At 45.5% G+C, this 40,712-nt stretch carries 34 protein-coding genes, 3 tRNA genes and 3 rRNA genes; 24 read left to right on the top strand and 16 right to left on the bottom strand.

The window, feature by feature from the left end; all coding sequences use genetic code 11:
• The first annotated feature begins 159 nt into the window (after positions 1-159).
• From rpmG to ACQY2K_RS05895, 8 genes are all read left to right on the top strand, one after another.
• Positions 160-318, top strand: coding sequence for a 50S ribosomal protein L33 (gene rpmG, locus ACQY2K_RS05930; RefSeq protein ID WP_177746420.1), 159 nt, complete (start codon positions 160-162; stop codon positions 316-318).
• Positions 319-328: 10 nt separating this feature from the next.
• A tRNA-Trp gene (locus ACQY2K_RS05925) sits at positions 329-403 on the top strand.
• A 28-nt stretch (positions 404-431) separates the two neighbouring features.
• Positions 432-620, top strand: coding sequence for a preprotein translocase subunit SecE (secE, locus tag ACQY2K_RS05920; protein WP_177746423.1), 189 nt, complete (start codon positions 432-434; stop codon positions 618-620).
• Positions 620-1,150, top strand: coding sequence for a transcription termination/antitermination protein NusG (gene nusG / locus ACQY2K_RS05915; RefSeq protein ID WP_177746425.1), 531 nt, complete (start codon positions 620-622; stop codon positions 1,148-1,150). The genes secE and nusG overlap by 1 nt, the downstream gene beginning before the upstream one ends.
• A 44-nt stretch (positions 1,151-1,194) precedes the next feature.
• A complete protein-coding gene (gene rplK, locus ACQY2K_RS05910) occupies positions 1,195-1,629 on the top strand; it encodes a 50S ribosomal protein L11 (RefSeq protein ID WP_177746427.1) in 435 nt (144 codons plus the stop codon).
• Positions 1,630-1,682: 53 nt separating this feature from the next.
• Positions 1,683-2,357, top strand: coding sequence for a 50S ribosomal protein L1 (rplA, locus tag ACQY2K_RS05905; protein WP_177746429.1), 675 nt, complete (start codon positions 1,683-1,685; stop codon positions 2,355-2,357).
• 318 nt (positions 2,358-2,675) lie between these two features.
• Positions 2,676-3,872: a hypothetical protein gene (locus tag ACQY2K_RS05900; RefSeq protein ID WP_428041096.1), complete on the top strand. Its 1,197-nt coding sequence runs from the start codon at positions 2,676-2,678 to the stop codon at positions 3,870-3,872.
• Positions 3,869-4,870, top strand: a complete 1,002-nt coding sequence (locus ACQY2K_RS05895; RefSeq protein WP_428041095.1) for a trypsin-like serine protease — start codon at positions 3,869-3,871, stop codon at positions 4,868-4,870. The genes ACQY2K_RS05900 and ACQY2K_RS05895 overlap by 4 nt, the downstream gene beginning before the upstream one ends.
• An 84-nt stretch (positions 4,871-4,954) precedes the next feature.
• Here the strand turns inward: ACQY2K_RS05895 and obgE are convergent, their stop codons facing one another.
• From obgE to rplU, 4 genes are all read right to left on the bottom strand, one after another.
• The gene (obgE, locus tag ACQY2K_RS05890; RefSeq protein WP_428040226.1) at positions 4,955-6,346 is read right to left on the bottom strand and encodes a GTPase ObgE; all 1,392 of its coding nucleotides are present in this window, start codon (positions 6,344-6,346) and stop codon (positions 4,955-4,957) included.
• Positions 6,347-6,390: 44 nt separating this feature from the next.
• A complete protein-coding gene (locus ACQY2K_RS05885) occupies positions 6,391-6,534 on the bottom strand; it encodes a hypothetical protein (protein WP_177746441.1) in 144 nt (47 codons plus the stop codon).
• A 97-nt stretch (positions 6,535-6,631) separates the two neighbouring features.
• Positions 6,632-7,015, bottom strand: a complete 384-nt coding sequence (gene rpmA, locus ACQY2K_RS05880; RefSeq protein ID WP_428041094.1) for a 50S ribosomal protein L27 — start codon at positions 7,013-7,015, stop codon at positions 6,632-6,634.
• Between the two features lie 16 nt (positions 7,016-7,031).
• The gene (gene rplU / locus ACQY2K_RS05875; protein ID WP_177746445.1) at positions 7,032-7,343 is read right to left on the bottom strand and encodes a 50S ribosomal protein L21; all 312 of its coding nucleotides are present in this window, start codon (positions 7,341-7,343) and stop codon (positions 7,032-7,034) included.
• 194 nt (positions 7,344-7,537) lie between these two features.
• On the opposite strand from rplU, the gene dnaJ reads away from it, so the two are divergent.
• On the top strand, positions 7,538-8,650 hold the full coding sequence (gene dnaJ, locus ACQY2K_RS05870) for a molecular chaperone DnaJ (RefSeq protein WP_428041093.1): 1,113 nt from the start codon (positions 7,538-7,540) through the stop codon (positions 8,648-8,650).
• Positions 8,651-8,751: 101 nt separating this feature from the next.
• Here dnaJ and mnmA read toward each other — a convergent pair whose 3' ends face one another.
• From mnmA to ACQY2K_RS05850, 4 genes are all read right to left on the bottom strand, one after another.
• Positions 8,752-9,831 carry a tRNA 2-thiouridine(34) synthase MnmA gene (gene mnmA / locus ACQY2K_RS05865; RefSeq protein ID WP_428041092.1) on the bottom strand — a complete coding sequence of 360 codons (1,080 nt, stop codon included), beginning with the start codon at positions 9,829-9,831 and terminating at the stop codon, positions 8,752-8,754.
• A gap of 129 nt (positions 9,832-9,960) precedes the next feature.
• Positions 9,961-11,151 carry an HD domain-containing phosphohydrolase gene (locus ACQY2K_RS05860; RefSeq protein WP_428038036.1) on the bottom strand — a complete coding sequence of 397 codons (1,191 nt, stop codon included), beginning with the start codon at positions 11,149-11,151 and terminating at the stop codon, positions 9,961-9,963.
• 7 nt (positions 11,152-11,158) lie between these two features.
• The gene (locus ACQY2K_RS05855) at positions 11,159-12,469 is read right to left on the bottom strand and encodes a 4Fe-4S dicluster domain-containing protein (protein ID WP_428041091.1); all 1,311 of its coding nucleotides are present in this window, start codon (positions 12,467-12,469) and stop codon (positions 11,159-11,161) included.
• Entirely contained in the window at positions 12,462-14,456 is a 1,995-nt protein-coding gene (locus ACQY2K_RS05850; RefSeq protein WP_428041090.1) for an FAD-binding oxidoreductase, read from the bottom strand. Before ACQY2K_RS05850 ends, ACQY2K_RS05855 begins: the two co-directional genes overlap by 8 nt.
• Positions 14,457-14,539: 83 nt before the next feature.
• On the opposite strand from ACQY2K_RS05850, the gene ACQY2K_RS05845 reads away from it, so the two are divergent.
• Entirely contained in the window at positions 14,540-15,343 is an 804-nt protein-coding gene (locus ACQY2K_RS05845) for a metallophosphoesterase (RefSeq protein ID WP_177746455.1), read from the top strand.
• 45 nt (positions 15,344-15,388) lie between these two features.
• On the opposite strand, the gene ybeY is transcribed toward ACQY2K_RS05845, so the two are convergent.
• The 5 genes from ybeY to ACQY2K_RS05820 all read right to left on the bottom strand — a co-directional run bounded on the left by ybeY (position 15,389) and on the right by ACQY2K_RS05820 (position 20,060).
• Positions 15,389-15,832: an rRNA maturation RNase YbeY gene (gene ybeY / locus ACQY2K_RS05840; protein ID WP_428041089.1), complete on the bottom strand. Its 444-nt coding sequence runs from the start codon at positions 15,830-15,832 to the stop codon at positions 15,389-15,391.
• Positions 15,829-16,773 (bottom strand): PhoH family protein, encoded by a 945-nt coding sequence (locus ACQY2K_RS05835; RefSeq protein ID WP_428041088.1) that lies wholly within the window; start codon positions 16,771-16,773, stop codon positions 15,829-15,831. Before ACQY2K_RS05835 ends, ybeY begins: the two co-directional genes overlap by 4 nt.
• 36 nt (positions 16,774-16,809) lie before the next feature.
• Entirely contained in the window at positions 16,810-18,018 is a 1,209-nt protein-coding gene (locus tag ACQY2K_RS05830; RefSeq protein ID WP_177746462.1) for a glucose-1-phosphate adenylyltransferase, read from the bottom strand.
• A gap of 29 nt (positions 18,019-18,047) precedes the next feature.
• Complete coding sequence (gene thyX, locus ACQY2K_RS05825) at positions 18,048-18,677, bottom strand: FAD-dependent thymidylate synthase (protein ID WP_428038045.1); 630 nt, start codon at positions 18,675-18,677, stop codon at positions 18,048-18,050.
• Between the two features lie 78 nt (positions 18,678-18,755).
• Complete coding sequence (locus ACQY2K_RS05820; RefSeq protein ID WP_428041087.1) at positions 18,756-20,060, bottom strand: hypothetical protein; 1,305 nt, start codon at positions 20,058-20,060, stop codon at positions 18,756-18,758.
• 36 nt (positions 20,061-20,096) lie between these two features.
• Between ACQY2K_RS05820 and ACQY2K_RS05815 the strand changes: the two genes are divergently transcribed.
• Positions 20,097-20,483: a MazG family protein gene (locus tag ACQY2K_RS05815; RefSeq protein ID WP_428038042.1), complete on the top strand. Its 387-nt coding sequence runs from the start codon at positions 20,097-20,099 to the stop codon at positions 20,481-20,483.
• A 342-nt stretch (positions 20,484-20,825) separates the two neighbouring features.
• On the opposite strand, the gene ACQY2K_RS05810 is transcribed toward ACQY2K_RS05815, so the two are convergent.
• Positions 20,826-22,226 (bottom strand): alanine/glycine:cation symporter family protein, encoded by a 1,401-nt coding sequence (locus tag ACQY2K_RS05810; protein WP_428041086.1) that lies wholly within the window; start codon positions 22,224-22,226, stop codon positions 20,826-20,828.
• Positions 22,227-22,343: 117 nt separating this feature from the next.
• Positions 22,344-23,348 (bottom strand): phytoene/squalene synthase family protein, encoded by a 1,005-nt coding sequence (locus tag ACQY2K_RS05805; protein WP_428041085.1) that lies wholly within the window; start codon positions 23,346-23,348, stop codon positions 22,344-22,346.
• 1,256 nt (positions 23,349-24,604) lie between these two features.
• On the opposite strand from ACQY2K_RS05805, the gene ACQY2K_RS05800 reads away from it, so the two are divergent.
• From ACQY2K_RS05800 to rrf, 5 genes are all read left to right on the top strand, one after another.
• Positions 24,605-26,116: ribosomal RNA gene (locus ACQY2K_RS05800) — 16S ribosomal RNA — on the top strand.
• 127 nt (positions 26,117-26,243) lie between these two features.
• A tRNA-Ile gene (locus ACQY2K_RS05795) sits at positions 26,244-26,317 on the top strand.
• Between the two features lie 17 nt (positions 26,318-26,334).
• Positions 26,335-26,410, top strand: a tRNA-Ala gene (locus tag ACQY2K_RS05790).
• Positions 26,411-26,745: 335 nt separating this feature from the next.
• Positions 26,746-29,776 (top strand): 23S ribosomal RNA (locus ACQY2K_RS05785).
• A gap of 181 nt (positions 29,777-29,957) precedes the next feature.
• Positions 29,958-30,076: ribosomal RNA gene (gene rrf / locus ACQY2K_RS05780) — 5S ribosomal RNA — on the top strand.
• Together the 16S, 23S and 5S rRNA genes with 2 tRNA genes alongside form the textbook arrangement of a ribosomal RNA operon.
• Before the next feature lie 703 nt (positions 30,077-30,779).
• Here rrf and ACQY2K_RS05775 read toward each other — a convergent pair.
• A complete protein-coding gene (locus ACQY2K_RS05775; RefSeq protein WP_428041084.1) occupies positions 30,780-32,564 on the bottom strand; it encodes a GmrSD restriction endonuclease domain-containing protein in 1,785 nt (594 codons plus the stop codon).
• Between the two features lie 314 nt (positions 32,565-32,878).
• On the opposite strand from ACQY2K_RS05775, the gene ACQY2K_RS05770 reads away from it, so the two are divergent.
• The 8 genes from ACQY2K_RS05770 to ACQY2K_RS05735 all read left to right on the top strand — a co-directional run.
• Entirely contained in the window at positions 32,879-33,643 is a 765-nt protein-coding gene (locus tag ACQY2K_RS05770) for an ankyrin repeat domain-containing protein (RefSeq protein ID WP_428041083.1), read from the top strand.
• A gap of 140 nt (positions 33,644-33,783) precedes the next feature.
• A complete protein-coding gene (locus tag ACQY2K_RS05765; protein ID WP_428041082.1) occupies positions 33,784-33,975 on the top strand; it encodes a hypothetical protein in 192 nt (63 codons plus the stop codon).
• 58 nt (positions 33,976-34,033) lie between these two features.
• Positions 34,034-35,278 carry a methyltransferase RsmF C-terminal domain-like protein gene (locus tag ACQY2K_RS05760; protein ID WP_428041081.1) on the top strand — a complete coding sequence of 415 codons (1,245 nt, stop codon included), beginning with the start codon at positions 34,034-34,036 and terminating at the stop codon, positions 35,276-35,278.
• An 867-nt stretch (positions 35,279-36,145) separates the two neighbouring features.
• Complete coding sequence (locus ACQY2K_RS05755; protein WP_428041080.1) at positions 36,146-37,150, top strand: glycosyltransferase family 2 protein; 1,005 nt, start codon at positions 36,146-36,148, stop codon at positions 37,148-37,150.
• Positions 37,151-37,156: 6 nt separating this feature from the next.
• Positions 37,157-38,128, top strand: coding sequence for a glycosyltransferase family 8 protein (locus ACQY2K_RS05750; RefSeq protein ID WP_428041079.1), 972 nt, complete (start codon positions 37,157-37,159; stop codon positions 38,126-38,128).
• Positions 38,129-38,138: 10 nt separating this feature from the next.
• Positions 38,139-39,641, top strand: coding sequence for a sugar phosphate nucleotidyltransferase (locus ACQY2K_RS05745; RefSeq protein WP_428041078.1), 1,503 nt, complete (start codon positions 38,139-38,141; stop codon positions 39,639-39,641).
• Positions 39,641-40,009 (top strand): hypothetical protein, encoded by a 369-nt coding sequence (locus ACQY2K_RS05740; protein ID WP_428041077.1) that lies wholly within the window; start codon positions 39,641-39,643, stop codon positions 40,007-40,009. The genes ACQY2K_RS05745 and ACQY2K_RS05740 overlap by 1 nt, the downstream gene beginning before the upstream one ends.
• 10 nt (positions 40,010-40,019) lie before the next feature.
• Positions 40,020-40,712 (top strand): hypothetical protein (locus tag ACQY2K_RS05735; protein ID WP_428041076.1); only part of this gene is annotated, 693 nt, incomplete at its 3' end.

The following is a 40,712-nucleotide window of genomic DNA, read 5'->3' as shown; positions in this document are numbered from 1 at the left end:
CGCGAAGGTGGCCATACGGTAGGCGCCGGTGTTGTAACCAAAATTATTGAGTAGTAAAATTGTTTAGTTCACTGTGGCGGGGGCATTTAACTATGCCCCCGCAGATAGTGTGAACAGCAATATTTTTAGAGATTTGTTCTCTCTTTTAAGGATAATAAGATGGCTAACGAAAGAATTACAATCGCGCTGGTTTGCACCGAATGCAAGAATAAAAACTATTACCAAGTGCGCGGTAAAAAGAAAGAATACAAGTTGGAAGTCAACAAGTTCTGCAAAAAATGCGGAAAAAGCACCAAGCATAAAGAAGGCAAAGCCTAAGATTTTTTGTGGGAGCGTCGGTTAACTGGTAAACCACCGGTCTCCAAAACCGGGACTGAAGGTTCGAGTCCTTCCGCTCCTGCCAGGTTTTATATCAAGGAAAACGGATATTTATGAATAAAGCAATCAATTTTCTCAAACAATCTGTTGGCGAACTGAGAAAATCCACCTGGCTTTCCAGACAGGAAGTGGTGCAATCCACTATCCTCGTTATGATTGTAGTGGCGTTGGTGTCTGCGTATGTCGGCGTCATTGACTTTGGCCTGACCAAAGTGTTGGGCGCAGTAGTCGGGGGTCGCTAATGGAAGAAAAAGCGTGGTACGTCGTGCATACCCAAACGGGGCACGAGGACAAAGTAAGAGAAAAAATCCTGCTTAATATTGACATCCAGGGCTTTGGGGACCGCGTTTTTCAGGTCCTGGTTCCCACCGAAGAAGTTGTTGAAGTCAAACAAAACAAGAAAATTTTACGCAAACGGAAATTTTTCCCTGGTTATGTGCTGGTACAGATGTTAATGACCAGCGAAGCATATTGGTTTATTAAGAATATTACGGGCGTAACCGGTTTCTTGGGTGATCCTAACCCCGTTCCGCTGCCGGAAGAAGAAATTGCCGGTATCGTAGAACTTACGGATAATCCCTCCGGTAAACCCAAACACGTGGTGGAATTTGAACGCGGCGAAAGCGTCCGTATTACGGAAGGTCCGTTCAAGCATTTCATCGGTGAAGTGGAAGAAGTCAACGAGCAGAAGAATAAACTGAAAGTAATGGTTACGGTCTTTGACCGCAAAACTCCTGTGGAAGTGGACTTTTTGCAAGTAGAAAAGAACTAGATTTTACCGCAGTAAAGCAGTAAAAAATACGGAGTAACAACAAAATGGCAAAAGAGAAAAAAATTAAAGGTTACATCAAATTGCAGATTCCTGCCGGTGCCGCTAACCCGGCCCCGCCTGTGGGTCCGGCTTTGGGCCAGCACGGCGTCAACATTATGGAATTTTGCAAACAATTCAACGCCAAGACGGCTAAGATGGAAAAAGGTATCAAGATTCCGGTCATCATTACTGTTTATGAAGACCGCTCTTTCACCTTTATTACCAAGATGCCGCCTATGGCTGTGCTGATTATCAAGGAATTGGGCCTGGCCAAAGGTTCCGGCGCTCCCCACAAAGATAAAGTCGGCAAGATTACCCAAGCCCAGTGCGAAAAAATCGCCGCGCAGAAATTGCCCGATTTGAACACGAAAGATGTCAAACAGGCCGCCGAAATGGTAAAAGGCACCTGCCGCAGTATGGGTGTGGACGTAGTAAAATAAATTTAAACTGAGGGAGGGCGAAAACGCCCGTTAAAACCTAAGGAGTATTTAAGATGGGAAAAAGATTGGAAGCCGCACAAAAGACGTACGACAAGTCCAAAGTTTACACGATGGCCGAAGGTGCTCAAATCGTAAAAGATAACGCCAAAGCCAAATTTGACGAAACCGTTGAAATCCACGTGAAACTGGGCATTGATACCAAAAAAGCCGACCAGCAGGTCCGCACCACCGTCGCTTTGCCGCACGGTACGGGCAAGACCAAACGCATTGCCGTTATCGCCAAGGGCGAACACGCGCAAGAAGCCCAACAGGCCGGTGCCGACAGAGTCGGTTGCGAAGACATTGTGGAAGAAGTGCTCAAAGGCAAAATTGACTTTGATGTACTCGTTGCCACCCCGGACACGATGAGAGATTTGGCCAAAGCCGCCAAAATCTTGGGTCCGCGCGGTCTTATGCCGAACCCGAAAAGCGGTACTGTAACCTTTGAATTGGCTAACACCATCAAAGCGTTGAAAGCGGGCCGCATTGAGTTCAAAGCCGATGCGTACGGTATTGTGCACGCCATCATTGGCAAAGCGTCCTTTGACGCCGCCAAACTGGCCGAAAACGCCAAGGCAGTAATGGATACTATCCTCCGCGTGAAACCCAGCACCTCCAAAGGTGTGTATGTGCAGAGCGTATCGCTCAGTTCTACTATGGGACCTGGCGTATTTGTCAGTTACAAATAAGTTCTCTTTTGCACACAAAAACCCCGCGACTTTACGGTTGCGGGGTTTTTTGTGCCTGTCTGATAAAACACCTCCGGCGAACTCTGTGGTGTTTTCCCCTTTATAATGGATTTTTTCCTTATCCCACAATATTTTAATCGGTAATTTTTTATTAAAGGCAGCCATAATAACAGCAAAACGAATTTCTGAACACTTCGCATCAGCAGACTTTTGGAAAGGAGGGAGAAAAACGGTTTTTATACATTTTTCTCAAAATAACTTTGCTATTTGCTATTATCTTTTTATAATATAAAAAAGCCGTATTAAAGGGGAAATTATATGACAAAATTTTTAGCCCGCACGCTTTGTATTTTCACTTTTTGCTTGTCTGCCTCTGTACTGTTTGCACAAGGGCGGCCTCTTCGCCAGGCTCCCAGTACGCTTACCAAAGCGGTCAAGGCAGCGCACCCCAAAGTGCCGGGCCGGATCTTTTCTTTTCCCCATTTGGAAAAATTGCTGATACAGCGGGAGTTACTTACGCGCCAAGCCTTGGATAAATTGCCGCTGGCGGAGACTTTGCTTTTGCCGGACGAAAAGCCTGCTCTTGCCGTTAGCGGCTGGCCGTGGAAACGCGAACCGTTGGGCCCGTATATGGAACTCCCGTTTTTTAGAAAATTATCGCCCGAAGCCCAGCGTAATTATTTTCTGTCAGCCAATAACCGCGCCATTGCCACTTTGTGGAAACAGCGAGCGGCTTTGTTTAAGGCCATAAAAGCGCGGCAAAACGAATTTTTAACGCAAAAGATATCTAATCCCACCCAAGAGCCTTTCGTGCAAATGGCGGCCCAAATCGGCCCGGAAATCAACCAAGTGATGATAGGTGAAATGCACGATTATACCTGGTTACAGCCTGGCATAAGTTCCTTTTTGGAAGCCCTGCGGGCCAAATACCCGGAGCGCCAAATGGTGTTGGTAACGGAATTTTTGCCGCGGGGCAAAAAAAATATGCGCCCCGCTCGGGATTGGATGCGGCAGGCTAACCCGGAATACGAAACTCTGTTCAATGATGCCACCCGTTTGGGCATACGCATTAAGGGGCTGGAAAGCAATTATATATATTTCCACACCCCGCCAAAAATGGAAATCCCCGGCGTAACGCCAGAGGAAAAAGTGAATATGTGGAGCACCCCCGAGGGGTTGCGCGTGCGTAATGCGGATTGGTATCAGGCCATAGCCGAATACCGTAAAGAAATGCCGGATGCTTTATTTATTGTGTATGCGGGGGCGGACCATTTGGATTATTCCCACCCGTCTTCTCTCTCCCGTCGTTTTCCGCGCGAGGAAACCTTTATCGGCATGGTTTACCCGTATGTGCCGGACGGGAAAGAAATAATGACGTGCGATAATATAGATGAGGTTTTGCCTGCTTTAAATACGGTAAAATACCTGTCGTGGCCGTCAAAAGACTTACGAAATTTGGCGGGGTTTGATGTGCGTATTAAACTGCCCGAGCCTGCCAAACGGGAAACGAAATGAAGCGGATTTTTTTCCATATTTTCTTTTTATTTTGCACCACTCTTTGCTGGGGGCAGGTAAGTATTTTGTCGGTTACGGATGAAGATAAGCACAAAACAAAGGAAGATTTTTACCATACATTTGAATATTTTATTAAACCGGCTGGCGGCGGGCAGCAAAACAAGTGCCAGGCTACGCGGATTGGGCGGCGGTGGTTCGCTACGGCGGCGCATTGTGTCGCGCAGACGTGCCAAAAAGGATGTACAATTCAAATGGATTTATTGGAAAGGCCCGTGTCCGCCTTGGCAAGTGTTACGCATACGCCCAAAAAACCGGCGGTATTTGTCCACCCGGAATATTCGTCCAAAGTATTTGTCAAAAATGATTTTGCCCTTATCCGCCTGGATTTGGACAGGACCTCCTTGGCCTATTACCGGCACGCTACTAAAAAGCAGCCCTACAACCGGGCGCTGACTGCCCAGCAGTTTGCCGCATATTTAGAGCGGAACCGAAAGGTTAAAAGCCAGTTTACGCATATCAAAAGCCCCGAACTGCCCCCGTTGGTCTTGTTTGATAATTTTAACGCCATTATCGATCGTAAAATTTCCGTTATTTCCATTTTTGGCGGCGTGCGCAAAATAGAGCCAGACCCATATGCGGTGCATTATGTAAAAGCCCTGGGGTTTGCTTACACCAAGAACTTTGGCATCCGCAAAGGGATGAGCGGCTCGGGCGTAATGACCAATACCGGGGAATTAATAGGCATTGTGTCGGGCAATATGACCTCCGCCCACTGGGAGAAAAAGAAAGGCGGCGAAAAAGTTCCCGCAGTAGAGGAATTGTTTATGTTCCCTGTATTTAATGCGGACGTGGCTGCCTTTATGGAACAGACAATGGGGAGCGATTATTATAAACTAACTTGGAAAGATGCCTATCCTTCTTTTGTATATAAGTCCCGGCGCAATTATGCTTCCGTCATAGAATCTGTTAATTATATCAATAAACAAAAATCTAAGTAAAAGCCCCGGTGGAAAACGATTACACCCCACATCATTTGTACACTCAATTAAAAAAGCCCCCGGTGAAATGGGGGCTTTTTTAAACTAATTGTTCTTGGCTTCCCGCTTGGCCTTTCTGCGGGCGTTGCGCTTGTCCAAACGCTCCTGCTTGGTCGTGCGCCGCTTATAACCGGCGTGTTCGGGTGTGGTCGGGGCTTCGTTATCAAAGTCGCCGTTCCACTCAAACTCCCGTCCGCCTACTACCAAGGAATCGCCGTCCTGCACCCCGTATTTAAGGAGTGCTTTTTCCAATCCTATTTTTTTGAAGATACCGCGCAAGCGCGCAATGGCTTCGGGCTGGTTAAAATTCGTCATTGCGATAAACTCTTCCACTTTTTTGCCTGTAATGTGGATGACGTCTTCTTCGTCGCGGAAAATGGAAAAAATCGGTTCTACCCGGTGCGTAACGGCGGATTGTTTTGTTTCTGCCGGAGGTTCAACTGGGGTAGCGGCCAAAATTTTAACCACTTCATCCAATACTTTGTTTACGCCCTCGCCGGTAGCGGCGGACATTAGCATTACTTTGTGCTTTTTAAACTTCTTTTTAATGGTTTCATATGCTTTTTGCGCTTCGGGCAAATCCATTTTGTTTACTACGATAATACGCGGCTTGGCAAACAGTTTTTTATCAAAGGTTTTTAATTCGTTTTCAATTACTTTTACCGATTTTTCCGCGTTCATCCCGTTAAATCCCTCCGGATCCACCAAGTGCAAAAGTACGCGGGTGCGCTCAATATGCTTTAAAAATTGCGTGCCAAGCCCTTTGCCCTCGCTGGCTCCTTCAATAATACCCGGGATGTCGGCGGTTGCAAAACTGAGGCCCTTGTGCAAGGTGATGCCCAGATTAGGGTTCAGGGTGGTGAACGGATAGTCTGCTATACGCGGACGGGCGGCGGAAATGCGGCTTAAAAAAGTGCTTTTGCCTGCATTGGGGAATCCGACCAGTCCCAAATCCGCCAAAACTTTAAGTTCCAAAAACAGCGTAACTTCTTCGCCGGGTTGTCCGTTTTCAGCAATGTGGGGGGCTGTATTGTTGCGGGTCTTAAACGACTGGTTGCCGCGCCCGCCCATACCGCCTTTGGCGACGGTAAATTGCTGTCCGGCTTCGGTTAAATCTACCAGAATTTGCCCGTCCTTTTTAACGATAGTACCGCACGGCACGCGGACGATTTTATCTTCTCCCGCGCGGCCTGTTTTATTGTAAGTGCCGCCTTTTTCGCCGTTTTGGGCTTCAATGTGCGGGTTGTACGCCAATTCCAGAAGCGTAGTTAAATTGGGGTCGGCCTGCAAAATAATGTCGCCCCCTTTGCCGCCGCAACCGCCGTTCGGGCCACCAAATTCAATAAATTTTTCGCGGCGGAAAGATAAGCAGCCGTCCCCGCCTTTTCCGGCGGTGAGGTAAATTTTAACACGGTCTAAAAAACTTCCGGATTGCATAAATTCGTCCTTTCTATACTTAAATCGTTTTGGCCGAAAGCAAATTAATATTCGGTTTGGGCCAGCAGTTTTTTGGATAAACGGCGTTTCGCCTTTGTGCGCGCCCTTTTTACTTTGGCCCGCGCAGGCGACTTGGTGCAGGTGTAAACCCACTCGTCTTGCGAAACGTGCAGTTCGTCCTTTTTCATTTTCTTATTGTATCATACGGGAGATTTTTTGTCCCACTGAATATACTACAAAAAAAGCGGCAGGAGAACTCCTGCCGCTTTTTAAACTGTGAAGCACTTATTTGTCCGCGTCGGCTTTTTTGGCTTTGGCGGGAGCCTTTTTCGCAGCCGTTTTCTTGGCGGCGGGCTTTTTGGCGGCTTTTACAGCCGGTTTTTTAGCAGGCTCTTTGGCTTCTTTGGTTTCCGCAACTTTCGGGTACACGGAAATTTGCTTTTTGCCTCTCGTTACCCATTCAAAAGTAACAATGCCGGCAACGCGGGCAAAAAGGCTGTCATCGCTGCTTCTTGCCACGTTGGTACCGGGCAAGAATTTGGTACCGCGTTGGCGGACGATGATTTCCCCAGCGTTTACAAACTGGGAGCCGTAGCGTTTAATGCCTAAACGCTGGCCGTGGCTGTCTCTTCCGTTGGAGGAAGAACCTTGTGCTTTTGTATGTGCCATAGTTTAGTCTCCCAAGTTATGCTAACTGGATATCCGTAATTTTAATTTGCGTTAAATCCTGTCTGTGGCCGATGGTTCTTTCGTAACCTTTTTTCGGTCTCTTTTTGAAAACGAGGATTTTCGGACCTCTCAAATGTTTTACCACTTGAGCGGTGACCTTGGCCGTGTTACCGGCTTTGGCATCTGCCGAGGTACCTTCTTCGTTAGCGGCCCAGAGAACTTTCAAGTCCACATTGGCGCCTACTTCCGCGTCCAGTTTTTCAACCTGCAGATTTTGACCGGGTTTAACCCAGTACTGTTTTCCACCAGTTTCAATAATTGCGTACATAAGTTTATTATACCAAATAAAGAGACACCTCTCCTGCCCCCTTTTACCTTGCGGTGCGGGGCCAAAAGGGCGTTCTCCCTTAATTTGTATATATATTATAACATAAATTTTGCGCTTATGGCGGGGTGTTATTTTCGGCAGATGTGCAGGCAGAGTGCAAATTTAATAAAATATAATAAAGAGATTTGAGGACTATGCCTACTAAAATGAAAGAAGATTATTATCAAATCCTCGGTATTGAGCGTACCGCCACCGAGGTAGAAATTAAGTCTGCGTTCCGGCGACAGGCTATGAAATTCCACCCGGACAGAAATCCGGGCAATAAAGAAGCCGAAGAACAATTTAAAAAAGTAAACGAAGCGTTTTCCGTTTTGTCTGACCCGCAAAAAAAGCAGATGTATGACCAATACGGCCACGAGGGTGTATCGGGCGCAGGCGGTTTTGGCGGGTTTAATGCAGGGGGCTTTGGGGATATTAACGATATCTTCGGCTCTGTGTTTGGCGATATGTTCGGCGGGGCTTTTGGCGGCGGACGCCGCGGAGCACCGCGTGCCCAACGGGGGGAAGATTTAAAGTTGGATGTTACCCTGACTTTGGAGGAAGCGTTTGCGGGTAAAGAAGTTCCCGTAGATTATACTCGCCTAGACAACTGTGCCGAATGCGACGGTTCCGGTGCAGCCCCGGGCTCTGCCCGCAAGACGTGCCGCTCCTGCAACGGAACGGGCACGGTAACGTATTCGCAAGGATTTTTCAGTATGCGCCAAGTTTGTCCCGATTGCGGCGGCAAAGGTACGGTGGTGGAAAAACCGTGTTCCTCCTGTAAAGGCAGCGGTACCAAACGCGTAAAAGAAAATATTACGGTTAAAATTCCCTCCGGTGTGCGTACGGGTGTAACCTTGCGCGTGTCCAACGGGGGCGATATCGGCACCAACGGCGGCGGTTTCGGCGATTTGTATGTAGAAGTGCGCGTTAAAGAGCATAAAATCTTTAAGCGCGCGGGGGACGATTTGGTGATTGATGTGCCGATTACTTATCCTCAGGCGGTTTTGGGCGGCAGTATTAAGGTTCCGACGATTGAGGGAAAAGAAATTGAGGTTACAATTCCCAAAGGCACACAGTTTGGTTCTGTGATTAAAGTGCAGGGGAACGGGATGCCGCGCCTGGGGAAAAAGGGCTTTGGCGATTTGCTCGTCAATGTGAAAATTGAAGTGCTTAAAAAGCCGACGGCCCGCCAAAAGGAACTGTTGGAGGAACTTGCCAAGGAGACAGGCGGCAAAAAGAGTTTCCTCAAAGAGTTGTTTTCGTAAAGTTTATAAAAACAAACAAGCGGTCTGCCTTTTATCGGCAGGCCGCTTTTTTGTGCAAATCAAAGGACCAACAGTTGGGTGGAGTGCAAAAGTTGTTTGGCTTACTCAATAATGCCGCCGCCGAGGACAATGTCCCCGTCGTACATTACGGCCGACTGGCCCGCAGTAATAGACATTTGTGGCTCGTCAAACGCTGCTTCTATGCGCCCATTTTCAAGCACGCGTACGGTGGCTTTGGCCGGGTTGTGCAAGTTGCGGATTTTAATTTCGCACCGGAACTCTTGCGCGGGCGCTTCACCCGCCACCCACGATACCTTATCTGCCGTTAGTTTTTGGGAGTATAAGGCCTCTTTCGGCCCGATAACCACTTGGTTTTTAGCCGCATCCAACCGCACCACATACATCGGCGTTTTAAAGCCGCTAATACCAAGCCCCTTGCGCTTGCCGATAGTGTAGTGCCACAAACCTTCGTGGCGGGCAACCGCTTGTCCGTCCAGCGTAACGATATCTCCCGGCTTGCTGGGGAAGTTTAACAAATCGTTGTAATCCCCGCAGTAAAAGTCCTGGCTGTCCTCTTTATCGGCTACTTCCAGCCCGGCCTTGCGCGCAATTTCGCGGATTTCGGGTTTGGTCATTTCGCCCAACGGGAACAGCACGCGGGCAAGTTGCCGCTGGGTTAAGCGGTGCAAAAAGTAACTTTGGTCGCGCGATAAATCTTTGGCTTTTTTCAATAAATATTTGCCCGATTTTTCGTCAAACTCCACGCGGGCATAGTGCCCGGTGGCAAATTTATCAAATTTAATTCCTTGCTTTTCGGCGGCGCTGGGCAAAACGCCGAATTTAATCAAACTGTTACACAGTACGCACGGATTCGGTGTGCGCCCGCAGGAATATTCCAGGCGGAAGTTATCCAATACGGCGCGGCGGTACGGGTCCCGGCAGTCCACTTTTACAAAGTCAATGCCGAGTTTGCGGGCAATACCTTCCACCTCTTGTAAATCTTCTTTTTCGGGAGATAAACACGCGTTTTTTTGGTATGGCCCCTCTGGTACCGGGAGCGACGGGTCCCATACAATCATCGTAGCGCCGATGACGTGGTAACCCTTGTCTTTTAAAATAACGGCCGAAGCGGCGGAATCCACCCCGCCGGATAGGCCGATTAGGATTGTCTCTTTTTCCATCAATTCCCTCTTTATGTTAAATTGTACTTTAGGTTGAAAGCCAAAAGGACACTATATTATAGTATTTCCCCTTGTGTGAACGCTACCCATAACCCATAAAAATACCCGGCGGGATAGCCGGGTATTAAATCAGTTGCTTTGGTTTTGCTCCGCCGCGGGGACGGGGGCTGAAACCTCGTGATTGGCGGGATTATTGTTATATAATTTACGCACGGAGGGGTAAATTTTTTTGAACGCCGCCACAATGTGCGGGTCAAACGATTTGCCGGATTCCTCCAAAATATACGCGTAGGCATCATCTGTCTTCCACGCTTTTTTATATACGCGGAACATACACAGCGCATCAAATACGTCGGCCACCGTTACAATGCGGGCCTCTATCGGTATTTCCTCACCCTTTAACCCTTTGGGATAGCCCGAACCGTTCCATTTTTCGTGGTGGTAGAGGCTCATCTTGTGAGCGATTTTAAGCACTTGGGAGTGTGCGCCTTCCAAAATGCGCCCGCCGTAAATGGTGTGCGATTTCATTATTTCAAATTCGTCGGGGGTGAGTTTGCCGGGTTTTAGCAAAATGTTATCAGCCAAAGCCACCTTGCCGATATCGTGCAAGGGACTGGCGTTTTTAATCAGTTCGGCATCGTGCTTGTTAAGCCCCAAGGCCAGGGCCAGTAAATAGGAAATAATACTGATATTTTTTAAGTGGGCGCGGGTGTCCTGCTGGTCGCGGTATTCGGCGGTAACGGCCAGGCGGTAAATGGTTTCCAACTGCGCGACGTGGACGTCTTGGTACAATTTGGCGATTTCAATCGCGCTGCCCGCCAAGGTGGCAAGCAAGAGTAAAATTCCCTCGTCCTTTTTGTCAAAGGGGGTTCCGTCGGCCTTGTTGGCTACCTGAAAAACACCTAACACTTTGCCCGAATTGTTTTTAAGCGGAATAGCCAGCATAGAGTGGGTGCGGAAATCAGTTACCATATCCACATCCATAGAAAAACGCGGGTCCTCATAAGCATTGGGCAAGTTGATAGTTTCGCCGGTGCGTGCCACCAAAGAAATTACCCCATTTCCGTTGAGCGGTACGCGGATTTCGGTATGTTCCAAGCCCCGCCCTTGGGCAATTTTAGACCACAGTTCGTTTTTTTCTACATCTTTTAAATAAATGGTGCACCGCCCTACGTCTAACATTTTGGTAATTTGTTGGGCGATGATATCCAGTAGTTTATCTAATCGGAGTTCGCAGGAGATGCGCGCCCCGAATTCCACCAATAAGTTTAACTTCTCTTCGGCGGAAAGTTTGCCGTTTTCCGGCCTAAATGATTGCATATGCTTCTCACCCGTTTAAGCGTACGAAGTGGTCTGCCTTGGCTGACGGATAAAACTTTTTCAAATAAAAATTTAATTCCAAGGCGGACAGCCCTGACAATGTAAACACAGTCCCTGTCTGTGTCCGGGCGGTGCTTTGCACGGCGCGGAGCCAAATTTCGGGCGCGCAGTTAAACCGTACAAAACTATAACCGAACGCGGGAGAATCCGCATCCTTATACAAACACTCTACAAAATTTTTCTTAAAAAGTGTCTTTAAAGTTGTTTGAGCCTTGTCAAAAACTTTGCCCTCACGCAAAAAGAGAGCCCCTTTGTCTAACCGTACGGGCGCATTTTTAAAGTTTTCCGCGCCGGCCGGCTTGCGGGGCAAAATATCCGTAACAAATTTAAGGTTTTTGGCAAATTCCTGCGCTTTTTTGTGCCATTTCGGCCACGCGGTAAAAAGTTGCCCCGCGCGGGACAGAAAGAGATATACATCTATGCTGTCTGTCAGCAAGGGGAGTTTTCCGGCTGTTTCCCAGCGGACCAGCAGCCTTTTAACCGTGCGGCGGCTTTGGCGCAAATCCCCATATACATAATCAAACAGTCCGCTTGGGGTGTTGCCCCATACGGCGGTGCGGTATTTTTGGTTGGCGGTTTTTAAAACTGTTGCGGCTAAATCAGGGATGCAAAATTCCGCTTCCAGCGAGGGCAAATAAATGAGCGATGGCTTTTCGGGCGCGGTGGAAATACCCTGCTGTTTAAGCACTTTTGCAAGGGGTGGTGTGCGGCGGGGAAGAATTTGGCTGGCATAATTTATCCACCCAAAGCCGCATAAACGGGCGAGGCCGGTTTTGTTTGCCATAAAAACAATTCCGCACACCCGCAAAAAGACTCCCAGCCGTACTAGGCGGCTAAATAAGTGCGGGTGCTTTGTGCGCCAGGCAAGAAGCGTAAACAAAGTTTTAGGCAAGGTGTTTAGTTGCAAGGTCCGGCGCAGTTCCAGCATATGTTCGGCCGTTGGAATTTTGCCTGCACAGGCTTGCGTACAACGCCCGCACAACAAACAGGAATTGACAGCGCGCTCCAACAGGGGGCGGCTATTTTTTACGTTTAATTTTTTTTCGGCTATCAAGCGCGCCAGTTGATTGCGCCCGCGTGGAGAAAAAGTTTCCTCATTGGTCAGCCAATAGGTCGGGCAGGCTTGCTGGCAACTTCCGCAACGGTTGCAAAAGCAAAGGGAGTCATATACGCTTCTTTCGCCAAACGGTGTATCCAACAGCGTTAAATGCCGTTTGGGGTGCAAGGGGTCTAGTTGCGGCGGAATCAAATCAAACATTTTTTTCTCCTGCCAAAATAGGGAATAAATCCCCGGGGTCTAATTGCTTCTTAATAGAAGCCCAGAGCAAATGCCCGTTTTCGCGCACAAACGGCTTTTCCGGGGCTGCGGGAACGGGCTTGGCATAGATTTTGAAAGTCAGCCGGGTTACAAGGCCCAAAGTGCCTTGGGAGCCTGCAAACAGGCGGGTTAAGTGATATCCGGCGGCATTTTTCATTAGTTTGCCTCCATAGCGGACGAGCGAGCCGTCCGGCAAAAGGGCTTCTATCCCCAAAACCTGCGCGTAAAAGGACGGCAGACAGCCGGAACAGAAAGCCCCACCCAAAGTTCCTTTGCTGTTAGGCAAAATGCTGTAAACCCCGGCTTGTGTTAAGGCGCGTGCCAAATTTTTTAATGTAACGCCCGCCTCGGCGGTTACCGTATAATTGGTTTTATCAATTTCCAAAATCCGGTTTAGCGTCTGGGTGGAAAGTGCGTTGGCTCCCTTGGTTTTTAAGCGGGAATTTTCCCCGGTAATCAGGCACGGCGCGTGTACTTTTTTGCGCAATAAAATTTTTTCTGCCAGTTGCTTTGTCGCGGCGGATAAGGGTGCTTGTTCCCGGGCTTTTTCCGCATAATTAACCGGAATTAATTTAAGCGGATTGGCTAAATTATCCGGATCAAAGGCGCGCTTGATTTGCACAAAAAGGTCCAAGGTCGGTTTATCGTATTGGTAAGCCATTACGGCGCGCTTTTCTACGCCTACTCCGTGTTCCCCTGATACAGTACCTCCGCAATCCACGCAAGCCTGTAAAATTTCTTTTAGTGCTTTTGTTACGCGGACGGTGTCCGGACGGTTTCGCTCGTCAAAGATAATTTGCGGGTGAAAATTACCGTCGCCCGCGTGGAAAAGCAAACTTGCGTAAATGTGTTGTTCGTCCAAAATACGGCGTACCTTTTCTAAGGCGCGCGGAAGTTCGCTGCGCGGTACGGTGCCGTCGCCCACCATTACGTTGGGGGCCAAGCGGGCCATTGATGCATATGCCGCCCGGCGGCCGAACCATAACTTTTGGCGTTCGGCTTCCGTTTTAGCCGGCAAAAATTTAAGCGAGTGATTTTTCAGGCAAATATCTTCCAACTGTTTTTCCTGCTCGGAAATTTCAGCGGGAGTGCCGTCCAACTCCAAAATCAGCAGGGCTTTCGCGTCCAACGGGTAGCCCGCGTGGGCAAATTCCTCCACGGCGCGGGTGGTAACGTCATCCATGGCTTCCACACACCGCGGGATAATGCCCTCAGCGGCTAAATCGCTGACCGTTTGCACACTGTCTGCAAGAGAGGGGAATGTTACCAAAAACGTTTTAATATGCTTGGCCGCGGGCAGAATCCGCACTTTTAATTGTTTAATTATGCCGAGCGTGCCTTCACTCCCGGCAATAAGTCCAATAAAATCCGGTCCGCCGTCTTGGCGGGATAAATGAAGTTCCGTTCCGTCGGGCAACACGAAATCAATTTCCAAAACGTGGTCTATGGTGCCGCCGTATTTCATACAACGTGCGCCGCTTGCGTTTTGGGCCAGGTTGCCGCTTAACGTGCAAACGCGCTCGCTGGCGGGGTCCGGCGCGTAAAAGAAGCCAAGCGGAGCAAGGGCATCTTGCAGGTCCCCTCCGGTAACGCCCGGCTCTACCCACGCAAACCCCTCTTGGGTGTTTATTTGTAAAATTTTGTTTAGCGGAGCCACATTTAAAATAATGCCACCGTTTAAAGCGGCGCAACTGCCTGCGTGGTTGGTGGCACTGGCGCGCGGCACAAAAGGGATATGATAAGCGTGCAAAACCTTTAACACCGGGGCAATTACTTCTGCCTGGCGCAAGTGGATAAGGGCGTCCGGCCGCGTGCGTGAGAGCGAACAGTCGTATGCGTAAACGGAAAGGGAAACCTCATCAGTCAGCAGGTTTTCTTTACCCACTATTTTTGTCAGTTCGGCGAAAGCGGCGGACGGTATTTTCATAAATTCCTACAAATTTTATACGTACCAACGTAAACTTTTTGTATATTATTATTATTATATTATTTGTATAAGGTACAAAACCAATGCAAACCCAAAAGAACCCCAAGCGTGTGGTGGTAGTAGGCGACGTACACGGACAGTTTGACCCGTTTGTTAAAATTTTGCGCCACGCAAAATTGATAGACGGACAAAACAACTGGTGCGGCGGACACGACCGTTTGGTGCAAATGGGGGATATTTTTGACAGAGGGCCCTTTTCCCGCAAGGTGGACGACTTGTTGGACACTATCCAGCAGCAGGCCAAAACGGCGGGCGGAGAGGTGGTGCGCTTGGTAGGCAATCACGAATTGGAACCGCTATTGTCTAACTTTGTTATTTCCGGTTTTAGCAAAGAGGAAGCCCAGTTTATGCGCGAAAAAATGACCCGCCAGGTGCTCTGCGGGGATTTGCGCGCTGCCTATGCCTACAAAGGGTATTTATTCACGCACGCGGGTGTAACGCATAAATTGTACCGTATTTTTCAAATGCAGTTGGACGAGCCGAGTTCCAACAATTTAGCGGTGCTGATTAACCTGATTTTTAAGGAATCCATTAAACACGAATTTTTTAAGCACCCGATTTTCAACATCAGCATTCACCGCAAAGGAGTGAACCGCTTTGGCGGGATTTTCTGGGAAGATTTGGACGATTTGGTGTCTTCTTATCCGGCCAGCCCGGTGTGGCAGATTGTGGGCCATACGCAGGTGGTTCATATTGTGGTGGATAAAACGGCGAGGATTATTCCGGTGGATGTGGGGTTGCACCGCAAATTGCAATATTTAGTGCTGGACGAAAAGGGCGTTCCCGAAATTGTGGACGTACCTGACGACCAACCGGCAGAGAATTAAATAAAAACAGCGAGCATTAAATATGCCCGCTGTTTTTTTGTACTTTTATTTTTTGAGAACGGCGGATATTATTTTTTCGGCTTGGCGGTCCATTTCTGCGCGGTCTTCGGGCGCGTGGTCGTCCATCCCCGATAAATGCAACGCGCCGTGCGTAACATACATCATCATTTCCTGCAAAGCCGTATGCCCGAAGGTTTTTGCATTTTGCCGGGCTACTTGGTAACAAACAAAAATATCGCCAAACTCCCACGGCTCCCCGGTATCAAACGGCGGACGCTCGTTATTAAACGAAATAACATCCGTTATATAGTGGTGGTCCAAAAATTCCTTGTTTACGCGCAGAATTTCTTTTTCGTCCACAAAAATAACATTTACCTCAATGTTTTGTTTGGCAAAATGTTTTAGCCCGCGCTCCAAGCAGGCCTTAAAGATTCCTGTCTTGCGCAGGTATTTGGGAATATCGGTATTGTAAAAAATATGCGAAATCATTTGGTTGTTCCTGTATGTTTTTTGTCCCACTTGTTATAAGCGGAAATAATATCTTTTACCAGCGGATGACGTACGACGTCCTCGCCTGTAAACTCCATAAAGGCCACTCCTTTAACTTTGGATAATACCTCTGCCGCCTGCAAAAGTCCGCTTTCTTTTTTATTGGGCAGGTCAATTTGCGAGAGGTCGCCGTTTACAATCATTTTAGAGCCGATGCCCATACGGGTTAAAAACATCTTCATTTGGGCGGGTAAGGTGTTTTGCGCTTCATCTAAAATGATAAATGCTCTTTCCAGTGTGCGTCCGCGCATATAGGCCAGGGGTACAATTTCCAAAATGTTGTTGTATTTAAGCGAGTTGAATTTTTCCATCCCCAGCATAGAATAAAACGAATCATAAATAGGCCGTAAGTACGGGTCCACTTTTTCTTCAATATCCCCCGGGAGAAAGCCCAGTTTTTCACCTGCTTCCACAATGGGGCGCGTAACCACAATGTGTTCCGTCATCCCCAGTTCCAGGGCGCGCAACGCACACGCACAGGCCAAAAAGGTTTTTCCCGTTCCGGCAGGCCCGGAAGAAATGACGAGGTCGTTTGCAAAGACCGCTTCAATATATTTCTTTTGGTTTTCGCTCCGGGCTTCTATGGGCTTGGCGTGTTCGGGGCGGAATACAATATTGTCTGCAAAGGGGCGGTTGTCTTTTAGCAAATCAAGCGGCCTTTTTTCGGCATTTAACGAGAGGTCCTTTTGCAGTTTGGCAAGGGCCTTATCCACGCGGGAATTAGTGCCTTTTACGGAAAGTTCGGCCCCCGCGCCGTCCTCGTCATACTTTACAAAGACGGTTACTTTAAAAGTTTTTTCCAAAGCGCGGAGTTTGCGGTCCTGGATGCCGAGCGCAATTAAAATTTCTTCTTGGTTTTTGAGTTTTAGGGTTTTAATCATATACAAAAAAGCGCGGCCTGTAAGCCGCGCTTTCGGTTAGAATTTACTCTTGCCGCGCGGGATAACCACAATGCCCGAAGGGTCAATGTAGTATTTTTGCGAGTCGGCTTCCGTATCGTGCCCAATGGTTTGTTTGGGGGCGATGGTGTTAAAGCGGTCCATAATTACCTTTTTGAGTTTGGCTCCCGCCTTAATTTCGCAATTATCCATAATCACACAGCCTTCCAATTCGGCTCCTTCGCCGACTGTTACGCTGTCGCTGATGACGCAGTTTTTAATTTTGGCCTTGGGGTGAATAATGCACCCCGCGCCAATCATAGAATTAACCACGGTGCCGCCCAAATATTTAGTGGCCGGCACGCGGTTAAGCGTGGTGCTAATCGGCCATTTGGGATTATTTAAGTCCAATTTAGGCGTAGGCCCCAACAAGTCCATATTGGTCTGCCAAAACGATTCAATCGTTCCCACATCGCGCCAGTAGCCTTGTTCTTCGTAAGGTTTGGCCCCAGGGAGCGTTTGGCTTTGGAAATTATAGGCGAAAGTGCGGTGGTCTGCCAAAATTTTAGGCAAAATATGCTTACCGAAATCCAGCGCGGGAACGTCGCAGAAACGCTTTTGCAACACTTGTAACAGAACATCCGTGTTAAAAATATAGTTACCCATAGAGGCATAGGCTGCTTTGGGGTTACCCGGGATACATTTCGGGTGGGCGGGCTTTTCGTCAAACTGGACAATACGACCCGTTTCGTCCGTTCCCAGTACACCGAAAGCCGACGCTTGTTCCAACGGAACGGTATTGGCGGCGACGGTAACGTCTGCCTTGTTTTTTAAGTGATAGTCCACCATTTGCCGCACATCCATACGGTAAATGTGGTCCGCTCCGAAAATGGCTACCAAATCGGGTGCGAAATCTTTTACCAAGTTAATGTTTTGGCGGACGGAGTCAGCCGTCCCGCGATACCAAATTTCGCCCAAGCGCATTTGCGGCGGTACGCAGGTTAAAAAATGGTCCGGAATGATGCCTTCACTTCTCCAAGTGGTGCGCAAATATTCAATTAAACTTTGCGATAAATACTGTACCAGTACATAAGAGGAAAAAATCCCCGAGTTGACGAAGTTGGACAGTACAAAATCTACGATTCTGTATTTGCCCCCGAACGGGACGGAAGGTTTGGAGCGGTCTTTTGTCAACGGATAAAGACGCTCCCCTTTACCCCCGGCCATAATCATACCGAGTATTCTCATAAATATTTCCCTTTTTTAGTTAGACTTAATTATTCAGAGCCTAACGGCAAGTGTTTGTTTAATGATTCAAACGCTTCCCACGACCACGGCATTTTTTCCGCCACGATTTTGGCGATTTCATCCGCATATACGCGGATTTCCTGCTGGGCGTGTTTATCCATACGCAAGCATAAGAAGTTAAACAAACTGCGGGCGTTTACGCTCCAATAAAACTGGGTATATTGGCACACGGGCAATACCCCGCGAGCCATTTCGCGTGCGACGCCGGCTTCCAACAATTTGTGGTAAGCGGCGTAAGAGGCTTCCACGCTGTCTTCATAAATTTTGCGCAGGGCTTCGTTGTCTAATTGGGAGTCAGCCACGGAGCCTTGTTTGTTTTTTGTATCCTGCCCGCGGAATTTAGACGGAATATAAAACTCGTCCTTTACTTCGGTATAGCGGGCGCTGACTTCGTTATAAGAACCCCAGCGGTGGCGCATCCATTGGCGCGCGACAAAAATCGGGCAGCAAATATGAAATTGGAAATAACAATGTTCAAACGGTGTGTGGTGGGCGTGTTCCATTAAATATTTAATGAGCCGTTTATCCTGCTCCGGCCCTTTGGATACGGCTCCAAAGGATACGCGGGCGGATTGCACGGCACGGTCATCGCCCCCCATAAAATCTACCAAGCGCACAAAGCCCTTGTCTAACACGTTGATTTTTTCACTAGATTGTGGCACGAGTTCTTCTCCTGATTATTTAAAAATTTCCACGACGGAACTGTTCCCGTCCGGCAATACTTCGGCGGTCAAAATGGCCTTGTCCGTGCAGGCGGTGTCATATACCACGCCGTCCAATTCTACCGTATCGGTAACGGACAGGCGGCCCTTTTCAAAGGCCAAAAAATGAATTTTGCTGCTTTTGTATTGTCCAAAAGTGTCAGACAAAATGCCTAATTTGGATATATTTTCCACGGCTGCCAAGGTGGCGCGGCCTTCCGGCCCAAAGACTTGGACGGACGGGTAAAATTTCAAAATCTCTTGCTTATATTTTACACGATTTGGAGCCGCGGCGAACAAATCTTTGCTTTCTGCCCGTTTTCCGCTAGCCGTTACAAGCCGCAAGGGCCCGTTGGAAGATGTATAAATAATATTTTGGACATCGGCGGATTCTACGGCATAGCGGTTGAGCCCCGTCAGCCAGTTGCGGTAGGTGCTTAATGTTTCTTTGGCGGGGGCAAACTTACCGTCCGTATAGGCTATTAAGCGGGCATTCCCCGGGTACGCACCCGAGACAAACGGCTTTTGGAGCCAGATTTGTTTGTTTTGTCCGCACCCCAATTCTTTGGCAAAATAGGATAAAGAGGCAATTTCTTTTAATGTGCCGTTTTGGTTTTCCAGTACGGCGGTAGAAATAGTTTGGCGTTTTTCGTCAAAATACGAAACAAAAATTTGTGCTTTTTTATCTTTTACCGGTGCGGCGGATACGGTTAATACACGCTTGCCGGCGGGTAACGTGAAGGAGAGTTCTTCCTTTAACGTGTTCTTTTCTCCTTGCGTCCATACGGTTACTTGCCCTTTTTTAGAAAGAGTAATAAAATTATCCGCTCCTGTTATATTGGCTTCGGTTACGCCGATAATTTCCTGCTCCACGGGTTCATAGACGGTTTTGCGGTGCGTGGAGGTTTTGGCGGCTTCTTGCACGGTAACGGCAGGGGCTTGCGGTGCGGGGGCTGTGGCGGTTAAAACAACTTCCTGCCCGACGGAAATGCGTTTGTCGGCCGCTACCTCGCCAATGGCATAAAGTGGTTGTACTTCCACGATTTTGCCCTCTTGGGAATAGTTATACACCAGCCCTAAATCTTTCCCGGTTTTGGGGTTGGTTAATTTTTCAGCAGAGAGGATAACCTTAAACAAATCGCCCTTTTGCACATTACGGTTTAAAACAGAGGTGTCTAAATAGACTTTATTACCGTCCACGCGCACGACCATTACTTGCGCTTGCAAGCAGGCTGAGAAAAAAAGAAAAGCGGTTAGCATAAATAAAAATTTATTTTTCATATAATAATGGTATAGCATTTTTACCCGGAGTGAACAATGAAAAAAAATAACTTTGCCGATTTAGTAGAAACCTTTGCCGTTTTGCGCGGGCCTAACGGTTGCCCGTGGGATAAAAAACAAACGCACGAAAGTTTAATTAAATGTTTGCAAAACGAATCGCAGGAACTGATTGATGCCATTAATAAGAAAGATGATGAAAATATGAAAGAGGAGTTAGGGGATGTGCTTTTGCAGGTGTTAATGCACAGCCAGATTGCCGCCGAAGAGGGCAAATTTACCATTGATGACGTAATCCAGGGTCTGTACGACAAACTCCACCGCCGCCATCCGCATGTGTTTGGAGACCTTGCCCACGCCGCAAGTGCCGAGGAAGCCCTGGCCCTGTGGAAGGAAGCCAAACGCAAAGAACGCGAAGGCAAATAAAGGTAACGCCTGTTGTTTGCGAAAAGAGTGTGGTTCAACTAATCAATGGAGCGCACATAGAGTTCCCCGGCCCGGAGAACCTAAAAAACCCCCGCATATTATTTCGGGGGTTTAGCTCATTAGTGTCATTACTATGTTCCTCTTTCCTAGGGAGGCTCCGTTTCCGGGTCTTATGCAATAGGAAAACACACTGTGCTCTCACAACTGCAACCAAGGATATCGGGCTGTTCCCAAGTACTTTGTACTATTACTATAAGCGTATTTTCTTTTTTTTCAAGGCCTATTTTTATATGGGTCTTTTTTATTAAAAAACCGGGGTGTTTCCAATTACCCCGGTTTAAATTATTTCTCCCACGCTTCGGAACGGCCGATAGAGGGTATTTCCTCCGGATGAAAATGCGGGTCTAGCCCTTTTTCTTTTTGTTTGCGGTAATCAGCCAGCGCATCAATGACTTGTGTGCGCAACCGCAAAATGGCGTAAATGTTCATCAGTGCCAGCGCCGCCATAAACAAATCGGCCAAATTCCATACCAGTTTTAATTGCAACACCGCACCCGAAAGCACCATTAGCGTTACTCCCGTGCGGAAAACCAGCATTACGCTTTTTTTGCGAGTGATAAATTCCACATTGGCCTGCCCGTAGTAATAATTGCCGATAATAGAGGTAAAGGCAAAAAGCAGTACGCTGGCCGATAGAAAGTAATTGCCGAAATTTCCCAGTTGAAATGTGAGAGCCTTTTGCGTAAGTGCAATTCCTTCTAACCCCGGAAATTGCTGATAGTTGGACAGTAAAACAATAAAGGCCGTGCAACTGCAAATAACCAGCGTATCAATAAATACGCTAAATGCCTGCACATAACCCTGTTTCACCGGGTGTGAGGTGTGGGCGGTGGCGGCGGCGTTTGGAGCGCTGCCCATACCGGCTTCGTTGGAAAACAACCCACGGCGTGCGCCCGTCATAATGGTAGCACCCAGGGTGCCGCCCGCGACATTGTGCCAACTGAACGCATCAGAAAAAATAAGACCGAAAACGTGCGGCAACTTATCCAAGTTTAATATCATTACCACGAGTGTAAGGATGATATATGCCCCGGCAAAGACAGGCACGATAATAGCCGAAAAACGCGCAATGCGTTTTAGTCCGCCAAAAATAATAACAGCCGTCAGCGCCGCCAGAGCAATGCCGCAAATAGACGTATCCAAATGGAAAGTAGCGTTTAGCGATTGGGCAATAGTGTTAGATTGCACCGAGTTAAACACAAAGGCAAACGTCAGCGTGATAATGACGGAAAATGCCAAGCCCAATTTGGGGCTGTGCAGGGCATTTTTCATATAGTAGGCCGGCCCTCCGCGAAAATGCGTGCCGGTTTTTACCTTATGTATTTGGGCAAGCGTGCTTTCGGCAAAAGCAGAAGCGGAACCGATAACCGCGATGAGCCACATCCAAAAAATAGCGCCCGGTCCGCCTACGGTAATGGCGATAGCCACCCCGGCAATATTGCCGGTTCCCACGCGTGCGGCGGTGCTGATAGCAAAGGCCTGAAAGGGGGAAATGTGCCCCGTGCCGCGGGTTTCTTCGCCGCCGCTTATCATTAGTTTAAGCATTTCTTTGGGGCGGACAAACTGTACGAAGCGGGTGGCAATCGTAAAGTAGAGGCCTGCAAAAATCAGCGCGGCCATAAGCACATATCCCAAAAAACAATCATTGATTAGGGATATGGCGTGAGTCAATAGTTCAGTCATTAAAACTCCTTAATTTATAGGTATTGCGGGTACAATAACAAAACGGGAGTCCTTCAAAAAATACATTTTATAGTATAGCGCATTTTGAAGGAAAGCGAAACAATTTTTTATGGAAATTTAGTTGAATTTGCCCAGTTTGCCGGTTAGCCACTTATTAAACAGCAGATTGCTGATAAGTATCGGCGGGGTACAGAGCATAGTGGAGTAAATGTTGGAGCGCGGTATTTTCACGCGCTTTTGCGGGTTTAACAGGTCAGGCGTTTGCCACACTTTTAGAAGGGTGTCTGCCGTCCATAATACGGGCCACGCTACGGCCGCCCGCCCGCCGGGCTGCCATTTGGGCAGTTGGGCAAAATAGCGCACGGCACTTTTGAGGTTGTTCACGCCCCATAAAATCCATTTGCGTTTAACGGGTTCAAAACGGGGGGCATTTTCTGGAATTAATAAATCTGTGGCAGTAAGGCCGTTTTGGGCCAAGTCCTGTGCGGGGAAATAACACCGTCCGATGCGTAAATCTTTGGGCAAGTCGCGCAAAATATTAACGATTTGCAACGCGTCCCCAATATGTTGCCCGAGTTCGTAAAACTCCTTTTCCGGCATATCAATTTTTGTGGTGGTGCAAATCAGGCGGCTCCAAAAAAGGCCGGGTTTGCCTCCCATTAAACGGCAATAATGTTGTAAATCGGCCGGGGTTTGGAAAGCTTGTATTTGGGCAGAGTGCTCCTCGGGAAAAGTATTTAAGTCAATCTTCATCCCGTCGCAAACCGCTTGCACCACATCCATAATAATAGGCCGTTGTTTGGCGGACACTTGATTTAATACCTGCAAACAGGGCAGAAGATTTTTAATAAGTTCCTTTTCGTAAGGGTTTTCACTCCCGCCGCAAATTTCGCTTGCTAAGAGGGAAATTTCTTGCCGGTTTTGCTCTTTTAACAGGAGAGGGAAACGCTCTATCCAATAAAGCCGCCGTTGAGCGGGCAGAATAGAAGTGTCGGCAATCGTATCGGCGTAGCGGCAGAGTAAATAGGCTATGCCAAATGCCGGGCGCATATTGCCGGGAAGCGCCTGAACGCTTAAATACAAACTGCGGGAAGTGTTTTTTAAGAGCGTCTCAATATCCATATATATAAGGATAGCAAATTTAGTGCGTAAAAAATAATTGACACCCGGCCGGAAAAAAAGCATAATATAATTATGCAAATGTTAAACGTAAATTACTGCATTAAACACTCCTCCTTTAACCCGATTAATTGGCTAAAGGAAGAAGTTGTTTATGCGGGCGTTTAATGTAATTTGATTTTATTTTTAATAGAACCCCGCTTATTAATGAAATAGGCGGGGTTTTTATTTAACGATTTCCGGTTTAACGGCCGGAGAAAAAAAACGGGTACAACAAAAAATAAAGAGGGCTTGCGCGTTACGCGCGGCCTTCTTTTTTGTGCCTTGTGGCTGTCCGGTTCTTTTAGTATATATAATAAAGGATAGTGAAAATATGATGCCGGGTTGGCTTGACAACCTTTTCAAAATCAGTTATACTTAATACATAAGGAAACAAAAAGGATTTGTTTCCAGAGAAGTTTTCAAGAACCCTTTTTCAAGTTTTTGAAAAAATGGAAAAATGGGTCTTGACTTTTCTGTCTTTTTTTGTTAGACTATATGAGTAGTCAAAATTGTTCTTTAAATAATTAGCAAACTTCTTTAAAGTTTTTACCAATCAATTATAAGCAGAAAACTTTTTGACAGCGAAACACCTCCTTATATTAGAAAAGGCGACCGGTGGGCTGAGCCTAGCCAATCAAGTTAGTCTTATAATAAATAAAGTAAAAACACTTATCGTTAGGTCTTATCCCTTCGGTCCTCAGCGGCCACGACTTCCTTGAATAACCAAGAAGTATAAAAAGACTTGACAAATTGATTTAAAAATGTTTTAATAATAAATGTAGTCAGTAAGCATACTACAAGTTTTCAAGGGTTTTAAATAACGCTTGACAAACATTTAAAAAAATGCTTAAATAAAAGAGTAGTAAGGGTTGAGCGTTTTAAACAGAAGTTTAAAAGGCTTGACAGGTTGAAACAGATTTGCTAGAATATCTTTGTAGCCAAAGAGGGCTCAAAGAAGAAAAAAGGTTTCCGATTGCTTTTTCCGAAGCAGGAAAAGAGCAACGAGGAAATTTCGTTCTGTGAAAATTTGACAGCAATGTGCGAATGGGCGATTTGAAATGGGAAGGTTTAAACCTAACATTTTAAATGCTCAAAGTAAGTCAGTCATAGACTATAATATGACACCAAGTTAATTCAAGTAAGAAGAGTCAAAAGTCAACAGCTCTTGTTAGCGATTAGTTGCCTTTGAACCGCTTGCGATTTAAAGGTAACAAATTCTAATGGAGAGTTTGATCCTGGCTCAGAGTTAACGCTGGCATCGTGCATAACACATGCAAGTCGAACGGGACTTTAATTTGTAGCAATACAGATTGAAGTTTAGTGGCAGACGGGTGAGTAATGTATAAGTAACCAACCTTTAAGTGGGGAATAACAATCCGAAAGGGTTGCTAATACCCCATAACATCTAGTAGCGGCATCGTTAATAGATTAAAGATTTATCGCTTGAAGACGGACTTATATTCTATCAGCTAGTTGGCAGTGTAACGGACTACCAAGGCGACGACGGATAGCCGGCCTGAAAGGGCGACCGGCCACAAGGGCACTGAGACACGGGCCCTACTCCTACGGGAGGCAGCAGTGGGGAATTTTGGACAATGGGCGAAAGCCTGATCCAGCAACGATGCGTGGAGGATGAAGGTTCTCGGATTGTAAACTCCTTTTGAGAGGGAAGAAAAAAATGACGGTACCTCTCGAATAAGCCACGGCTAACTACGTGCCAGCAGCCGCGGTAAGACGTAGGTGGCAAGCGTTACTCGGAATTACTAGGCGTAAAGCGCGCGTAGGCGGAATGTTAAGTCTGTTGTGTAATCTCTGGGCTCAACCCAGAAACTGCAACAGAAACTGGCGTTCTTGAGTGAGGCAGAGGAAATCGGAATTCCTAGTGTAGCAGTGAAATGCGTAGATATTAGGAGGAACACCGGTGGCGAAGGCGGATTTCTGGGCCTTTACTGACGCTAAAGTGCGAAAGCTAGGGGAGCAAACGGGATTAGATACCCCGGTAGTCCTAGCCGTAAACGATGATAACTAGGTGTGGGAGGTATCGACCCCTTCCGTGCCGCCGCTAACGCATTAAGTTATCCGCCTGGGGAGTACGGCCGCAAGGTTAAAACTCAAAGGAATTGACGGGGACCCGCACAAGAGGTGGAGTATGTGGTTTAATTCGACGCTACGCGAAAAACCTTACCTGGGCTCGAACGACTGGTGGTAAGACTTATGAAAGTAGGTCTGACCCGCAAGGGAGCCAGCCGAGGTGCTGCATGGTTGTCGTCAGCTCGTGTCGTGAGATGTTGGGTTAAGTCCCGCAACGAGCGCAACCCCTATCCTGTGTTGCCTAGCAATAGGATCTCTCAGGAGACCGCCGCGGATAACGTGGAGGAAGGTGGGGATGACGTCAAATCATCATGGCCTTTATGTCCAGGGCTACACACGTACTACAATGGTATAGACAGAGGGTAGCAATACCGTAAGGTGGAGCCAATCCCTAAACTATGCCCCAGTTCAGATTGTGGGCTGCAATTCGCCCACATGAAGCCGGAATCTCTAGTAATCGCAGATCAGCACGCTGCGGTGAATACGTTCCCGGGTCTTGTACACACCGCCCGTCACACCACGAAAGTCAATTGCAACAGAAGTATCCAGGTCGTCTGGGTCCTAAGTTGTGATTGGTGATTGGGGTGAAGTCGTAACAAGGTAGCCGTACCGGAAGGTGCGGCTGGATCACCTCCTTTATTCTATTTTTAGATAGAATAGGTCGGTAGCAGATAAGATGGAGCCGAAAGGCAAACCATTTCAGGTCGGCCACTCGCACATAGAAAGGTTTTATAGAGCTTAGGCTCTTTTGTTATAGAATAGCTTGGGCTCGTAGCTCAGCTGGTTAGAGCGCACGCTTGATAAGCGTGAGGTCGAAGGTTCAATTCCTTCCGGGCCCACAGCACTTAAAGATTTAGGGGCTGTAGCTCAGTTGGGAGAGCACCTGCTTTGCAAGCAGGGGGTCGTCGGTTCGAACCCGATCAGCTCCACCAATAATAACCTGTGCAAAATATGTTGCGTCAAATTTGAAGTTCTTTGAAAATCAGATAACTTATATTCAATCTTCTCTTGTAAGACTCCGGAAGTTGGATAGTAACCTTAATAAAGAGGTAATTATCCGATGGGTAGCAAAGGGAATGAAAATATATTTTAGAAAAGCCAAGCGTTTGTATATTTAATATGTGAATTAGATATACTTACACTTACACAATTAAGCGATGAGAACACAATTAACTGAGAAAGTTAAGAAGGTTATCATTAAAAAAATATAATAGATAGCAATATCTAGCATTTGAAATGACCAATAATCTGTTGGATTAAAGAATATGGTCAAGCTACAAGGGTGTATGGTGAATGCCTTGGTGCCAGAAGTCGATGAAAGACGTGATAAGCTGCGATAAGCTGCGGGTAGGAGCAAATATCCTGTGATCCGCAGATTTCTGAATGGGGGAACCCTTACAGGTGAGAGCCTGTAAATCATCACAAGAAGGCTGAGTCTACGGACTCGGAGATAGGGTGATAGAAGACAACGTAGGGAAGTGAAACATCTCAGTACCTACAGGAAAAGAAATCAAAGAGATTCCCTGAGTAGTGGCGAGCGAAATGGGAATAGCCTAAACCAGCCCCCGCACTGTATATATCCGTGGAGGGTATATAGAGTGCGTGGGTTGGGGTTGCAGGGCTTGCTCGTGTTAGACACAAAGAGTTACCAAGCAATCAGATAGTTGAACGGTCTGGAAAGTCCGACCAAAGAGGGTGATAGTCCTTTAAACGAAATCTGATTGTCTCTTAGCAAGTACCTAAGTACCACTGGTCACGTGCAATCCGGTGGGAATCCGGGGAGACCACTCTCCAAGGCTAAATACTCTCTGGCAACCGATAGTGAACCAGTACCGCGAGGGAAAGGCGAAAAGAACCCCGAGAGGGGAGTGAAATAGAACCTGAAACCGTACATCTACAAGCTATTGTAGCACTATGCCCGCAAGGGAATGTGCGACAGTGTGCCTGTTGAAGAATGATCCAGCGAGTTAATGTGCCGAGCGAGGTTAAGGGCTGAAGAGGTCCGAAGCCGTAGTGAAAGCGAGCTCGAATAGAGCGAATAGTTCGTCATATTAGACCCGAAGCCAAGTGATCTAACCCTGTCCAGGCTGAAGTTCGCGTAACAGTGAATGGAGGGCCGGAGTGTTAAACGTTGAAAAGTTTCTACATGAGGTGGGGTTAGGGGTGAAAGGCCAATCGAACTTGGTGATAGCTGGTTCTCCCCGAAATAGCTTTAGGGCTAGCGTTGAGATTTAACCCGAGGGGGTAAAGCACTGGTAGATTTAGGGGGAGCGACCCTCCTTCCGATGTCTGTCAAACTCTGAATACCTCGGCGAATATCTCAGCAGTCAGTTCGTGAGGGATAAGCTTCACGTGCGAGAGGGAAACAGCCCAGACCGTCAATTTAGGTCCCAAAATGTATGCTAAGTGGTAAAGGATGTGGATTTACTTAAACAGCTAGGAGGTTGGCTTAGAAGCAGCCACCCTTTGAAGAGTGCGTAATAGCTCACTAGTCGAGTGAATCTGCGCCGAAGATGACTCGGGGCTAAGCATACTACCGAAATTACGGATTGCATAGAAGTTCGCTTTTATGCAGTGGTAGGGGAGCGTTATTAGCAGCTGCGAAGGTATACCGGAAGGAGTGCTGGAGCGCTAATAAGTGAGAATGCTGGAATGAGTAGCGATAAGGAAGGTGAGAATCCTTCCCGCCGAAAATCTAAGGTTTCCTTGAGCAACGTTCGTCGGCTCAGGGTCAGTCGGGCCTAAGCTCAGGCCGAAAGGCGTAGGCGAAGGACATCAGGTTAATATTCCTGAACTATAGTAAGCGCGTCATAACCTAGGGAGGGACGCAGTAGAGTAAACCATCTGGCTATATGCCAGTTCAAGGCCGTAGGCATCTTCGGGTAGGCAAATCCGTCCGGAGGCTAAGCCGAAAACCGAGTACGAGTAACCGCAAGGTTGCGAAGTGGTCCAATCACGCTGCCTAGAAAAACTTCGTAGGGAGTTCTTACTATAACCGTACCGTAAACCGACACAGGTGGATGGGGTGAAAATCCTAAGGCGCGCGAGATAACCATCGTCAAGGAACTAGGCAAACTAGCTCCGTAACTTCGGAAGAAGGAGTGCCCAAGTACCGGTGCAGCAATGTATTGGGAAAGGGTCGCAGTGAATTGGGCTTCGTGACTGTTTAACAAAAACTTAGGGCTCTGCTGAAATCTCAAGATGATGTATAGGGCCTGATGCCTGCCCGGTGCCGGAAGGTCAAGGGGAGTGGTTAGCCGCAAGGCGAAGCTGCGAACTTAAGCCCCGGTAAACGGCGGCGGTAACTATAACCGTCCTAAGGTAGCGAAATTCCTTGTCGGGTAAGTTCCGACCTGCACGAATGGCATAACAAAGAAGCCGCTGTCTCGACGGTGGGCTCGGCGAAATTGTGGTTCAAGTGAAGACGCTTGATGCATGCAACAAGACGAAAAGACCCTATGGAGCTTTACTGTAGCTTGTTATTGGATTACGGTTTTCAATACGTAGTATAGCTGGGAGCCATTGAAACATCCCTTGAGGGGGGTGCGGAGGCAACAGTGAAATACCAGCTTTTGTGAATTGTGGTTCTAACCTATTACCCGTGAATCCGGGTTGGGGACAGTGGCAGGTGGGCAGTTTGACTGGGGCGGTCGCCTCCTAAAGAGTAACGGAGGCGTTCTAAGGTTCCTTCAGGCCGAATAGAAATCGGCCATTGAGCGCAAAGGTAGAAAGGAGCTTGACTGTGAGGACGACGGTCCGAACAGGTGCGAAAGCAGGACTTAGTGATCCGGTGGTCCCTCGTGGGAGGGCCATCGCTCAACGGACAAAAGCTACCCTGGGGATAACAGGCTGATCGGGCCCAAGAGTTCACATCGACGGCTCGGTTTGGCACCTCGATGTCGGCTCATCACATCCTCCCGCTGAAGCAGGTGGGAAGGGTTGGGCTGTTCGCCCATTAAAGTGGTACGTGAGCTGGGTTCAGTACGTCGTGAGACAGTACGGTCTCTATCTGTTGTATGCGCAGGAAACTTGAGAGGAGTTGTCCATAGTACGAGAGGGCCTGGATGAACGAACCTCCTGTATATCAGTTGTCTGTAAACAGGCATAGCTGATTAGCGGTGTTCGGTAGGGATAAACGCTGAAAGCATATAAGCGTGAAACCCGCCTCAAGATAAGGTTTCCCTGGTAGATTAACTACCCAGAAGACCCCCGGAAGACTACCGGGTTGATAGGCAGAGTGTGTAAGCACAGCAATGTGTTCAGCTAATCTGTACTAATAGGTCGTGAGGCTTGGCCATATTCTTTAATCCTATAGATAAAGAATTGTGAGTGTAACACTTGCGCTTTTCTAACTTATCTGACGTTGGAAGATATCGATGACCCGCTAATCCCGGCGAGAAGGTTTCCAACGGTAAAGGAACCGGTTGCAATAGACAAGTTCCTTTTAAAATTTGTTCTTTTACAAGAGGCTAGAATGAGACTGATAATAATTCCGACGAGGCCACACCCGTTCCCATTCCGAACACGGCAGTTAAGCTCGTAAGGGTCGATGGTATTGGCGCCCAATTCGGCGCTGAGAGAGTAGATCGTTGTCGGTCTCATCCTAGCCTTTTGTTTAAGGTGATTTGAAACCCCGCTAACGCGGGGTTTTTTGTTTTATATTGGGAATCTTGCCTTATATGTTTAGGAATACACATTTTACTATCTCTTTGGTGGGCTTGTTTGGGGGTGCTTATCTGTGTAAGTTTTGGAAACCAAGGAACACGCCAAAAGTTACTGTCTTGTAATAGAATAGGGATATCTTGTTGGGACCAGAGGTCTCTCAGAGAAGATATTTTAGGAAACATCGCTGGGGTACACGTCTATATATTAACAGGATATGTATATGGGCTTGATACCCTTTACAGAGAAAAAATACAGGTCCTAAAATCTAGAAAAATCCCATAAAAGGGGCAGGATAACGCCACAGAATCTAAAATAGCCCCGAAACCACCTTGCCAGAATTTAGCCTAACTGGTATTTTAGGTGGACTCCAACGAAACTACACGTCTATCTTTAAAGAAACTTATCCCTGGAACAACCTTTGACTATTAGACTATGCCGTCTTAATAAGGGACTTTTAGACTTTAAAAAAATAATTTACATCCACCCATTAGAATTTATTAGATTAGTAAACCACCCTAATACTAGGTTATAACTAGCACGAGGGGGCTCTGTAATGTTGCGTTGTAGAAAAATACAATCCCGTTGAATTTATTTTTAGATAGAATACCCCGGGTGTTTACCCAGGGTATTTAGACTTTAAACTGCTGCTTTTAATTGTTCAAATGCTTGTTTTATTTTTTGTGCCATAAGTTTTCTTCTTTCTTGTAGGAATATGTCATATGACATTTTTTCCCATCCGTGTGGTAATGCATTATTTCCCTCTTCCAATTTTATTTCTTGTTCTGGCTTATTGGTACATCGAGGCGGATAGTAAATTGCCGGGCTATCATCCCCAATATCGTCATTATCTTTCCAATCAATATAGGCATAATTTGCCATTTGGTTAATTTCCTTTTTGGAATACCCCATTTGTTTTAAGTAATTTTTGGGGAAAAGATGATGTTTTTCTAATGATTTACGTTTGCTATGGCACGAATCTGTAAATAATTGCGCGACTAATAAATTACTTTTTGAAAATAGAATTTTGTTTTTCAATATATTTAGGGATGCCACATAAGCATTCCAAGCATTATTGCCAGAACCTGAAACGGCCAGCCCTTTGGAACCAACGAGTGTAATATCAAAAAAGTCATTAGTAAGTTCTTCATTGATTCTAGAAAGGATAAAATTTCTATATTCATTAAAAGAATGTAGGGTTTTAATTGTATTCAAGTGGCTTTCAACAGTAGATTCAAAAGAACCACTATAAAGAGCGACTAATGAGGCATAAAAAAACCATAAAGATGTAAGATGTAAGTTTTCATTATTAGAAGCATTAAAACGGTGTTTTGCAATTAAATATAGTGCGTAACTATAAAAAACGGCATTATTAGAGGATATTAATTCCCCTGATAAATACCCGGCGTTCATAATTGCTTTAATAAACTCGTGCCAGGAATGTAAATCCAACACATCAGGTAGTTTCGCTTTTAACGTTTCAAAACGTTGGATTCGCAGGGTTTCATCTATTGTTCCTCGTTTTTCGAAGTCTGCCCCGTGTAATAGTTTATACCCATATTGAAGGCGGGCTCTGTCAAAAGCATAGGCCATTACTACCCGGATAATATCTTGGGCAGAAACAGGGGTAATAGAGTTGTATGCAGTTGTACTGCCGGGGGTGTTAATGAGTGAATCCTTACAAAATGTTTCAATTTTTTTTCGTCCCTCTTCCCAATACAACGAGAGCAATGTAAGAATAAAGTCATTTTGTTTTAAAGCAACTCCACCAGAGTTTACCCGCACGAAAATATCAGAAACACTTTCTTCTTCGGCATTTGCTTTAATGTTAAAAACAGGCAATGGGTAATTGGTTAAGTTCCGTACCTCCATAAATCGGTTTTGAATAAGTTCTTCGTCTTTTTCCGAGAGCCCAACTCCTTTTGTTTCTTTGCTTTTTTTTAATTTTTCAATAAATTCATTTATTAATTTAAAAAAATTATTATTATTAAACAATTCACTAATATTGTACATCCACTCCGGGTCTTGTTTAGTGGCTTGATAGCCGACTTCAAATTTATTTAATAAAGGATTGTAAGAAATAATAACATTTTTTTCTTCAAATTTAGCATTTAGAACTGGTTTTCCCTTAATAACGGCATAGAGGGATGTTAGGCGTTGTTGGCCGTCAATAATTACCTCTTTAGGGTTTGTATAATTATGGGAAATGGTACCAATGGTTCTATTTTTAGATTCTATTGCGCTTTCCCAAAGCATTAAATAACCGATTGGATATCCTTTTAACATTGAGTCAAATAGGTCGCGAATTTTACTATCTTTCCAAATGAAAGGCCGTTGTAGTTCCGGTAATCCCAATTCTCCTGTATCAATTTTTTCAATTAATTGTAAAACGGTAAGGGTGGTATTACTAAAAAGTTCTGGCATAGGAAACTCCTATATTGTATGGAATAGACAGAGTTAAAAAGCGAGGTGCACAGAAGGGAAAACTCTTTGTTGATATTCTAGCAAATAATATTTTTTATTGGTGTGCTCATTTACAAAACTGACGATACCGGGAACATCTTGTGTAGTATTTCTTTGCTCGTTGCCTTATACCAAAACATTTTCAAATCCTTGGGAAATTATCCCGTCCACATCTTGCCAAAGTATAGCATTTTTAGCGCCCGAACTTATTTGCCGCCCGCCCGAAAAATACAAGGCGACAAACCGTTGTCGCCGGGGAGTGCTATGATAAACATATGGAATCATTAATTGAAGCATACTTGTCTGGTAGCGAGAAGCGCCTGCGGCAACTGGTGCTAGCCGGGGCGGATGTCAATCAGCCAATGCGTGAGTACCCGGGCGATATTTTGTTGGAGCCTTGTTTGGCTAAAAATATCCGCCTGGTGCAGTTTTTGCTAAGCCACGGCGCCCGGCCCACGGGGGCACTTCTGGCGGACCTGATTGGGTATAGCGGTATTTTGCCCGGGTGGTATCTGGCCAGACTCTTGCGGCGGCTGTTAAAAGCCGAGGCAGCCCCCAACGCAACGGAGCGCGGGCACACCCTCTTGTGGTGGGCCGCAGAGAGCGGCGATCCGCTCACGCGCGACAATGCCCGGCTGGCGTCTGTATTGCTAAAATTCGGCGCGGACCCCAATATGAAAAATGCTCCTTGCAAGGCTGACTATAATCCCCAAGAAACGCCTCTTTTGCGTGCGGCGTATTACAACCAACCCGCTATGATAAGTAAACTGCTTCACTATGGGGCGGATATAAATACCGTGGATAATTACGGGCGAAATGCGCTTTTTTACGCGGCAATGGGTATGGGGCGGCTCCCCGTCTATAAGTGCTTGGTTCGGCACCATATTGATTTACAGCACCGCCTGCCGGACGGAACGGGCATTACGGATTATATGCGGGATTTGTGCCCGTTTGTAAGCGCACAAGCCGAAGCATATCTAATAAGTTACGGGGCACCGCGCCCTACTATCCCGCGTGCCCAATTATGCCCTAACCTATAATCCAAGCCGCTATACTTTTGCGCGCTTTATTGCGCCATCACCCCACGACTCCTTGTGCTTGCATAAAAAAACGGCTTTTTGTATCTTATGGGTATATACTTGTTTTTCTTCCCAGTTAAATTTTTCTATTGGAGCATACTATGGCAAATTACCGTTGGGGTATTGATTTGGGCACATCTTCTATTGGGGTGGCCGTTTACGAGACGGACAATAACGGAAAGATTATTTCCTTAAAACATTTGGACAGTTATATCTTTGGCGAACCTGTGGCACCCAAAGAAATGGTAACTTTAAACACCGCCCGCCGCGCACCTTATCCGCTCCGCCGCTAGGTGTCTGGGGAAAAATAAGCCCCTGTGCTGTGCAAATAATTGTACAATAAAATAAGTTATGAACTTGCCGCAAGAATTTATCCAATATACCGCTAATTTATTTGGCTCCCAGCGTTGGGAGCGGTTTGAGCAGTCTTTTGTGCAGGAAGCGGCGGTAAGTGTGCGCTTCAACCCGTGGAAAGCCAAGGGCGAAGCCCTTTTCCCGCAGGCCGAGCCGGTGTCGTGGTGCGAGGGGGCCTTTTGGTTGAAAGAGCGCCCGCTCTTTACGCGCGACCCGCGCTTTCACGCCGGGGTGTATTATGTGCAAGAGGCAGGCTCTCTGTTTTTGGACCACGTCTTGCGGCATTGGGTTACAGGGCCTGTCAGCGCGCTTGATTTGTGCGCCGCTCCGGGGGGAAAATCTACCCTTATGCGGGCCGCTTTACCCACCGGTTCTGTGCTTGTCAGTAACGAAATTGACCGCCGCCGTGCCAATATTCTCTTGGAAAATATCCTCAAACAAGGCCACCCGGGTGTGTTGGTTACGCATAATGCGCCAAAAGATTTTGCCAAAACAAATCTGCTGTTTGATGTTATTTTGACGGACGTGCCTTGTTCGGGAGAGGGCCTTTTCCGTCGGGACCCGGCCGCTATCAGCGAGTGGAGCGCGCAAAATGTATATTTTTGTGCAGAGCGGCAACGGCAAATTTTGCGTGATATTTGGCCTTGCCTCAAAGACGGCGGCCTGTTGATTTACAGCACCTGTACCTTTAATACGCACGAAAATGAAGAAAATGTCCGGTGGATTGCCGAGGAATTGGGCGCGGAACTTTTGGCAGTACCCGTCCGCCCGGAGTGGCAAATTACGGAAAGTTTGCTTGCGGGGTGGAATCAACCCGTATATCGTTTTATCCCGGGTACAACGCGCAGTGAGGGCCTTTTTATGGCGGTGCTTCGTAAAAAAGGGGGAAACAGAGCCTTTGCCACATTACCCGCCTCTTTGCGGACGCAGGTAAAAAAATATCCGCTTTTGCATTTGCTTTATGACGGTCAGCCCGCATTTGAAGCCAAGGGGCGGGAGCAAATCCCTTCTATTGCACAGGCCCTTTCTCTTACTACGGAGGAAACCTCCTTTCCCCGTGCCGAGTTGTCTTTGGACGCGGCCTTGCGCTATCTCCACCGGGAGGCCTTAGTTTTGCCTGCGGGCACACCGCGCGGCTTTGTGTTGGTAACGTATCAAGGATATCCGCTTGGTTTTGTAAAGAACTTGGGCGACCGCGCCAACAACCTCTATCCCAAACCTTGGGCCATCCGCAGTTTGTAAAAATTTAAATAAATCGCATATAGACTTTGTATTGTACGTCGTCTAATGCATATTCATAGCGGTTTGCAATAATCAATGAGAAATGCTGTTTAAATTGGGGACGACACCTCCGCACAGGAACTCAGGGCTGAACAAAATATTTTTAGGTCTGTTTCCTTACGGGTTTTGCGGGTATAACCTAGCGGAAGAGTAGATTTGATAACCACGGTAGTGGCGGTGTTATATTTTTTGACCAGTTAGATTACATTTTCCAGCGCGGAAGTATTAAAATAGTTCTGTTTGGGGCGTGGCTTTTAACAGTTCTAACAAGTTCCGCCGGGGGTGTTGGTAAAATTCACAATAGCGTTATGAATGCGGGCGGGATAAATTTAGAAAAATGTTTGGCATCTTGTAGTGGCAATAATTATAAGTTTTGGCGGGCAGTTGTAGGTATGACAGTAATGCAAAATTTATTTTCCAAACTGGACTTCGTGCCCGAAATATGTTATCATAAAGCGATATATTTACAGGAGCATAAAGTACAGCCACATAGAGTGGCAAAATTACAATTTATTCTGTTTTTGGAATCCTATTGAAGAATAGGAAGGCTTTGGGAAACCAAAGTTCTAAGGAAGTCCAAAAACGGCTGGTTTAGGCAGAAGATGAAGGGAAGTCATGAGCCCTTTGTCTTCTGCCGAGTGTTGCACACATATTTTGCGTGCAACCACGGCTGTTTAATGACAAGGCACTTCCTTAGACTTGACATTACGCAGCCGTTTTAATTTTCCAACCTTCCTCGCTTCTCTTACTTTGTTCCGACTTCATTTTTCCATAGGTTTCGTTCGCTTTCATACGCTACAGCACGGCGTGTGAACGGGAAAGGGACTTATGAATACCTCCGCCAAGAGTTTCCACAAGTCCTTTTCCCACGGTTTAAGGGAAAAGGGCTTTTTTATGGAAATAGCTGTTATTATTCCGTCTAAAAATGGCATAAACCATTTGAAAGAATGTTTGCCAACGGTTGTTAAAGCAACCCTCCAAGCCCCTTTTCCTGTGCATATTACCGTAGTAGATGATAATTCAACAGATAAAACAGTAGAAATGCTGCCCCCTCTGTTTCCAGAAGTTGTTTTTCTACGCAATCCTAACAAAGGAGTCTCTTCTGCTCGCAACTGGGGCGTAAAAAATACCCCTTGTGATTGGATTTGTTTTCTAGACAATGACCTCTTTTTAGACGAACATTTTTTCAATACAGTACAAAAATACCTAAAACAGGATGTTTTTTGCGTGGCCTGCGCTGGCTATACCGCGTATCCTAAAGTCTTGGGAGCATTAGAGCAAAATGATGGCATTAAATTGTTAGATTGGAAGCGGGGTTTCCCACGATTTACCAGTAATGTTTATAATAAAAATCTATCTTTACAGCAGGAATATTTATCTTGGGGGGTACAAGGAGCCTATTTCTTTTGCAATCGTGGTAAATTTGAACAACTAACTGGATTTGATGAAATTTTAGACCCATATATGTTAGAGGAATCCGATTTGGCTTATCGTGGATTGAAACGTGGGTGGAAAATTGTTTATGCGCCCGACACAAAACCCCTTCATAAATGCGGTGGAACAATTAATAGTAAAAAAAATAAATATACGCAATTCTTGTCTAAACGGAATAGAGTGTTGTTTGTTTGGAAAAATATTACTTCAAAATATCTTCTCATTAGTCATATTTCCTGGTTATTGCTGCGTACTGATATTAGGATATTACGAACAATATTGAGGGCATGGCCTGATATTAAAAAGAAACGTGAAATAGAAAAAAAAGAGCAAGTTGTAACTGATGAAACATTATTTAAACAGTCCAAACAATTTGTGCAAAAGGGATACGGAAGCTAGATAAATATGTCAGAATTATCCGAATATTTAAAATTACAACAGCATCAAACTTGTATTTTTGCAGGCTGTGATGATAAATATGCCTTTTGCTTGTATGTAAGTTTATGGAGTTTGTTGAAACATAGCCCGAAATTAGCACAAGAGTCTGATATTTTTGTAGCCGGATTTAAGCTTTCTGCTGGAAATAAGAAGGCACTAGAAAGTTTGCCTGGGGTCCATGTGATTAATTATACCTACCCATCTTCCCTACCTCAAACTAGTGCTATTATGAATTTTACAGAAGCATCATTTGCAAGGTATGATTGTTTTGGCCTGCTGAAATATTATGAGAAAGTTTTGTATCTGGATAGTGATGTGCTTGTACAAAAAGAAATAAGACCAATTTTTGATCAATTGTCTGATGGTATTGGTTTGGTCCAGGATCCTACCTTTACTACCGTACGAGGAAATTTCTATAAAGAAATTCCCCAATTTAATATGAACGCCACAGGATATAATAGCGGATTTATCGTTTTAAACAATAAAGGAAGTTGGGCAAACAAAGCATTGGAAATTAGATCTTGGCTATACAAGCAAACATTAGTCTATGCAGAAAATTTATTTCTTCCAGACCAAGGAATGATTAATTTAGCAATAGAACAATTCAACATGTATCCTTTGACTATAAGTGAAGATTATAACTGCCCGGCAAGTTCTCCTACAAAAGAATTAAGAAATGCCTATATTATTCACAGTACAGGTCCCCGCAAATTTTGGTGTTATTACTATTTTAAAGAATGGTATGAAGGATACTCGCGGTGGCTTGCAGCAGGTGGACACCCCGTGTCTATTCATAGAGGAAGTGCTTTTTGGCGCTGGACTCTACGTAAATTACACCTAGATAATAAAGTATTTTTTCAGTTAAGTCCAGATTTTTTTACTAAACCTCTAAAGTTTGGGCGGTTTGTAATGAAAAAAATGTTCAGAATGAAATATTAAGGGAGGAAATATGAAAATTATTGTTCAAGCAGGTGGAAAGGGAACCCGATTAGAAGGATTAACACACAATAAGCCTAAATGTTTGGTGCCTGTTAATAATTTGCCCATTCTTTTTTATGCTTTTCAGAAATTCAAAGATGCGGATTTTACAATTATCGCAGATTATAAAACAGATGTTTTGGAAAAATATTTGGCCGCATTTGCCAATAAATATAAAGTCAATATTGTAAAAGCCACCAAAAAAGGCACGGCTTCCGGTATTAAAGAGGCTATAGCGCCTCTGCTTGATGATGAGCCTTTTATGATTCTTTGGTGCGATTTGATACTGTCTGACGGATTTGAAATTCCTACGGAAGCGGGGAATTATATTGGTATTTCTAAAGATTTTGAATGCCGTTGGTCTTATGTAGAAAATCAATTTATTAAAACCCCTTCAAAAGAGAACGGCGTGGCAGGCTTGTTTGTTTTTGAAAATAAAAAAGTATTGCAGGATGTTCCCGAAGAAGGCGCTTTTGTGGATTGGTTAAAAACGCAACCCATAGCTTTTAAGCGGTTGGATTTGTATGGTTCTAAGGAAATAGGAACCTTATTGGCTTATTCGGATAATAATGATACTTCTCACCGTTGCCGCCCATTTAATTCTATGGAGTTTGACGGGGATTTGGTCATTAAGCGCGCAATCACAGAACAGGGGCAAAAAATAGCATTAGACGAAATTGCTTGGTATAAGCATGTTAAGCAATTGGGCTTTAAAAATATTCCCGAAATTTACGAATATGAACCGCTGAAAATGAAACGTGTTTGCGGGAAAAATATCTTTGAATACGATTGTATTACAAAAACACAAAAATGTGAGATTTTAACAAGCCTAGTACAGGCGTTGCATACTTTGCATAATCTGGAACCGGCCCAACCTGTTAATGAAAGTGATGTAATAGAAAATTATATTACAAAAACTTTTGACCGTTTATCCAAGGTTGAGCATTTGGTGCCATTTGCGGAACAGGAATTTATCAAAATTAATGGACAATACTATAAAAACATTTTTTTTAATAAAGACGAATTGATTTCCCTAGTACAAAAACACATGCCCACGGAATTTAAGTTAATTCATGGGGATTGTACTTTTTCCAACCTGATGTTTGATACTTTTGATATGCGCGCCGTATTGATTGACCCCAGAGGCTATTTTGGCAAAACAAAGTTGTATGGGGATGCCGATTACGATTGGGCCAAATTGTATTATTCTATCAATGGAGATTATGATTTGTTCAACCGCAAGAAGTTTACCTTGGACATCAGAGAAAAAGATGTAGAACTTGCCATAAAACCTAATAACTGGGGTGATATGAGTGATTATTTCTTTGATTTGTTGCCTAATGTAAAAAAAGAAAAAATCAAAATGTTGCACGGTATTATTTGGCTTTCGTTAACTACTTATGCTTGGGAAGATTATGACTCCATTTGCGCGGCCTTTTATAATGGGCTTATCAAACTGAGAGAGGTTTTATAATGTTGAAACTTTCTTCTTTACCTCATACTTGGATATTGGATGTGGACGGTACCATTGTAAAACATAATGGGTATAAAATAGATGGTTATGACACCTTGTTGCCGGGGGTAAAGGACTTTTTTGCCTCATTACCCTCTCAGGATAGGGTTATTTTGCTCACGGCCCGCAAGGCTGAATATTTGCCTGCATTAAAGGATTTTTTAACCACAAATCAAATCCGTTACGACCATATTATTACGGATGTGCCTATGGGCGAGCGTATTTTAGTAAATGATAATAAACCCAGTGGCCTGAAATGCGCTTATGCAGTTAATAAAGAAAGAGATGGAATCTTTCATTTAGATTATTGCTTGGACAATAGCAAATAGGAGAAACTATATGAGATTGTTTGAGAAAATAAAGTTGCACACAATGGATTCTACAAAGTCTAGGGTCATACTTGTATTAGGCAAACCTCTTGTTTATTACCAAAGAGAACATTTTTTTAAATCTTTTACTTTTGCATGGAATTTGCCAGTCAAAAATACCTCTATTCCCGTTTTTTATTTAAAAGTAAATAGACTTGCTGACTATACTTTGCCGTGTATCCAACATTGGATAAATATTATTAATAATATGGGCGCTGATTTTTATTTTTTATGTGATAATAAAAAATTACAAAATGAGATACTACGCTGGATTTGTTTTCCTAATAGGAATGTCAAATTTATATCAAGTTGGAGAAAAAAATTAAAAAAAATAATTTTTAATATTGGTACAAAATACTGGATTAAGGCAACAGCCGCACATCTTACGAGTTTTTATCATGCTAAACAACAGAAAATTACCAAATTTTGGACTATTGATGCTGATGATACCATGATATGCCAATATCCTGAAAAGGGGGCAAAATTCTTGCAACAAGTAGAACTTTATGCAGAAAAGCATAATGTAGCAGCTTGTTCCTTAGATATGTGGCGTAGTAGGACAAAAGGAAAACATTGGTCTTTTGGCGTCTGCTATGTTAGAGATATTGTTGATTTTTGCTCTATATTTGACAGAAATGAGGATTTGTCTTGGATATCTAATTAC

Origin of the sequence: Candidatus Avelusimicrobium fimicolum (genome assembly GCF_021632165.1) — a bacterium.
GTDB classification, from domain to species: Bacteria; Elusimicrobiota; Elusimicrobia; order Elusimicrobiales; family Elusimicrobiaceae; genus Avelusimicrobium; species Avelusimicrobium fimicola.
Note: the sequence above shows the minus strand (reverse complement) of the source record. Positions and strands in the feature narration are given on the sequence as shown.

Coding starts and splice junctions, on each gene's coding strand:
- ACQY2K_RS05810 (WP_428041086.1), bottom strand. CDS start 22,226: ATGACTGAACTATTGACTCACGCCATATCCCTAATCAATGATTGTTTT.
- nusG (WP_177746425.1), top strand. CDS start 620: ATGGAAGAAAAAGCGTGGTACGTCGTGCATACCCAAACGGGGCACGAG.
- ACQY2K_RS05835 (WP_428041088.1), bottom strand. CDS start 16,773: ATGATTAAAACCCTAAAACTCAAAAACCAAGAAGAAATTTTAATTGCG.
- ACQY2K_RS05805 (WP_428041085.1), bottom strand. CDS start 23,348: ATGGATATTGAGACGCTCTTAAAAAACACTTCCCGCAGTTTGTATTTA.
- ACQY2K_RS05775 (WP_428041084.1), bottom strand. CDS start 32,564: ATGCCAGAACTTTTTAGTAATACCACCCTTACCGTTTTACAATTAATT.
- ACQY2K_RS05845 (WP_177746455.1), top strand. CDS start 14,540: ATGCAAACCCAAAAGAACCCCAAGCGTGTGGTGGTAGTAGGCGACGTA.
- ACQY2K_RS05855 (WP_428041091.1), bottom strand. CDS start 12,469: ATGTTTGATTTGATTCCGCCGCAACTAGACCCCTTGCACCCCAAACGG.
- ybeY (WP_428041089.1), bottom strand. CDS start 15,832: ATGATTTCGCATATTTTTTACAATACCGATATTCCCAAATACCTGCGC.
- ACQY2K_RS05830 (WP_177746462.1), bottom strand. CDS start 18,018: ATGAGAATACTCGGTATGATTATGGCCGGGGGTAAAGGGGAGCGTCTT.
- rpmA (WP_428041094.1), bottom strand. CDS start 7,015: ATGGCACATACAAAAGCACAAGGTTCTTCCTCCAACGGAAGAGACAGC.
- rplU (WP_177746445.1), bottom strand. CDS start 7,343: ATGTACGCAATTATTGAAACTGGTGGAAAACAGTACTGGGTTAAACCC.
- ACQY2K_RS05900 (WP_428041096.1), top strand. CDS start 2,676: ATGACAAAATTTTTAGCCCGCACGCTTTGTATTTTCACTTTTTGCTTG.
- rplA (WP_177746429.1), top strand. CDS start 1,683: ATGGGAAAAAGATTGGAAGCCGCACAAAAGACGTACGACAAGTCCAAA.
- ACQY2K_RS05765 (WP_428041082.1), top strand. CDS start 33,784: ATGGCAAATTACCGTTGGGGTATTGATTTGGGCACATCTTCTATTGGG.
- ACQY2K_RS05745 (WP_428041078.1), top strand. CDS start 38,139: ATGAAAATTATTGTTCAAGCAGGTGGAAAGGGAACCCGATTAGAAGGA.
- rplK (WP_177746427.1), top strand. CDS start 1,195: ATGGCAAAAGAGAAAAAAATTAAAGGTTACATCAAATTGCAGATTCCT.
- ACQY2K_RS05760 (WP_428041081.1), top strand. CDS start 34,034: ATGAACTTGCCGCAAGAATTTATCCAATATACCGCTAATTTATTTGGC.
- ACQY2K_RS05895 (WP_428041095.1), top strand. CDS start 3,869: ATGAAGCGGATTTTTTTCCATATTTTCTTTTTATTTTGCACCACTCTT.
- ACQY2K_RS05820 (WP_428041087.1), bottom strand. CDS start 20,060: ATGAAAAATAAATTTTTATTTATGCTAACCGCTTTTCTTTTTTTCTCA.
- thyX (WP_428038045.1), bottom strand. CDS start 18,677: ATGGGGGGCGATGACCGTGCCGTGCAATCCGCCCGCGTATCCTTTGGA.
- ACQY2K_RS05850 (WP_428041090.1), bottom strand. CDS start 14,456: ATGAAAATACCGTCCGCCGCTTTCGCCGAACTGACAAAAATAGTGGGT.
- rpmG (WP_177746420.1), top strand. CDS start 160: ATGGCTAACGAAAGAATTACAATCGCGCTGGTTTGCACCGAATGCAAG.
- ACQY2K_RS05750 (WP_428041079.1), top strand. CDS start 37,157: ATGTCAGAATTATCCGAATATTTAAAATTACAACAGCATCAAACTTGT.
- ACQY2K_RS05815 (WP_428038042.1), top strand. CDS start 20,097: ATGAAAAAAAATAACTTTGCCGATTTAGTAGAAACCTTTGCCGTTTTG.
- obgE (WP_428040226.1), bottom strand. CDS start 6,346: ATGCAATCCGGAAGTTTTTTAGACCGTGTTAAAATTTACCTCACCGCC.
- ACQY2K_RS05740 (WP_428041077.1), top strand. CDS start 39,641: ATGTTGAAACTTTCTTCTTTACCTCATACTTGGATATTGGATGTGGAC.
- dnaJ (WP_428041093.1), top strand. CDS start 7,538: ATGCCTACTAAAATGAAAGAAGATTATTATCAAATCCTCGGTATTGAG.
- ACQY2K_RS05885 (WP_177746441.1), bottom strand. CDS start 6,534: ATGAAAAAGGACGAACTGCACGTTTCGCAAGACGAGTGGGTTTACACC.
- ACQY2K_RS05770 (WP_428041083.1), top strand. CDS start 32,879: ATGGAATCATTAATTGAAGCATACTTGTCTGGTAGCGAGAAGCGCCTG.
- secE (WP_177746423.1), top strand. CDS start 432: ATGAATAAAGCAATCAATTTTCTCAAACAATCTGTTGGCGAACTGAGA.
- mnmA (WP_428041092.1), bottom strand. CDS start 9,831: ATGGAAAAAGAGACAATCCTAATCGGCCTATCCGGCGGGGTGGATTCC.
- ACQY2K_RS05755 (WP_428041080.1), top strand. CDS start 36,146: ATGAATACCTCCGCCAAGAGTTTCCACAAGTCCTTTTCCCACGGTTTA.
- ACQY2K_RS05860 (WP_428038036.1), bottom strand. CDS start 11,151: ATGCAATCATTTAGGCCGGAAAACGGCAAACTTTCCGCCGAAGAGAAG.